General features: G+C 71.2%; 53 protein-coding genes and 1 tRNA gene (1 of these 54 cut by a window edge). 27 read left to right on the forward strand and 27 right to left on the reverse strand.

The annotated features are described in order from the left end of the window. Positions 1-91 precede the first annotated feature (91 nt). Both ACZ3KP_RS38100 and ACZ3KP_RS38105 read right to left on the reverse strand, forming a co-directional pair. A complete protein-coding gene (locus ACZ3KP_RS38100) occupies positions 92-748 on the reverse strand; it encodes an HAD-IA family hydrolase (protein ID WP_467505398.1) in 657 nt (218 codons plus the stop codon). 224 nt (positions 749-972) lie between these two features. Next, entirely contained in the window at positions 973-1,554 is a 582-nt protein-coding gene (locus ACZ3KP_RS38105; protein ID WP_132886550.1) for a TMEM165/GDT1 family protein, read from the reverse strand. Between the two features lie 416 nt (positions 1,555-1,970). On the opposite strand from ACZ3KP_RS38105, the gene ACZ3KP_RS38110 reads away from it, so the two are divergent. The 3 genes from ACZ3KP_RS38110 (at position 1,971) to ACZ3KP_RS38120 (ending at position 5,064) form a co-directional block, all read left to right on the forward strand. Continuing rightward, positions 1,971-2,624, forward strand: coding sequence for an HNH endonuclease family protein (locus ACZ3KP_RS38110; RefSeq protein WP_467505400.1), 654 nt, complete (start codon positions 1,971-1,973; stop codon positions 2,622-2,624). A gap of 64 nt (positions 2,625-2,688) precedes the next feature. Further along, positions 2,689-4,311 (forward strand): alkaline phosphatase D family protein, encoded by a 1,623-nt coding sequence (locus ACZ3KP_RS38115; RefSeq protein ID WP_467505402.1) that lies wholly within the window; start codon positions 2,689-2,691, stop codon positions 4,309-4,311. 135 nt (positions 4,312-4,446) lie between these two features. After that, a complete protein-coding gene (locus ACZ3KP_RS38120; protein ID WP_467505403.1) occupies positions 4,447-5,064 on the forward strand; it encodes a DedA family protein in 618 nt (205 codons plus the stop codon). A 16-nt stretch (positions 5,065-5,080) separates the two neighbouring features. On the opposite strand, the gene ACZ3KP_RS38125 is transcribed toward ACZ3KP_RS38120, so the two are convergent. Then, on the reverse strand, positions 5,081-5,305 hold the full coding sequence (locus ACZ3KP_RS38125; protein WP_467505405.1) for a DUF2277 domain-containing protein: 225 nt from the start codon (positions 5,303-5,305) through the stop codon (positions 5,081-5,083). A gap of 91 nt (positions 5,306-5,396) precedes the next feature. Here ACZ3KP_RS38125 and ACZ3KP_RS38130 point away from each other — a divergent pair, with 91 nt between their 5' ends. Then, positions 5,397-6,383, forward strand: coding sequence for a ketopantoate reductase family protein (locus ACZ3KP_RS38130; protein ID WP_467505407.1), 987 nt, complete (start codon positions 5,397-5,399; stop codon positions 6,381-6,383). A 21-nt stretch (positions 6,384-6,404) separates the two neighbouring features. On the opposite strand, the gene ACZ3KP_RS38135 is transcribed toward ACZ3KP_RS38130, so the two are convergent. Both ACZ3KP_RS38135 and trpF read right to left on the reverse strand, forming a co-directional pair. Next, entirely contained in the window at positions 6,405-6,950 is a 546-nt protein-coding gene (locus tag ACZ3KP_RS38135) for a GNAT family N-acetyltransferase (RefSeq protein WP_467505409.1), read from the reverse strand. A gap of 321 nt (positions 6,951-7,271) precedes the next feature. Further along, entirely contained in the window at positions 7,272-7,835 is a 564-nt protein-coding gene (gene trpF, locus ACZ3KP_RS38140; protein ID WP_467505411.1) for a phosphoribosylanthranilate isomerase, read from the reverse strand. 133 nt (positions 7,836-7,968) lie between these two features. Here trpF and ACZ3KP_RS38145 point away from each other — a divergent pair, with 133 nt between their 5' ends. From ACZ3KP_RS38145 to ACZ3KP_RS38155, 3 genes are all read left to right on the forward strand, one after another. After that, complete coding sequence (locus tag ACZ3KP_RS38145; protein WP_467505412.1) at positions 7,969-9,906, forward strand: SMI1/KNR4 family protein; 1,938 nt, start codon at positions 7,969-7,971, stop codon at positions 9,904-9,906. Positions 9,907-10,046: 140 nt separating this feature from the next. Further along, positions 10,047-10,697: a hypothetical protein gene (locus tag ACZ3KP_RS38150; protein ID WP_467505413.1), complete on the forward strand. Its 651-nt coding sequence runs from the start codon at positions 10,047-10,049 to the stop codon at positions 10,695-10,697. Between the two features lie 51 nt (positions 10,698-10,748). Beyond that, positions 10,749-11,078 (forward strand): hypothetical protein, encoded by a 330-nt coding sequence (locus tag ACZ3KP_RS38155; RefSeq protein WP_132886559.1) that lies wholly within the window; start codon positions 10,749-10,751, stop codon positions 11,076-11,078. Positions 11,079-11,125: 47 nt separating this feature from the next. On the opposite strand, the gene ACZ3KP_RS38160 is transcribed toward ACZ3KP_RS38155, so the two are convergent. Together ACZ3KP_RS38160 and ACZ3KP_RS38165 are read right to left on the reverse strand one after the other, a co-directional pair. Beyond that, a tRNA-Val gene (locus tag ACZ3KP_RS38160) sits at positions 11,126-11,197 on the reverse strand. Positions 11,198-11,275: 78 nt separating this feature from the next. Then, positions 11,276-12,589 (reverse strand): nuclease/transposase family protein, encoded by a 1,314-nt coding sequence (locus tag ACZ3KP_RS38165; RefSeq protein WP_467505415.1) that lies wholly within the window; start codon positions 12,587-12,589, stop codon positions 11,276-11,278. A gap of 492 nt (positions 12,590-13,081) precedes the next feature. On the opposite strand from ACZ3KP_RS38165, the gene ACZ3KP_RS38170 reads away from it, so the two are divergent. Beyond that, positions 13,082-14,494: a hypothetical protein gene (locus ACZ3KP_RS38170; protein WP_467505417.1), complete on the forward strand. Its 1,413-nt coding sequence runs from the start codon at positions 13,082-13,084 to the stop codon at positions 14,492-14,494. A gap of 98 nt (positions 14,495-14,592) precedes the next feature. Beyond that, positions 14,593-15,144, forward strand: coding sequence for a DUF4383 domain-containing protein (locus ACZ3KP_RS38175; RefSeq protein ID WP_467505418.1), 552 nt, complete (start codon positions 14,593-14,595; stop codon positions 15,142-15,144). Here ACZ3KP_RS38175 and ACZ3KP_RS38180 read toward each other — a convergent pair. From ACZ3KP_RS38180 to ACZ3KP_RS38190, 3 genes are all read right to left on the reverse strand, one after another. After that, positions 15,132-16,304 carry an amidase domain-containing protein gene (locus tag ACZ3KP_RS38180; RefSeq protein ID WP_358970754.1) on the reverse strand — a complete coding sequence of 391 codons (1,173 nt, stop codon included), beginning with the start codon at positions 16,302-16,304 and terminating at the stop codon, positions 15,132-15,134. The two genes, ACZ3KP_RS38175 and ACZ3KP_RS38180, sit on opposite strands and share 13 nt — an antisense overlap. A 126-nt stretch (positions 16,305-16,430) precedes the next feature. Then, positions 16,431-17,729 (reverse strand): polysaccharide deacetylase family protein, encoded by a 1,299-nt coding sequence (locus ACZ3KP_RS38185; protein ID WP_467505420.1) that lies wholly within the window; start codon positions 17,727-17,729, stop codon positions 16,431-16,433. Positions 17,730-17,778: 49 nt separating this feature from the next. After that, the gene (locus ACZ3KP_RS38190; RefSeq protein WP_467505522.1) at positions 17,779-19,881 is read right to left on the reverse strand and encodes a transglycosylase domain-containing protein; all 2,103 of its coding nucleotides are present in this window, start codon (positions 19,879-19,881) and stop codon (positions 17,779-17,781) included. A gap of 620 nt (positions 19,882-20,501) precedes the next feature. Between ACZ3KP_RS38190 and ACZ3KP_RS38195 the strand changes: the two genes are divergently transcribed. Further along, complete coding sequence (locus tag ACZ3KP_RS38195; protein ID WP_467505422.1) at positions 20,502-20,708, forward strand: FmdB family zinc ribbon protein; 207 nt, start codon at positions 20,502-20,504, stop codon at positions 20,706-20,708. On the opposite strand, the gene ACZ3KP_RS38200 is transcribed toward ACZ3KP_RS38195, so the two are convergent. The 3 genes from ACZ3KP_RS38200 to ACZ3KP_RS38210 are packed head-to-tail and all read right to left on the reverse strand — an operon-like array spanning position 20,705 to position 25,301. Next, the gene (locus ACZ3KP_RS38200) at positions 20,705-21,517 is read right to left on the reverse strand and encodes an HAD family hydrolase (protein WP_467505423.1); all 813 of its coding nucleotides are present in this window, start codon (positions 21,515-21,517) and stop codon (positions 20,705-20,707) included. The genes ACZ3KP_RS38195 and ACZ3KP_RS38200 overlap by 4 nt on opposite strands. After that, positions 21,517-24,099: a phosphoribosyltransferase gene (locus tag ACZ3KP_RS38205; RefSeq protein ID WP_467505424.1), complete on the reverse strand. Its 2,583-nt coding sequence runs from the start codon at positions 24,097-24,099 to the stop codon at positions 21,517-21,519. Before ACZ3KP_RS38205 ends, ACZ3KP_RS38200 begins: the two co-directional genes overlap by 1 nt. A gap of 29 nt (positions 24,100-24,128) precedes the next feature. After that, the gene (locus tag ACZ3KP_RS38210; RefSeq protein ID WP_358970768.1) at positions 24,129-25,301 is read right to left on the reverse strand and encodes an HpcH/HpaI aldolase/citrate lyase family protein; all 1,173 of its coding nucleotides are present in this window, start codon (positions 25,299-25,301) and stop codon (positions 24,129-24,131) included. Positions 25,302-25,478: 177 nt separating this feature from the next. On the opposite strand from ACZ3KP_RS38210, the gene ACZ3KP_RS38215 reads away from it, so the two are divergent. Continuing rightward, positions 25,479-26,279, forward strand: coding sequence for a TerD family protein (locus ACZ3KP_RS38215; protein ID WP_467505426.1), 801 nt, complete (start codon positions 25,479-25,481; stop codon positions 26,277-26,279). 46 nt (positions 26,280-26,325) lie between these two features. On the opposite strand, the gene ACZ3KP_RS38220 is transcribed toward ACZ3KP_RS38215, so the two are convergent. The 6 genes from ACZ3KP_RS38220 to ACZ3KP_RS38245 all read right to left on the reverse strand — a co-directional run bounded on the left by ACZ3KP_RS38220 (position 26,326) and on the right by ACZ3KP_RS38245 (position 30,893). Continuing rightward, on the reverse strand, positions 26,326-27,063 hold the full coding sequence (locus tag ACZ3KP_RS38220; protein WP_358970775.1) for a TerD family protein: 738 nt from the start codon (positions 27,061-27,063) through the stop codon (positions 26,326-26,328). 108 nt (positions 27,064-27,171) lie between these two features. After that, on the reverse strand, positions 27,172-28,311 hold the full coding sequence (locus ACZ3KP_RS38225) for a DUF475 domain-containing protein (RefSeq protein WP_467505427.1): 1,140 nt from the start codon (positions 28,309-28,311) through the stop codon (positions 27,172-27,174). Positions 28,312-28,418: 107 nt separating this feature from the next. Beyond that, the gene (locus tag ACZ3KP_RS38230; RefSeq protein ID WP_467505429.1) at positions 28,419-28,994 is read right to left on the reverse strand and encodes a TerD family protein; all 576 of its coding nucleotides are present in this window, start codon (positions 28,992-28,994) and stop codon (positions 28,419-28,421) included. A gap of 118 nt (positions 28,995-29,112) precedes the next feature. After that, on the reverse strand, positions 29,113-29,688 hold the full coding sequence (locus ACZ3KP_RS38235; protein WP_132886572.1) for a TerD family protein: 576 nt from the start codon (positions 29,686-29,688) through the stop codon (positions 29,113-29,115). A gap of 171 nt (positions 29,689-29,859) precedes the next feature. After that, positions 29,860-30,318, reverse strand: a complete 459-nt coding sequence (locus ACZ3KP_RS38240; protein WP_358970782.1) for a peroxiredoxin — start codon at positions 30,316-30,318, stop codon at positions 29,860-29,862. 137 nt (positions 30,319-30,455) lie between these two features. Continuing rightward, complete coding sequence (locus ACZ3KP_RS38245) at positions 30,456-30,893, reverse strand: DUF3052 domain-containing protein (protein WP_207921612.1); 438 nt, start codon at positions 30,891-30,893, stop codon at positions 30,456-30,458. A gap of 433 nt (positions 30,894-31,326) precedes the next feature. Between ACZ3KP_RS38245 and aceE the strand changes: the two genes are divergently transcribed. Next, entirely contained in the window at positions 31,327-34,074 is a 2,748-nt protein-coding gene (aceE, locus tag ACZ3KP_RS38250; RefSeq protein WP_467505432.1) for a pyruvate dehydrogenase (acetyl-transferring), homodimeric type, read from the forward strand. A 142-nt stretch (positions 34,075-34,216) separates the two neighbouring features. Next, a complete protein-coding gene (locus tag ACZ3KP_RS38255; RefSeq protein WP_467505434.1) occupies positions 34,217-35,023 on the forward strand; it encodes a potassium channel family protein in 807 nt (268 codons plus the stop codon). Here ACZ3KP_RS38255 and ACZ3KP_RS38260 read toward each other — a convergent pair. Next, positions 35,020-35,310, reverse strand: a complete 291-nt coding sequence (locus ACZ3KP_RS38260; RefSeq protein WP_467505436.1) for a small hydrophobic protein — start codon at positions 35,308-35,310, stop codon at positions 35,020-35,022. The genes ACZ3KP_RS38255 and ACZ3KP_RS38260 overlap by 4 nt on opposite strands. 222 nt (positions 35,311-35,532) lie before the next feature. After that, the gene (locus ACZ3KP_RS38265; protein ID WP_467505438.1) at positions 35,533-37,152 is read right to left on the reverse strand and encodes an MFS transporter; all 1,620 of its coding nucleotides are present in this window, start codon (positions 37,150-37,152) and stop codon (positions 35,533-35,535) included. 66 nt (positions 37,153-37,218) lie between these two features. Here ACZ3KP_RS38265 and ACZ3KP_RS38270 point away from each other — a divergent pair, with 66 nt between their 5' ends. The 3 genes from ACZ3KP_RS38270 to ACZ3KP_RS38280 all read left to right on the forward strand — a co-directional run bounded on the left by ACZ3KP_RS38270 (position 37,219) and on the right by ACZ3KP_RS38280 (position 40,084). After that, positions 37,219-37,845, forward strand: a complete 627-nt coding sequence (locus tag ACZ3KP_RS38270) for a TetR family transcriptional regulator (protein ID WP_467505440.1) — start codon at positions 37,219-37,221, stop codon at positions 37,843-37,845. Between the two features lie 102 nt (positions 37,846-37,947). Next, complete coding sequence (locus ACZ3KP_RS38275; protein ID WP_467505442.1) at positions 37,948-39,165, forward strand: alpha/beta hydrolase; 1,218 nt, start codon at positions 37,948-37,950, stop codon at positions 39,163-39,165. Between the two features lie 67 nt (positions 39,166-39,232). Continuing rightward, positions 39,233-40,084 carry a DUF4429 domain-containing protein gene (locus ACZ3KP_RS38280; protein WP_467505444.1) on the forward strand — a complete coding sequence of 284 codons (852 nt, stop codon included), beginning with the start codon at positions 39,233-39,235 and terminating at the stop codon, positions 40,082-40,084. Positions 40,085-40,087: 3 nt separating this feature from the next. On the opposite strand, the gene ACZ3KP_RS38285 is transcribed toward ACZ3KP_RS38280, so the two are convergent. After that, complete coding sequence (locus tag ACZ3KP_RS38285) at positions 40,088-40,555, reverse strand: MerR family transcriptional regulator (RefSeq protein ID WP_467505446.1); 468 nt, start codon at positions 40,553-40,555, stop codon at positions 40,088-40,090. Between the two features lie 115 nt (positions 40,556-40,670). On the opposite strand from ACZ3KP_RS38285, the gene ACZ3KP_RS38290 reads away from it, so the two are divergent. Then, the gene (locus ACZ3KP_RS38290; protein WP_467505448.1) at positions 40,671-41,141 is read left to right on the forward strand and encodes a GNAT family N-acetyltransferase; all 471 of its coding nucleotides are present in this window, start codon (positions 40,671-40,673) and stop codon (positions 41,139-41,141) included. 19 nt (positions 41,142-41,160) lie between these two features. Then, positions 41,161-41,985 (forward strand): serine hydrolase domain-containing protein, encoded by an 825-nt coding sequence (locus ACZ3KP_RS38295; protein ID WP_467505450.1) that lies wholly within the window; start codon positions 41,161-41,163, stop codon positions 41,983-41,985. Positions 41,986-42,058: 73 nt separating this feature from the next. Here the strand turns inward: ACZ3KP_RS38295 and ACZ3KP_RS38300 are convergent, their stop codons facing one another. Then, complete coding sequence (locus tag ACZ3KP_RS38300; RefSeq protein ID WP_467505524.1) at positions 42,059-42,712, reverse strand: pirin family protein; 654 nt, start codon at positions 42,710-42,712, stop codon at positions 42,059-42,061. Positions 42,713-42,785: 73 nt separating this feature from the next. Here ACZ3KP_RS38300 and fasR point away from each other — a divergent pair, with 73 nt between their 5' ends. The 5 genes from fasR (at position 42,786) to fabF (ending at position 47,727) form a co-directional block, all read left to right on the forward strand. Then, entirely contained in the window at positions 42,786-43,991 is a 1,206-nt protein-coding gene (gene fasR, locus ACZ3KP_RS38305; RefSeq protein ID WP_132886584.1) for a fatty acid biosynthesis transcriptional regulator FasR, read from the forward strand. An 89-nt stretch (positions 43,992-44,080) separates the two neighbouring features. Next, positions 44,081-44,992: an ACP S-malonyltransferase gene (locus ACZ3KP_RS38310; RefSeq protein WP_467505452.1), complete on the forward strand. Its 912-nt coding sequence runs from the start codon at positions 44,081-44,083 to the stop codon at positions 44,990-44,992. 17 nt (positions 44,993-45,009) lie between these two features. Beyond that, entirely contained in the window at positions 45,010-46,041 is a 1,032-nt protein-coding gene (locus ACZ3KP_RS38315; protein WP_358970809.1) for a ketoacyl-ACP synthase III, read from the forward strand. A gap of 89 nt (positions 46,042-46,130) precedes the next feature. Beyond that, entirely contained in the window at positions 46,131-46,379 is a 249-nt protein-coding gene (locus ACZ3KP_RS38320) for an acyl carrier protein (RefSeq protein ID WP_046425089.1), read from the forward strand. Between the two features lie 85 nt (positions 46,380-46,464). Continuing rightward, on the forward strand, positions 46,465-47,727 hold the full coding sequence (gene fabF / locus ACZ3KP_RS38325; RefSeq protein ID WP_132886587.1) for a beta-ketoacyl-ACP synthase II: 1,263 nt from the start codon (positions 46,465-46,467) through the stop codon (positions 47,725-47,727). 210 nt (positions 47,728-47,937) lie between these two features. Here fabF and ACZ3KP_RS38330 read toward each other — a convergent pair whose 3' ends face one another. After that, entirely contained in the window at positions 47,938-48,432 is a 495-nt protein-coding gene (locus tag ACZ3KP_RS38330; protein WP_358970811.1) for a DUF3145 domain-containing protein, read from the reverse strand. A 251-nt stretch (positions 48,433-48,683) separates the two neighbouring features. Between ACZ3KP_RS38330 and ACZ3KP_RS38335 the strand changes: the two genes are divergently transcribed. Then, positions 48,684-49,580 carry an SGNH/GDSL hydrolase family protein gene (locus ACZ3KP_RS38335; RefSeq protein WP_358970814.1) on the forward strand — a complete coding sequence of 299 codons (897 nt, stop codon included), beginning with the start codon at positions 48,684-48,686 and terminating at the stop codon, positions 49,578-49,580. 36 nt (positions 49,581-49,616) lie between these two features. Next, positions 49,617-50,591 (forward strand): aldose epimerase family protein, encoded by a 975-nt coding sequence (locus ACZ3KP_RS38340; RefSeq protein ID WP_360567851.1) that lies wholly within the window; start codon positions 49,617-49,619, stop codon positions 50,589-50,591. A 153-nt stretch (positions 50,592-50,744) separates the two neighbouring features. On the opposite strand, the gene ACZ3KP_RS38345 is transcribed toward ACZ3KP_RS38340, so the two are convergent. After that, positions 50,745-51,134 carry a RidA family protein gene (locus ACZ3KP_RS38345; RefSeq protein ID WP_467505456.1) on the reverse strand — a complete coding sequence of 130 codons (390 nt, stop codon included), beginning with the start codon at positions 51,132-51,134 and terminating at the stop codon, positions 50,745-50,747. A 49-nt stretch (positions 51,135-51,183) separates the two neighbouring features. On the opposite strand from ACZ3KP_RS38345, the gene ACZ3KP_RS38350 reads away from it, so the two are divergent. Then, positions 51,184-52,203, forward strand: a complete 1,020-nt coding sequence (locus ACZ3KP_RS38350; RefSeq protein WP_467505458.1) for a LysR family transcriptional regulator — start codon at positions 51,184-51,186, stop codon at positions 52,201-52,203. Here the strand turns inward: ACZ3KP_RS38350 and ACZ3KP_RS38355 are convergent. Beyond that, positions 52,193-52,981, reverse strand: coding sequence for an EI24 domain-containing protein (locus ACZ3KP_RS38355; RefSeq protein WP_467505460.1), 789 nt, complete (start codon positions 52,979-52,981; stop codon positions 52,193-52,195). The two genes, ACZ3KP_RS38350 and ACZ3KP_RS38355, sit on opposite strands and share 11 nt — an antisense overlap. A 174-nt stretch (positions 52,982-53,155) precedes the next feature. On the opposite strand from ACZ3KP_RS38355, the gene ACZ3KP_RS38360 reads away from it, so the two are divergent. Continuing rightward, positions 53,156-54,313 (forward strand): serine hydrolase domain-containing protein, encoded by a 1,158-nt coding sequence (locus tag ACZ3KP_RS38360; protein ID WP_467505462.1) that lies wholly within the window; start codon positions 53,156-53,158, stop codon positions 54,311-54,313. A 49-nt stretch (positions 54,314-54,362) separates the two neighbouring features. On the opposite strand, the gene ACZ3KP_RS38365 is transcribed toward ACZ3KP_RS38360, so the two are convergent. Continuing rightward, a protein-coding gene (locus tag ACZ3KP_RS38365) for an NADP-dependent oxidoreductase (RefSeq protein WP_467505464.1) crosses the window boundary here: on the reverse strand, positions 54,363-55,201 show its 3' portion. It continues 160 nt past the right edge of the window; the window shows 839 of its 999 coding nt (coding positions 161-999); the start codon falls outside the window, past its right edge; it ends in the stop codon at positions 54,363-54,365.

Here is a 55,201-nt window from a genome sequence, read left to right on the forward strand (position 1 = left end):
GTGCCAGCAGGCCGGCCCCGGCCCGTCAGCTCCTCCAAGGAAGCCTGGTCTGGGTCGTGGAGCCAGCCGCCTACGGCTTTCGCAACAGGCCCTAGCCGACGCGCACCCGGAGCGAGCCGTCGTCCAGTGCCTCGACCCGCACCTCGGTGAGGTCCCGCACCACCGCGTCCGGCCCGTGCGCGCCCGCGCGGGGACCGACCCCCACCACGCGCATCCCCGCCGCGCGCCCCGCCGCGATGCCCGCGGCCGAGTCCTCGAACACCACGCAGTCCGCCGGGGCCACGCCCAGTTCGGCCGCCCCCTTCAGGAAACCCTCGGGGTCCGGCTTGCTCGCGCCCACCGACTCCGCCGTGACCCGCACCCCGGGCAGCGGCAGCCCGGCGGCGGCCATCCGGGCCGTCGCCAGCGGCACGTCCGCCGAGGTGACCAGCGCGTGCGGCAGCCCGGCCAGCGAGGCGAGGAAGGCCGCCGCGCCCGGGATCTCCACCACACCGTCGGTGTCGGCCGTCTCCTCCGCGAGCATCCGCTCGTTGTCCGCGAGGTTCTCCCGCACCGGCCGGTCCGGCATCAGCAGCGCCATGGAGGCGTGCCCCTGCCGCCCGTGGACGACCTTCATGACCTCGTCGCCGTCCAGCCCGTGCCGCTCGGACCAGCTCCGCCAGATGCGTTCGACGACGGCGTCGGAGTTGACGAGGGTGCCGTCCATGTCGAGCAGGAGGGCGCGGGCGGTGAGGACGGTGGCCGTCATCGAACAGCTCCTAAACAGGCCGGGAGAAACAGGCCGGAAGAACAGGCCGGGAGGGCGGGCCGGGAGAAACGGCCGGGCAGGGGACAAGGCGGCCCCGCCCGCCGGTCAGGGAAAACGGACGGGAGCCACTTTGTTTCTCCACGGTACAAAACAGAGCGGCCTCCCCGCCACCACCTTCGCCGACCGTTCACCGACTCTTCAGCTCGACGGGACCGGCGTCCGGCTCAGCCGGCGACCGCCTCCCACAGGCTCCAGACGCCGAGGGCCAGCATCAGCACGGCGGCGATCTGCGTGATCAGCCGCAGCGGCACCTTCTTCATCAGCGCCTTGCCACCGACGATGCCCAGCCCGGCCACGGCCCACAGACCGAGCACCGCGCCGAGGCCGACGGACAGCGGATCGTCGTAGCGCGCGGCGAGGTTCGCCGTCATGATCTGCGTGAGGTCGCCGAACTCGGCGACCAGGATGAGCATGAAGCCGGTACCGGCGACCTTCCAGAAGGACTGGTCGGCGGGCCTGCGGATCTCCTCGTCCTCCTCGCCCTTCTTCATCAGCAGCACGGCCGCGCCGCCGAGGAAGAGCACGCCGGTGATCGCGTGCACGATCTGCTGCGGCAGGAGGGTCAGCACGCTGCCGGCCGCGACGGCGAGCACGACGTGCAGCAGGAAGGCGGCGGCGACGCCTGCGAAGACGTACGACGCCCGGTAACGCGTGCCCAGGACGAGACCGGCGAGCGCGGTCTTGTCGGGCAGTTCGGCGAGGAAGATGACGCCGAAGACGAGCGCCGTCACGGTGATGCTGATCAAGGGTCCTCAATCGGTCGGGCCGCCACCCCACCGAGAGCACCGCGCTTCGCAGACGATCACCTCGGCAGGGCAGGGCACACGGTCACCCGTGCCGTACGGCACGGGCGTGCACTGCTTGCCGAAGGTCTCGCTGGCGGCCCCCCTGATCGAGGTCGCCTCCGGGCGCCGGCTCAGACGCGCTGAGCAGTATGTCGACGGTCCGGCGAAGAGCTACTCCCCTTCAACGCCGACCACAGTACGCGACCCTCCGGCCGATCCCCAAGGCCGGAGCCCGGGACCTGTGAGTGAGGTCGCACCCCTTGTCGTGTCATGAGCACGTCACTAACTTCTTACCGAACGCTCACCCCGCGGCAACACGGCGGCGCGAGCATTCCCACGCCCACGCTCCACGACCCCACGCCCACCAGGGAGTTCGCATGGCCCGCAGCTCAAAATTCTACGCGCGTCGACGAGTCAGCATACTCGCGGCTCTTACCGGACTCATAGCCTCTGCCGCCCTCTTCGACCCGCCGAGCGCCTCCGCCGCCCTCCCCACCCCCGTCAGCGCCGCCACCGCCCGCAGCTACCTCGCCTCGCTGACCGTCGCCGCCGAGAACCGCACCGGCTACAGCCGCGACCTCTTCCCGACCTGGGACACCATCAGCGGCACCTGCAACACCCGGGAGTGGATCCTCAAGCGCGACGGCACGAACGTCGTCACCGACTCCGCGTGCACCGCCACCAGCGGCAGCTGGTACTCCCCCTACGACGGCGCCACCTGGACCGCCGCCTCCGACGTCGACATCGACCACCTCGTCCCGCTCGCCGAGGCCTGGGACTCCGGCGCGAGCAAGTGGACCACCGCGCAGCGCGAGGCGCTCGCCAACGACGTCACCCGCCCCCAGCTGCTCGCCGTCACGGACAACGTCAACCAGTCCAAGGGCGACAAGGACCCGGCCGAGTGGATGCCCTCGCTCACGTCCTATCGCTGCACGTACGTCCGCGCCTGGGTCCAGGTGAAGTACTACTACAACCTGTCCGTCGACTCCGCCGAGAAGAGCGCGCTCACCAGCTACCTCTCCGCCTGCTGAGCACCGGAACCTCCCCGCCCTCCCCCGTCGTTCCGTACCGTACGGGGCGACGGAGGAGGGGACTGTGGCCGGACTGCGCCTGGGACCGCTGCTGAGGTACACCGACGGCTCGTCGGCGACGATCTGGGTCGAGACGAGCCGTCCCTGCACCGCCGAGGTGCGCTGCGCCGACGGCGCCCGCGGCACCGCGCGCACCTTCCAGGTCGCGGGCCACCACTACGCCCTGGTCCCGGTCACCGGGCTGACCCCGGGGACCGCGCCGTCGTACGACGTCCTGCTCGACGGCGCCCGGGTGTGGCCGCCGCCCGACTCCCGCTTCCCGCCCTCGCTGATCCGCACACCGGCCGCCGGCGAGGCCCTGCGGGTGACCTTCGGCTCCTGCCGCTGGGCCGCGCCCCCGGCCGCCGGCGACGACCCGGTCGGCCCCGACGCCCTCGACAGCCTGGCCGCCCGCGTCGCCGCCGGCGGCGAACGTCCCGACGTGCTGCTGCTGTTGGGCGACCAGGTGTACGCCGACGAGACCTCGGCGGCCACCCGGCGCTGGCTCGGCGCCCGCCGCGACCTCGCGGACGCCCCCGGCGCCGAGGTCGCGGACTACGAGGAGTACACCCGTCTCTACCACGAGTCCTGGCTGGACCCCGAGGTCCGCTGGCTGCTGTCCACCGTGCCCACCTGCATGGTCTTCGACGACCACGACCTGATCGACGACTGGAACACCTCCGCCGCCTGGCTGGCCGGCATGCGCGCCACCCCCTGGTGGCAGGAGCGGCTGCTGAGCGGGCTGATGTCGTACTGGGTGCACCAGCACCTCGGCAACCTCTCCCCGGCCGCCCTGGCCGCCGACCCCCTCTACGCCGCCGTCCTCGGCTCCCCCGACGGCACCGACGCGCTGCGCGCCTTCGCCGCCGGGGCCGACGCCGACCCGGCCGCGGTGCGCTGGAGCTACCGGCGGGACTTCGGGCGGGTGCGGCTGCTGATGGTGGACACCCGGGCGGCACGCGTCCTCGACGAGCGGCACCGCGCCATGCTCCACCCCGGCGAGGCCGCGTGGCTGCGCGAACAGGCGCTCACCGACCGGGAGTCGTACGACCACCTCCTGGTCGGCACCTCGCTGCCCTGGCTGCTGCCGCACCTCGTACACGACCTGGAGACCTGGGACGCGGCCCTGTGCCGGGGCGAACGCGGCCCGCGCTGGGCCCGGTTCGGGGAGCGGCTGCGCCGGGCGGCCGATCTGGAGCACTGGGCGGCCTTCCCCGCCTCCTTCGCCGAGCTGGCCGACCTGTTCGCCCGCACCGGCTCCGGGCCCGTGGCACCCGCCTCCGTCTGCGTGCTCTCCGGGGACGTCCACCACGCGTACGTCGCCGAACCCGCCTGGCCCACCGGCACGGCGCCCGGCTCCCGGGTCCTGCAACTCACCTGCTCCCCGGTCCACAACTCGGTGCCGCCGACGATCCGGTTCGGCTTCCGGTTCGGCTGGAGCGCCCTGGCCCGCTTCCTGGGCCGGCGGCTGACCCGGCACGGGCGCTGCCCGCGGCCACCGGTGAACTGGCGGAAGCAGGGCGGCCCCTGGTTCGGCAACCAGCTCATGACCCTGACCCTGCACGGCCGTTCGGCCCGGCTGCGACTGGAGCGGGCCCGGCGCGACGGCACCCTGGCGACCGTACGGGAGTCCGTCCTCACGGAGTGAGGCGTCCGCGGACGGCACCGGACTGATAACGCTTTGCGCATCCCTCACGCCTCTGGGGACACTCTGTCACCGCCCCGCGTACGCTGTATGGCTGTCGTCGGGGGGCGCACCAGGCAATCAAGCGGGGGAACCGTCGTGTGGGAGAGCATGGGGTCACTGGAGGCCGGACCATGGATATACGCCATGGTGGCCCTCTCCGTGCTGCTTGATGTGTTCCTGCCGGTACTGCCGAGCGGGGTGCTGGTCATCACCGCGGCCACGGCGGCGGCGGCCGGTTCCGGCGCGTCCGCCGGACAGGTCCCGCACGCCGTGCCCGACATCCTGGCGCTGACCTTCTGCGCGGCCGTCGCCTCGGTCCTCGGTGACTTCGTCGCCTACCGGCTCGCCTGGCGCGGCGGCGCCCGCCTGGACCGCGCGATCGCCCGCTCCCGGCGGCTGAGCAGCGCACAGGAACGTCTCGGTGAGGCCCTGGCCCGGGGTGGTGGCGCGCTGGTGGTGCTGGCCCGGTTCGCGCCGGCCGGCCGATCGCTCGTCTCCCTCGGCGCCGGCGCCGCCCACCGCCGCGTCCGCGACTTCCTCCCCTGGTCCGCCCTCGCGGGGCTGAGCTGGGCGGTCTACAGCGTCGCCCTCGGTTACCTGGGCGCCCAGTGGCTGGGCGCGACCTGGGTGGCGACGGCGGTGTCGGTGGCGGCGCTGTGCGGGGCGGGCGCGGGCGCGGGGTACCTGATGCGAAGACGCGGCCCGGTCGCCTAGGGGCTGTGCGTCCCGCTCAGCCGCGGGCGGTCTGACCCCGGACCTCCAGTGTCCCCAACAGTTCGGCGGTGGCCGCCGCCACCGCGTCCACCGCCCGCTCGAACGCCTCCCGGTTGTGCGCGGCCGGCGCCCGGAACCCGGACACCTTCCGTACGTACTGCAACGCGGCAGCACGGATCTCCTCCTCCGTGGCCTCCTCGGCCAGCTGGGGCGGACGCAGGGTCTTGATACTCCGGCACATGTCCCCAGTCTCCCGCAGCCCCCCGTCCTCCTGCGAGGATCTTCCCGAGGCGGCCACCGTTCCGGGGCCGACCGACGAGAGGACCGAACGCATGACGAACGCATCCGACGCCACCGGTGTGCCGAACACGCCGTCGACGACGTCCACGCCGACCAGGCCACCCACGCCGACCACGCCCGCCGGGCCCCGGCTCACCGTCGCCGTCCTCGGGCCCGGCGGTGTCGGCGGCCTGCTCGCCGCGCTGCTCGCCCGCGCCGGCCACCGCGTCCTGTGCCTGGCCGGCGAGGACACGGCCCACGCCCTCCGCACCACCGGACTGCGCGTCCACAGCACCGTGTTCGGCGACTTCACCACCCCCGTGGACGCCGACACCGCCCTGCGCGAACCGGTCGACGCCTGCCTGATCACCGTCAAGGCCACCGCCCTGGACGCCGCCCTCACCCGGATCCCGCCCACCGCCCTCGGCGGCGCCCTCCTCGTGCCCTTCCTCAACGGCGTGGAACACCCCGCGCTGCTGCGCGCCCGCTACTCCCCCGACCAGGTGGCGCCCTCCGTGATCCGTGTCGAGTCCACCCGCCGGGCCCCCGGCCTGATCGAACACACCAGCCCTTTCGCGGAGATCGACCTGACCGGCGCCCAGGTCCCCCGCGACCGCCTGACGGCCCTGGCCGAGGCCCTCACCGCGGCCGGCCCGGCCACCCGGGTGCTGGACGACGAGACCACCGCCCTCTGGGCGAAGATGGCGTTCCTCGCGCCGTTCGCCCTGCTCACCACCCGCTACCGCCTCCCGCTCGGCGAGGCCCGCACCCGGCACCGCGAGGAACTGGCCTCCCTCGTCGCGGAGACGGCCGCGGTCAGCCGCGCCTGCGGCGCCCCCGTCGACCCGGCCCAGGCCCTGGCCCGCTACGACGCCTTCCCGGTCGCCGCCAAGTCCTCGATGCAGCGCGACGCGGAGGCCGGCCGCCCGCTCGAACTGGACGCGATCGGCGGGGCGTTGCTCCGCGCGGCGGACCGCCACGGAGTGCCCGTGCCGGTGACGGCACGCCTCGTACGAGAACTGCGCGAGGCGGCCCGCTGACACCCGAAGGGACACGGACCGTCACGGCGGCGCCGCGTAACAGTGGACGGACACCGTCTGCCGGGGGCTCCACCGCTGCTCCACGGTGGCCAACAGCTCCCACCCCAGCCGCTCGTACAGGGCCGCCGCGGCGGTGTCGGACGCGACGACGTCGAGCACCGGATGCAGGCGATGCCGCCGCGCTTGCGCCACCGCCCGGCCGATCAGCAGGGCGCCGATCCCGTGCCCCCTGGCCCCCGGGGCGACGAACAGCCTGCCGACCACGGCGGCCCCGCCCGGCGTCGTCCCGTTCCGCTCGCTCCACAGCACCGGGGCCAGATCGCCCTCGCCGCCTCGCGCCAGACAGACGTGCCCGACAAGGCGGCCTTCGAGTTCGGCGACCCAGGAGCCCAGCAGGGGGCCCTGGGACAGCCATGCGCCCGGCTGCGCGGGCCAGTTCACCGGATAGCCGTCGAGCCGGTGGACCTCCGCGAGGACCCGCACGCAGTCCTCGACATCGGCGTCGGCCCGCTGCCGGACGCGGGGGTGCACCCGCTCGTCGGGTCTTCCGGAGCTCTCGATGTCCACTCCGGTATGGAAACACAGCCCCCGATCGGCCAACGGCTCACCGGACAGGGCGAATCGGCCCCACCGGCGCAAGCCGCGTCAGGTCGGCGACGAGCGCCCCGAAGCGCACCTCGCCCCGTACCTCCCGCCACGCGTGCCGCCGACCGGGCCGCCCGGCCGGCGGCACGCGTGGCGGCCCGGTGAACCGACGGCCGCCAACACCACCCTCCGGCCCGCGCACAGGTGGGTCACCAGCCGGGGGCGGGCGCACCGCTCAGCTCGCCGACGGCAGCGTCCTCGCACCGCCCTGGGTGCGCCGACCCGGCAGCGGCCCGCGGCGGACTACCGCCCCGGCGTCCGGGCGGCGGTGAGGAAGGCGGCCATCTTCTCGCGGCTCTTGATGCCCGGCGCGGTCTCGACGCTGCTGGAGACGTCCACCCCGTAGGGGGCGAAGTCCTCGACGACACCGGCCACGTTGCGCTCGTCGAGGCCGCCCGCGATCACGACCCTGCCGGGCAGCTCCGCGACCCAGGCGGGGATGTCCGCGAACACACCGCTGCCCGCGCTGGCGTCGTAGAAGAAGTACTCCAGTTCCTCCGGGCGCTCGGGCGGGGTGCCGGAGGCGAGGGCGAGGTTCGGGATGTCGGCGGTCTCGTAGATCTGGACGGTGTCGAAGTGCTCGGCGACGGCCGCCGTCTCGGCGTACGTCAGGGCCACGGCGAAGGAGGGGATCCGGCCACGGGCGTACCGGGCGAGCCGCACGGCCTGCTCGGGCGGGCAGTGGCGCTTGCTCTTCGGGGTCACGACGATCCCGATCGCGTCGTACCCCAGCTCGACGGCCCAGTCGATCTGCTGCTCCCGGGTGAGTCCGCACACCTTCACGAACGTCGGCCGTTGCCCGCTCATCCTGTCCCCTGCTCCGTTCTCCCGCCGAGCGGGAACGCGATCGTGCCGACCAGGGTCTCATCACGGGAGCCGCGGCACGGAAGTCGCGCCACGGGGCGGGGTGTTGTCAGTGGCCGCTGGCAGGATCGCCCGCATGACGGACACGAGCGAGGACTGGCGGTCCCTGCTGACGCGGTGGAGCCAGGAGTGGACGGACGCGCGGGCCGCGGAAGTGGCGCAGGACGAGGCGGCGGCCCGGGACGAGGAGTCGTCGCAGACGCGCGGGCTGGGCTTCCCGGGCGCCCCGGAGGAACGGATACGGGCCATGGAGGAGCGGCTCGGGCACCGGCTGCCGCCGTCGTACCGGACGTTCCTCGCGGTGAGCGACGGCTGGCGGCACGCGGGCGGCTCCGTCCGGCTGCTCGCCGGCACCGACGGAGCCCGGTGGCACGAGGACTCGGCCGGGCTGTCCGAGTACTTCCCCGGCGAACTGGACGAGAACTCCACCCCCCAGGACGAACTCCTCGCCGGGATGTGGGGGCGGGCGCTGCAACTGGACGTCGAGTCGGACGCCCTCTACGTCCTGCTGGACCCCGGGGACGTGGACGACGCGGGCGAGTGGGCCGTCTACACCTGGGCGCCCTGGCACGCGGACAATCCCACGCGGTACGGGTCCTTCCGCATGTTCATGGACGCCATGTACCGGCAGTTCCACCACCTGGAGGTGAGCCGCGCCGAGCGGACGGGCGCGGTGTTCGCCAACGCCACGACCCGGGCCCAGGACGCGGCCGTCGGCACCGCGCGGCTGGACGCGCTCGGCGGGCGGTACGAACAGGCCGCGGCGGCGCTGGCGGAGGCGGTCTCCTACGGCCGGCCACGGGCGACGGGCCTGCGTGACCAGATCCGCAGGCTGCTCGGCGAGACGTACATGGTGTACTTCCACGGCCTGGCCGACGACCCCGTGTACGTCCCGGAGGTCGTGCCGGTGCTGCTGGCGGAGCACGTGCGCACGGGACGGGACGGCGACCTCCCGCCGCACGCCCTGCCCGGCGCGTCCGACGCGGTACGCGAGACGGCGGACGGGATCCTGCGGCAGCTCCGCGAGGGCACCTACCGCTACACCGCCGAGGGCCCCTTCGGCCGGGCCGTCGAGGACGCCCGCGAGCAGGCCCGCTGGGGCGAGACCGACGCCGCCTGGCACACCCTGCGCGCCGCGCTGCCCGAGTGGCGCCCGCTCAGCGCCGACCACCTCGCCCCGGTCGGTCTCTGCGCCGACCCGCTCCTCGGTCCCCTGATCACCCCGGAGCGCGGCCGGGAACTGCTGGCCACGCCCCGCGCCGGGCAGCCGGGGAACACCCCGCCGCCGACCGCGGACCTGGACCCGCCGGGCCTCGCCTGGCCGGCGGACGGCGACCCCGGCCGCCCCCGTGACCCGTACCGCTTCCTCCTACTGGAAGGCGTCACACCGGCCGAACTGCCCGCCCTGATCGGCGCCGACGGAACCACCGCCCTCGACGCCCCGGCGACCCGCCGGGAGGCATGGCGCCTGCCCGCCGACGCCCCGGACTCCGCGCCCTGGGCGGACCTGGCCCGCATGGCCGTAGGCCGGGCGGGCCCCGACTGGAGCTTCGCCTTCGAGTCCCGCCCGAGCGGACACTTCGACGAACGGCGCTTCACCTCCCCGGCACTCGCCGCCTCCGCCGCCACCGGCGCCCGCACGGTGACCGTGTGGAGCCGGCCCTCCACCGGGCACCGCCCCGCCGTCTTCCACCTCTCCGTCGCCCAGAACGGCGCGGAACGCTACGCCCTCACCACCGACGGCACCACGAACACCACCAGCGGCCCGGTCCCGGAGTTCCTCCTGCCACCACCCGGCACACTCTCCGGGGACGACGGGCTCCGCCGGGCCGAACGCCACGTCCTCGAAGCCCTCGCGCGGCACCTCGCCGTCCGCCTGCCCCGCTTCGCCCTCACCCAGGGCCGCCTGCACACCCTCCTCACCCGCCCCTGGAACCGCCCACCGGGGCCCGGAGAGGGCTACCTGACCGTCCGGATCGTGCCCGGAGGGGCGCCGCAGGGCACGCAGTCGTAGCCACCGGAGTCGAACGGTGGTGCTGGGCCCACCCCGTTTCCGGTGTCCAGGACCAGCGACGGCACCCCCCGGCGGAGGGCACGCTGCACAACGTCGGCGAACGGGCCGGCGAAGCGCTCACCACCCACCGGGGGACTCCCATGACCGAAACCCTCACGCGGCGCCTGACCGGCGTCTCGTGCATCGCCGCCGCGGCCGCCCTCATCGTCGAGGTACCCCTGTACTTCGTCTACTCGGGCCCGCCGCCGGACGCGAACGTCCTGACCAGGCTGCTGATCGGGATCGTCGCCCTCGCCTGCCTGCTGGTGTGCGTGACCGCCCTGCGGGAACTCATCCGGCGGGCGGACCCTGCCTACGAGTGGGCCGGCTCCCTCGTCCTCGCCACGGGACTGGTCTACGTGACGATCACGCTGGTCTCCAGCGGCCTGGAAGCGGGCGCCGTCATCGCCGCCGACCACCCGATCGACCCGACCGTCGCGGTCAGCGGCACCTACGTCCTGTACGGGTCGATCTCCCGGCTGATGCTGGCGCTGTTCCTGGCCGCGCTGGGCTTCGCCGTCTCGCGCACCCGGCTGCTGCCGCCGTGGACCGGCCGGTCCGCCTACGCCCTGGCGGGCGTCAACCTGGCCTTCGTGCCGTCCCTGTTCTTCGGCAACACCCCCGCGCACTTCTACGCGGCCAACGGCTGGGGCACCACCGCGCTGATGGGGGCGCTCCTCAGTTACTGGCTGCTGGCGCTCGGCGTCTGCGTCTACCGCAGCGGCACCCGGCCCGTCCGTTCGAACGCATGAACCCCACGAACGAACTCGCCACCTAAAATCGAACAGGCGTACCATTGCCGTGTGGCTGCGACCTATGACTTTCCGAGTGACCTCCTCGCCGGTCAGGAGGAGCTGCATCAGGTCCGGGCCGAGCTCTCGGCCCTGCTGAAGCGGCTCCCCTGGTCGGTCGTGCCCCTGGACGGATTCAGCGACGAGGGCGGCTGGCGCAAGGTGGAGCGCCCCGCCTCCCCGGGCTGGACCGAGGACGAACAGGCCGAGGTGGAGAAGCTGCGCCGACGCGAACACGAGCTCGCGGTGTTCGTCAGCGGCCACCGTTTCTGGGCCGAGGTGACGGCCCCGGACCGCATGGACGCCCGAAGCCGCCTCAAGCACGCGCACGAGGAGGACTGAGAACGACAGAGGACCCCGGCCGGATCGGCCGGGGTCCTCTGTTCACGTGGGCGCGGACGGTTTCGAACCGCCGACATCCTGCTTGTAAGGCAGGCGCTCTACCACTGAGCTACGCACCCGGGACGAGTCGACAGCCTACATTGTCCCGGGCTCCGTCCGGCAATTCCGTTTCCCGGACCGGCGAGGCGTAGCGATTCCTATGGACCGAGCGGAAGTACGCCGTGCTCAGCCGCGTGGTCCGAGTGGTGTTGAGCACGCTGGTTCCTCGCGTTCGCTCCGCCCCCGGGCGGCACGGATCGAGTCCGCGGTCCGGATGGGCGGGGGCGAGGTCCCTCACGCCGTCCGGGCTCCGACTCGGCCTGGAGGGTCCGATGCCCGTAACCATCACTCCGGTGGGTACGGGGCGGTGCCTTCCGTCGCCTGATCGAGTGCCCGAGGGCGCGTCGTCCGATCGCCAAGGCCGCAGCGTCGTGGCGAGTGGTTGGACGAGTTCTGGTGGTGAGAGGCTTCTGCCAGTGCTGAGCCCCCCATTGACTGGTGTAGGCGGGGTCGACCGCAACGACCGTGATGTTCTGCTCGGCCGCCATCGCCACCAGCCGCGTCCTGAGCCGAGTCGTGGGGAAACGGGACAGGAGCCGACGGAAATGCTTGGCGCGGCCGTGCTTCTCGCGGGTTCCGGCGTCGGTGAAGTCGAGGTCTTCGACGGCGATGGACGCCGCTCCGCGGCGCCGGGCGTAGTGAAGCAGCTGTGTCAGCGCGTGCCTGATCTGGGCGTCACGATGCGATGCGCCGCCCGACAGGTCATAAGGGAAGCGCCTCGGCTCGCCCACAGGATTGCCGTGCACGTCCACGTACCAGGCCGCGAGATGATTCTCGTTCATGTCGACCGCGACCACGCCTCGTGCCAGAGCCGCCGGGAGGGACAGTGCGGGGACCACCGCTCGCTGCCAGACGGCGGTGAGATACCAGCGACCGCGTTGGACGTCGTAGTGAATGCGATAGGCCACCGCTCGGTCCGCGGTGATCCGGTCTCGCCACTCCTCGGCCCGGTGGCCGAACGCCACCGTCGAGGCCAGCGCGTACCGGCCGTGCGGCGCGTTGGCCAGGTGGGCCAGAGCAGCCGGAAGCCGGATCGAGACGTGTCCGCCGTCGGTGACGCGGATGGTCTCGTTGCCGTACCGCTTGCCGGACTCCCCGTCCGCCGAGAGGAACATACGGGCGGCCTTCCAGCGCCGCCTCATGGCCTCCCGGCTCGGCCCGCTCTCGTCCAACCGGTTCCACAGGCGGGCGAGTCTCCTGCCACCGCGTACTACGCGCACCCGCCCGGATGCCCAGTCAGCCTGCACGGACGCCAGACGAACGCGGAGCGCCTGCAGACGGCGAGCCTTGGCGTGCCATTCCGTCCGGTCGGCATATCCGCGCGGTAGTGCGGTCAGTTTTTCGGCCTTGGCGCCCAAAGGTCTGGCCAGGCGCGCCTCGATGCGGGCGGTCTCGGCGCGCAGCCAGCGCATCTCCGCCACCTGCCCGCGCCGCGCCAGTGCCCACTGGTCGTGCGTGGCCTTGGTGATGCTGCCCGCCCACCTCGCCGACGAGGAGACAGTCAACTCGCGCTTTCGGTCCGCCCAGGCGCCGGCGCTCGGCTCCGCCCCCTGCCGGGACCGTACGGCGAGATCCCGTGATGCCAGAGAGCCCAGAAGTGCACCGACCTCGGTCAGTACCGCGACGTCCCGCTCGGACAACCGGAGCCGCGTCCGGACAGTCGTGCCCGTGGGGGCGGCCACGAGGAACGAGGCCCTGATCTGGCGCACCGCACCCCCTCTGCCGATGACGAGACGATCTCTTCACCTCCCCCAACGAGCTTCCTCCCAGATGGTCACTCGTGCGAGTAGCGAACCTTTGACCCCCGTGATCGTGAACTGACCGGCCCGTGTGTTCGTCTTCCCCGGGTGGGACAATGTCATCACCGCACGAACACAGGGCGAACCGTGGCACGGGAGAGGGAAGTGACGGCGACAACGGCGACACCCGGGCAGTCGTACTCGCCTCCCCCGCGCTCCCGGCTGCGCCGGGGTTCCGGTGGGTCCGTGCGGTCCCGGGCGGTCCTGGACTCGCTCACTCTGGCCGGTCTGCCGCTGCTGGCCCTGCTCGTGGTGCCGGGCGCCTTCGCCGGCGGCGGGACCCGGCGCTGGTTCGGGGGGCGGGCCGAGGGGCAGCGGGCGGAGGCGCAGGCGGCCAAGGACGCCGCCGCCGCCGCGTTCTACGAGCTGGACACCGCGCAGCGGGACCTGCGGATCTCGATCGAGACCATCTCGGCCGTCGACGACTCGCCGGCCGCCCACCGGGCCGTCTCCGACTTCGAGGCGCTGGGCCGACGGATCGACGAGGTGAGCAACCGGTACATCGAGGCCATCGACGCCTACGACCTGGACCGGGACGATCTGGAGGCGTCCGTCGCGGCACGGGCGCGCACGGAGATCACCAGGGCGAAGGACGAGCTCGTCGGCGTCAAGCGGGAGCTGGACCGGTTCGGGGAGTCGCTCGGGCCCCTGCTCGGCAAGGCCGAGACGCAGTTGGCGCGGCTCGCGCCCGCCGTGGAGCGGGCCCGGCAGGCGCTGCTGGCGGCCAGCAACGCGCTCGACGCGGTGCGCGCGACGCAGCTCAGGGCCGACGACCTGGCCGCGCGGCTGGCGGCGCTGTCGCCCGAGCTGACGAAGCTGAACCAGGGCGCCGGTCAGCACGGGGCGCAGGCCACGCTGGAGCGGGCCGGGCGGGTGCAGCGGGAGGCCGAGGCCATCCGGGCCGCGGCCGAGCGGCTGCCCGAGCAGGCGGCCGAGATCGACCACCGGCTGGTCAGCCTGCGGACGCGCGCGCAGGCGCTGACCACCCGGGCCGGGCAGGTGGACCCGGTCCTGAGCGAGCTGCGGCGGCGGTTCTCGGCGGCCTGCTGGCAGGACCTACAGCAGGTGCCCGAGCAGGCCGCGGCGAACGTCCGGCAGGCCGAGGTGAGGCTGCGGGAGGCGCAGGCGGCGCGGGACGCGCAGCGGTGGGCGGACGCGACCTCGCTGCTGTCCACCGTGCGGGCGCTGCTCAACGGTACGGACGAGGCCGTTTCCGCCGCGGGTGACCGGTTGTCCCGGCTGAACGCCGTGCAGAAGGATCCGCAGGCGGAGATCGAGCGGACCCGGTTCGCGATCCGGGACGCGCAGCGGCTGGCGATGGCCGGGCGGACCAGTCCCGACCCGCGGCACGCGCGGCCGCTGGACGACGCGGTGGCGCGTCTCGAGCGGGCGGCCGGGGCGCTGGAGGGGCGGCATCCGGACTACTGGCGCTTCCTCATGGAGACGGAGGCGGTACGGCAGTCCGTCGCGCGGGTGGTCGCCCAGATCCGTGAGGACCGCGGAACCGCCGCCCACTGACCGCACGGCGCCCGGCCCCCTCCGGCAGGCGTTTGCCGGGCGGCGCCGGGGGGCGGATATTGGGGGGAGCGACCCGTAATCCAGAGCAGGAGGCGGAGATGGCCTCACACACGGCGCGCTCGGGGACACGGCGGCGGATCACGTTCGACGAGGCACTGCCCGTCGACCACCGCCTGAACAGGGTCTACCGGATAGGTGCCGGTCTGATGGGCCTGTTCCTGCTGGCCTTCGGCATCCTCGGTCTGACCGACAACATCGGCTTCTTCGACACGGGCGGGAACACCGCGATCGGCCTGAACACGAACGGTGCGCTGAGCGTGCTGTCGATCTGTGTCGGGCTGCTGCTGTTCGTGGGGATGGTGATCGGCGGGAACTTCGCGTCGACGCTGAACCTGGTCCTGGGGGTGCTGTTCATCCTGAACGGCTTCCTGTTCCTGGGCCTGCTCGGCACGGACTCGGACTTCCTGGCCTTCAGGATCCAGAACGTGCTGTTCAGCTTCGTGGTGGGCCTGGTGCTGATGGTGTTCGGGATGTATGGCAGGGTCAGTACGAACCTGCCGCACGACAACCCGTACTGGCGGGCCCGCCACCCCGAGGCGGAGCAGCGGGCCACACCGGCGGCCGGGGCGGCCGACGATCAGGTGCGGTAGGCGTAGTAGTACGCGTTCGGGTAGGACGCGATGAGGCTCGCCAACGACCTGCGGTAGGTGTTGTTCGAGTGGTAGGTGACGTACGGGATGCCGTTGGCCTTGTACGTCACGATCATCGTGTGGTCCTTCGAGCCGTCGCGGTCGAAGTCCATCTGGATGACGTCGCCGACCTCGGCCTGGTAGACGTTGGCGAGCGGGGTGGTGCGCTTGGAGTTCTGGGCGAACCAGGACCACTCGTTGACGCCGACGAACGAGTCCGACTGGATGTCGGCGTTGCCGAACCACTTCGTGTAGTCGTACACGTAGCCCGGGACGTGCTTCCAGCCACCGGCCTTGAGGGACTGGCTGACGAAGTTGGTGCAGTCGCCGCCGGCGGTGTGGTTGTTGAAGTCCGGGTAGTCCGGGTTGTAGTTGTTCCAGTACTTCTCGGCGTAGGCGGCCATCGCCTTGTAGTCGTACGTGCCGCCGGTCAGCGTCTTCGGCACGGCCACCGGGTTGCGCGTGGTGGCCGCGCGCGGGGCGTCCGGGGTGGTGTTGCCGTCGTCGCCGGTGGCGGGGGCCTTGACCGAGGGCTTGGACAGCGTGTTGACGGCGAGGCCGCCGTCGTCGGTGTCCTGGATCCTGGTGAGCTGCCAGACGCCCTGCCGGTCCGCCTTGAAGGTCAGCTCGTGGTGGGCCTGGAAGCCGGTGTTCTTCGGCTGGCCCTTGGCGGCCTTCGCGTAGGTCAGGGTCGTGGTCTCGGTGACGTCGGCCTTGGCGGTGCGGCCGGTGACGCGGGTCGCGTCGAGCGTGACCTGGGTGCTGCCGGCGCTGTACGTCTCGCCGAGCTTGGCGATGCTGCTCTGGCGGCCGCGCAGCTGGCTGAGCGCCTTGTCCTCGTCGCGCGTCTGGGTGCCGGAGAGGCGGACGTCGCCGGAGAAGCGGGAAGTGGTCTGCTTCTGGGCGGCACCGTGGACGAGGGCCTGCGTGCGGTCGGTGAAGACCGCGTCGGCCAGCTTCTGGAACGTCGCCTTGGTCGCGGCGTTCACGGTGGGGTCGTCGACGACGGCCGCGCCCGCGCTCCAGTTGGGCACGAGGGCGACGCCGGCGACGACCGACGCGGCCGCCGCCGTGACTATGGCCGCGCGGCTCCGCCTACGGCTCAGTTTTCTGGATTTCAATGGTGATTCCCCTCTACGCCGGTACACCTACCGGGCGACGGCATCTTCGCACGGCGTGTGTGATCCCTGTGAAGGGGGTTGCAGGATCGGAATGTGCTTGCCGCCGCGCCGACTTGAACCGGCCGTTCACTTCACGATGGTGGACCAGTCCGCGGGTGCCTGGGCCGGGTCGAGGGTGCGCAGCCGGGCCAGGGTCCCCGGGTCCTGGGCGTCCATCCAGTCGGCGAGTTCCTTGAAGGACACGCACTTGACGCCCTTCTTGGTGCATATCTTCGGGACGACCTGGTCGATGGCCTTCATGTAGATGCCGCCGTTCCAGTTCTCGAAGTGGTTGCCGATGAACAGGGGGGCGCGGCTGCCGTAGTAGACGCGGTTGAAGCCGTCCATGTAGGACTCGACGGTCTGCTGCTCCCACTGGGCGTACTTGGCCGCGTCGCCGTCGGTCTCGCCGTTGGACTGGTTGTAGAGGAAGTTGAAGTCCATCGACAGGCCCTGGTAGTTGCCGCCCGGGTAGGGGAGCATCTCCAGGGGGAAGTTCCACAGGCCGTCCTTCTTCGACGGCCATATCTGGAAGTCGCCCGGGGAGCTGGCGTCGTACTTCCAGTTGTAGCCGTACTTCTGGAGGGCCTTGAGCAGGTTGGGCTGGCCCTCCAGGCAGGGGGCGCGGCCGCCGACGACCTCCTGCTTGAAGTCGAAGGGCAGGGCGGGGATGTCCTTGAAGCCGGTGTTGGTCTTCCAGTTCTCCACGAAGTCGTAGAACTGGTCGATCTCGCTCTTCCACTGGGCGACGCTCCAGTCGCCGCCGCCCTTGGCCTCGCAGAAGTGGCCGTTGAAGTGGGTGCCTATCTCGTTGCCCTCTTCGTAGGCCTCGCGCAGCTGTTGCAGTGTGGTGCGTATGTGGGCGTCGGTGGCGTAGTCGATCGCGGCGTCGCCGGGCTTGTGCATGGGGCCGGTGTAGAGGTCCTTCTTGCTCTTGGGCAGCAGGTAGATGCCGGTGAGGAAGAAGGTCATGTGGGCGTTGTACTCCTTCGCCATCTCCCGGTAGTGCGAGAAGAGATGGTCGTCGCCCTCCAGGGCGCCGTCCCAGGAGAAGACGACGAACTGGGGCGGTTTCTCACCCGGCTTGAGCTTCTCGGGCTTCAACTGGTCCTTCTGCGGCCCGGTGTACGACGTGGAGCCGTCTCCGAGGACGTGGGTCTTGCCGTCCCACTTCGGCGAGGGGGTGGCCGACGGGGTGGCCTTGCGGGTGCCGGCGGCGGTGGGGGTGGTGTCGTCCTGTCTGCTGAGCACCAGATAGCCCGCGACGAGGGAGGCGACGACCAGGAACGCGGCCAGCGTGATGAACTCCGGGCGGGCGGGACGGCGGTCACGGGCGGGTGCCTTGCGGCGGTGGCCGCCGGTTGTCGGTTTCGTACGGGGCTTCATGCGGGGCTCATTCTGCGCGGGTGGTGGGAGCGGCTCGGGGCTTCGGTGGTCATTCAAGGCCCATCGCCCGCGCCCAGACCGTGTACGGGACGTTGTCGGTGCCTGTTCCGGCCAGTCCCTGGAGCGGGAGCGGCTCCAGGGACTTGTTCAGGTCGATGCGGTATACGACGACCGATGTCGTCACGTTCGAGGAAGTGCCCGTGTACCAGGAGGCGGTGTCCTTGCCGGTGGCGTCGGTGGTGCCCGCCTTGCCCGCGGCCCGGGTGGTGAGGGCGGTCGTCGGGTGGGCCAGGCGGAAGGACTCGGTGAGTGCCTGCTGGACGTCCTCGGCGACGTCGTCGCGGACCGCGCGGGTGGGCCGGGGGGTGTCCAGGGCGACCAGGCGGCCGTTTCGGGTGATCTTGGCGACGGAGTACGGCTCGGTGTGGTTGCCGCCGGCCGCGAACGTGGCGTATCCGCTCGCCATGCGGATCGCGCTGGGGGTGGAGTTGCCCATGGAGAGGGCCGGGACCTGCGCGCCGATGGTGTCGGAGAGCAGTCCCGAGGCGATCGCGGTGGAGCGCACCTTGTCGAGTCCGGTGTCCATGCCGAGTTGCATGAACGGGGTGTTCACGGACAGTGCGAGGGCCTTGTCCAGGCTGATCTGCCCGTAGGACTTGCCGTCGTCGTTCTTCGCGAAGACCTTCTTGCCGCTGCGGTCCCAGTACGGCCCGTCGAGCGTGGTGACGGGGACCTTGTCGTCGCCGTCGTAGAGCGTCCCGGGCAGGACGTCGGTGACGGCGGCGCCGCGTTCCTTGTGGATGCCGTTCTGGAGCCCGGCGGCGTAGACGAAGGGCAGGAAGGAGGTGCCGGCCTGGACGGTGGCGGCGTTGGACTCGTTGTAGCCCTGTTTACGGTGGTCGGGGCCGCCGTAGACGGCGAGGATCCGCCCGTCGGTGGCGACCGAGGCGGCGCCGTAGTGGGCGGCCGCGGCGAGCTTCGGGTCGCGGTCCTTGGCCGCCTTGCGGGCCTTGGTCACGGCCTTGGTGAGGCTGGCTTCCTTCTTGCGGTCGAAGGTGGTGTAGATCTGGTATCCGCCGAGGTCGAAGTCCTTGGCCGAGATGTGGGCGGACTTCTTGGCGTACTGCTGGGCCAGTTCCACCAGGTAGTCGCTCTGGCTGCCGGTGTCGTACACCTTGTTGGTCGCGATCGGCTCGGGGAACTTCGTGTACGTGGCCCGCTCGGCCGGTGACAGCTTGCCGATCTTGACCATCCGGTCCAGGATCCAGGACCAGCGCTCCACCGCCCGCTTGTGGTTGGCCTTGCTGAGTGTCGGGTCGTAGAGCCCGGCGCCCTTGAGCAGTGAGGCGAGCATGGCGGCCTCGCTCGCGTTCAGCTTGCTGACGTCCTTGCCGTAGTAGGCCTGGGCGGCGCGCTGGATGCCGTACGTCCCGCGGCCGAACCAGCTGGTGTTGAGGTAGCCCTCCAGGATCTGGTCCTTGCTCATCTTGTTGTCGAGCTTGAGGGAGATCATGGCTTCGGTGAATTTACGGCTGACCGTCTGGTTCTGCGAGAGGTAGACGTTCTTCACATATTGCTGGGTAATGGTGGAGCCACCTTCGGTGTCTCCTTCGCCAACTGTCCGCCACAGGGCGCGAGTTATACCTCTGACGGAAATACCGGGATCCGAGTAGAAGCTCTCGTTCTCGGCCGCGAGCACCGCCCACCGCACGTCCACGGGTATGTCCTTGAGCGGCATGTCCTGCCGCTGCACCCAGCCGGTCCGGGCCATCGGCGTGCCGTCGGACCAGAAGTACACGTTGTCCTGCTGGGTGGCGTAGCTGTTGAGGTTGGACGGTATGTCCGTGGTCGCGTAGGCGACGACGAGGAACATCCCGGTCAGTCCGATGCCGCCCAGCCAGGCACCGAGCCACTGCCGCCAGGAGGGCATCCAGCGCCGCCAGCCGGTCCGGCCCGGCCGCGGGTACATCGGCCGCAGCCGGCGCGCGTAGGGCGCCAGGGGTGCGAGCCTGGGCCCCACCCGGGTCCAGAGGGCCGCCCACGCCGCCAGCACCCGTTCCCACGGCGACAGGCGCGCGCTGCGGCGCCGCTCGGCGCGGCTCGCCGAGGCCACCGGCTCCGGCCGGGGTTGTTCGGGCACCCGGATCTGCATCGTGGCGTCCGCCCGCAGGGCTGACACCTTCAGATGCAGGGTCTCTTCATGGACCGGCACGTCCGGCTTCTTGCGGCGGGCGCCCGCGCCGTCGCCGCCCTTGGCCTTCACCTCGCCCTTCGCCACGGCCTTCGCGGCGTCGCCGTCCTCGGCCCGCAGGGCGTGCACCTCGTTCCACAGAGCCTCCGCCTTCTGCCGTGCAACCTCCTGCGCACGCTGAGCGTCGTCGCCCTTCTGCCACAGAGCATGCTCCGCACGCAGCGCGTCGACCTTCAGATGCAAGGTCGCGTCCGGCTCGAACGGCTTCTTCCCCCGGGACTTGGCCTGGTCATGGCCTTTCTCCGGGTCGCCCGTCCGCTCCGTTGCGTCCGTCACGACTGCGTCTCCCCTCGCACTCGGTCTTGCGCGCGCGGTTAGACGGGTCAGGTGGACAGGCCGCGACAGGCGCGGCGCTTCGAGCCCCCCTCTTCCCCCGGTCTTTCGGCTCCTCGCGGCCAGCTCAAATTATCAGCGATCTTTTCAAAATCTCCGCACAAGTATCGGACAGAAAGGAACACTCATGAAATTCTGAGGTGTAGTGATGCCCGTCACGCCCGCATCACTGCCGTTAGCCTGTTCCCATGCCCCGCTACGAGTACCGCTGCCGCACCTGCGCCGCCACCTTCGAACTCGCCCGTCCGATGGCCGACTCGTCGGCTCCGGCAGTCTGCCCGGAAGGGCATGAAGACACTGTAAAGCTCCTGTCCGCGGTCGCGGTCGGCGGGACCAGGTCCGCGCCCGCAGCGTCCTCCCAGGGCGGCTGTTGCGGCGGCGGCTGCTGCGGTTAACCCTCCGTACGAACCGTCTTCAGGAATTCCCGCAGGATCCGTTCCCCGGCGAGCACGCCCCGTTCCGGCAGCGCGCTGATGGCCGGTCCCGTCCACCCGGCGTCGGCCAGCTCACCGTGGCCGGGGCGCCAGCCGCGGTCCGCGGCCAGCAGCAGGTCGGCGTCGAGCAGCGAGTCCCCGGCGGCCAGCGTCAGCCCGGCCCCGGTCCTGCGGGCCACCTCCCGCATCGCCGCGCTCTTCGTCAGCGGCTTCGGCACCGCGTAGATCTTCCGCCCCTGCAGGGACACCGTCCAGCCGCGGTTCTCCGCCCACACGGCCAGGTTCTTCACCCACTCCTCGGGCAGCAGCTCACGCTCCACCACGAGGTAGGCGAACAGGTCCTCGGCGACCCGGTGCTTGCGCAGCCACAGCGGGTCGGCGTGCTCCGTCAGATACGCCCGCACCTCCTCCAGCGGCGCGCACTCGTCGGCCAGCCGGGCCAGCACGCGCGCGTACCAGTCCCCGTCGGACACCCCGTCCACGAGCAGGTGCCCGCCGTTGGCGCAGATGGCGTACGTGGGCGCGGGCCCCGGCAGGTTGATCCGCTGGTACTGCTTGCGGGTCCGGGTCGTCGTCGGTACGAAGACGGCCGCGTCCCCCAGCTCGGTCAGCAGCCCGGCCGCCGCCTCCGTGAGGTACGACAGCGGCCTGGCCTCGTGCACCTCGACACAGAGCAGCCGGGGCGCCCGAGCGTCCGGCACCGTCAGCGCCAGGGCGCCCGCGGAGTAGATCAGCGTACGATCCAGGTCGCTCGCGACGAGCACCGTCATCAGAGGTTCACCGCCCGGCCGTCGGCACCGGTCGCGCCGCGCGTGTACTTGGGGTGGATCAACCCGACACAGGTGTACGGCAGTTCGCCGACCTCCTCGACGGGCACCCCTCTCTGCTCCGCGAGCAGCCGCACGTGGTCGAGGTCGGCGCCCGCCCCGGCCCGCGCCAGGATCTTCCAGGGCACCCGGCGCAGCAGCACCCGGGTGGTCTCGCCGACGCCCGGCTTGACGAGGTTGACGTCGTGGATGCCGTACTCCTCGCTGATCCGCTCGACGGCCGCCCAGCCCTCCCAGGTCGGCGTGCGGTCGGCGACGGCCAGTTCCTTCACGGCGGCGTCCACCGCGTCCACGACCTCGCCGAAACGCGCGGCGACCGCGTCCAGGAAGGCCACCGACACGTCGGCGCCGGCCAGTTCGCGGTAGAACTTGGCGCCGTGGAAGTCGTGCGGGCCCACCAGGTCGGCGCGCAGCACGGTCCGCGAGATCAGCCCGGAGACGGTCGAGTTGAGGCACGCGGAGGGGATCAGGAAGTCCTCCCGGGTGCCGTACGTGCGCACGCACGAGCCGGGGTCGGCGAGCACCGCGATCTCCGGGTCGAAGCCGGTGACACCGGCCTGTTCCTCGAACTCCTCGATCGCGTCGGCCAGTTCCCTGGTGATGGCGCCCTTGCCGGTCCACCCGTCCACGAAGACGACGTCCCGCGGGTCGTGGTGGGCGGCCAGCCAGCGCAGGGCGTTCGCGTCGATGCCGCGGCCGCGCACGATCGAGACGGCGTAGTGCGGCAGGTCGAGGCCGTACCGGAACTGCGCCCAGCGGCGCATCAGTACGCCCACCGGGGTCCCGGCGCGGGCCAGCGACACCAGCACGGGGCGCGGGGACCGCTCCGCCAGCACGGTCTCGGTGACGACCCCGACCGCCTGCGCGATCCTGGCCGCCGAGGTCTCCAGGGCCGCGTGGAAGAGGGCCTGGTACCGCTCGTTCGGCTGGTACTCCACGGGCAGCGACTCGGCGTAGTGCGCACCGCCGCTCTGGATGGCCTCCTCGCGTTCCTCGGTGGGCGCCTCCAGCGTGACGTCCGAGAGGTCCTGGAGCAGCCAGCCGACGTCGTCGGGCGCGTAGGAGGAGAAGGCGGGGCCGCGGAGGGGCTCGGGCAGCATGGCGGGGCTCTCTTCGGACAGCGCGGGGACGTACGACGGTACAACCGCGAGCAGGACGTGCGGGACATGCGCGCCGAGGCGGGCCAGCAGGCCGTCGGGGGCGTGCAGTTCGGGGGTGTCGCCGGTGGAGTCGACGAAGAGGACGACGGCGTCGAAGCCGGCGCCCGCGACGTTGTACGCGTAGCGCTCGCCGGGGCCGTCGGCGGGGTTGTCGTGGGCCGGGAAGACGAGGCGGCTGCGGATGGCGTAGCCGGGGTCGTCGACGGCCAGGACGGGTGACCGGGTGGTGGTGGAGTACCGCACCTCGGCGGTGACGAGGGCCTCCAGCTCGCGGGCGACCCGGAGGGGCGTGTACATCAGCTCCTCGAAGCCGAGCGTCAGCACGCGGCGGGCGTCGGGGGGCAGGGCTTCGGCGAGCCTCGCCGCCATGAGCGGGAGGGCCGACTCCAGGCGTGTCCGGTGGCCGGGGGTGAAACCGTGCCGCCCGCCGTCGGGGAGGCCCGGGGGCCAGTGCAGGTCGACGCGGGTGGGGTGCGGGGGGTGGGGGGTGGTGCGGTTGTCGGTCGCGTGCGGGTGGGTGGGGGCTGGTCGCGCAGTTCCCCGCGCCCCTGACGGGGCGCTCGGCAGCGCGCCCTGAAGGGGCGCGGGGAACTGCGCGCTCAGCCCCGGCGCACCCGCACCCGGCAGATCAGATGTCGCCGCACCCCCTTCGTACCGCGCCACCAGTTCCTGTCCCTTTTCCAGCACACCCTCGGGCAGCCGCACCGTCCCCGACGCCGCCGCCACCAGGTCCACCCGCGCGCCGATCTCCTCGGCGAACGCCGCCAGCCGGCCCGCGTCCGCCGCCGACCGCATATCCACCAGAGCCACCACGACGTAACGTTTCCGCAGATAACGGGCATGCAGGTCGCGGATCGTGTTCAGGACCGTGTTGCCGGTGGAGAACTCGTCGTCGACCAGGACCAGCGGCCCGTCGGCGGCGAGCAGCGCGGGGTTCTCCGGCAGCAGCAGGTGCGACGTGGCGTGGGAGTGGGACTCCTCGAAGCCGCCCGCGGGGGCCACCCCGACAACCGGCCGCCGCGTGGAGTGCAGGTACGGCGCGAGCCCGATCCCGTCGGCCACCGAGTGCCCCAGCCCCGTGGCGGTCTCGGCGTAGCCGAGCACGACCGACCGCGCCGCCTCCCGCTCGCCAAGCAGCTCGCGCACCCTTCGGCCCAGGCCGAACCCGTGGCCGTACACGACGGACGGCGACTGGGGGACGTGCTTGCCGAGGACGTGGGAGACCAGCAGGTGGGCCCGCTTCGGGTTGCGGCGCAGGGCGAGGCCCAGCAGGGCCCGCAGCCCGTCGTCGCCCACCAGCTCGACGCCGAGCCGCTCCGCGACCCAGCTGCCGGACCAGACCCCGTTGTTCGCTGAGATGTTCATGCGTTCCCTGTGTCGTCCCCTAGGGCCCGTCACCCGGGTATCCCGGCCGCGAGCAGCTCCACGAAGCCGACGTCCTCGTTGGCGACGCCGAACACCTCGGCGCGGAGCATGGTCCGCTCGGCCCAGGCGCGGTGCGGCTTCACCTCGTTCATCTTGTTCGTGTAGGCCGAGCGAAGTACACCCCCGCCGCCGCGTTCCGGCCGCAGGATGTCCTGGGCGTCGGAGAACTCCTCGTGACTGACGACGGACAGCGCGTGCACGGGGATCACGTGGGACGGGTGGATGCAGGTCTTGCCGAGCAGTCCGTTGGCCTGGTCCAGGGAGATCTCCCGCAGCAGACCGTCCATGGCGTGCTCGATGAGCCGCTCGCGCAGCTCCACGGCCTGCCCCTCCAGGAACGGGCTGGAGCGCAGCATCGGCTTGAACATGCGCTCGGGGACCCGGAAGTACTCCCAGACCGGCCCGGTCACCGTGAACCCGGTGCCGTCGGCGCGGCCCAGCATGTTCACCACGTCGGCGATGACGGAGGCGACGATCTGGACGTCGTAGGCGGTCATGTCGGGCGCCCGGCGCAGCCCGTAGGAGGAGCAGAAGTCGGTGACGCCCAGGCGCAGGGCCAGCACCCTGTCCCGGTACTTGCCGACGACGCGGGCGATGCCCTCCAGGGCGTCCACGCGCGTCTCCCGGTACATCAGCTCGGGCGTCTCCAGCACGGGCATGCCGAACAGCCGGCGTCCGCTGCTCGCCTCGGCGTCCTCCAGGGCCTGGAGGAAGGGGATGCCGCGCTCCTCGGTGAACTTCGGGAACACGAACCCGGACAGCAGCGACACGGTGCCGCCGAGGCGCCGTACGAGGTCGGGGATCTGCTCGGCGTCGCGGACCCGGATGAACAGCAGCGGCAGCTCCGTCCCGGCCCGCTCCCGCTCGGCGAGCTCGGCGAACTGCCGGACGAGGTTCTCCTCGCCCGCCGGGACGTCCTCGTCCCCGATGGAGTCCTCCAGGCACAGCACCATCGAGACCACGCCGAGCGCCGCCTGCTTGACGATGTCGTCGGCCAGTCGCGGCCGGGTCGCCGGGCTGTAGAGCGTGGCGCCCAGGGCCGCGGAGAGCAGCCGGGCCGGGGAGTCGGCGGTGAAGGCGCACGGCTCCTGGTGGAAGAGATGCCGGCGCACCTCCGGGGCGACGTGCCCGAAATGACGCATGGAGCTCCCCCGTGGTGGTGTGCTGAGCCTGTGGAATTGGTAAAGGCTGGCCGGTAATAGTACGTACAAAGCCATGTCCGGGGTTCCCGGCGGGCATGAACTTCAGGTAACCCGGCTGTGTCGTTCGCGAGCCACCCCGCGTTGTCGTGACCAGGACCGAGAGGGCAGGATGACCGCATGACGCACGCGATGCTGAAGGGGTCGAACGTCCCGGTGGCGGCCACCACGGTCCGGGCCGTGCTGCGCTGGACGCCCGGGCAGGACGTACCGGACGTCGACGCCTCGGCGCTGCTCCTCGGGCCCGACGGACGGGTGCGCTCCGACGAGGACTTCGTCTTCTACAACCAGCCCCGGCACCCCTCCGGGAAGGTCTGGCGGCTCGGCAAGAAGCGGGTGGCCGAGGGCCTCACCGACACGATCCAGACGGATCTGCCCGGTGTCGAGTCCAGTGTCGGCCGAATTCTCCTGGTCGCGTCGGCGGACGGTGTCCCGTTCGAACACGTACCCGCCCTGCGCATCCTGCTGTACGACGCGAGCGCCCCGGACGCCGAGGCGCTGGCGCATTTCGACATCAAGCCGGAGACCGGCGCGGAGACGGCCCTGATCTGCGGGGAGCTGTACCGCAGGGGCGAGGGCTGGAAGTTCCGGGCGCTGGGCGAGGGCTACAGCAACGGTCTCAAGGGTCTGGCCACGGACTTCGGCATCTCGGTGGACGAGTCGGAGCCGACGGAGGAGCCGTCGGCGTCCCAGCCGCTGCCCCCCGAGCAGCCGACCACGGTCCCCGCCCAGCCGGCCTACGGCTACCCCCAGCCGGCCTCGCCGGCCCAGCCGACCTACGGCTACCCGCAGTCCCCGTACACGCAGCAGCCGCCCCAGTCGGGCTACGGCTATCCCCCGCCGGACCCGATCCCGGTACCGACGGTCCCGAACCCGGACTTCCGGCTGCCGCCCCAGGGCCCCCAGTTCATCGGACGCTAGGGACGCCTGCCGGGCCGCCCGTCCGCGTGGCCGCCTGTCCGCGGGGCTACCTGTCCGCCTTCGCCTTGTACCCCCGGCCCCACTGCAGCCCCCACCCGTAGAGCCGGTCCAGCTCTCCCTGGAACCCGTACACGAACTTCACCTCGCGCCGGACGACCAGCTCACCCTTGACGTTCTCGATCATCACCACCGCGCAGGACCGCGCCTGCGGATGCCGTTCGTCGAGGCCGATCTCGATCCGCGGTCCGTTGCTCGGGTACAGCGTGACGATCGCGTGGGTGCGGTCGAACGCCGGCGTCTGGTCGTAGATGTAGACGAACACCAGCAGCCGCTTGATGTCGTCCCGGTGGTCCAGGTTGACGTACATCGTCTCGCCGGACGCCGAACCGAACCGGTCGTCACCGCTGAGCTTGACGTACGGCGGCGCGTTCACGTCCCCGAGCAGGCCGCCCAGCGGCTGTACGACCCCCTTGGTGCCGTCGGACAGCTCGTACAGCGCCCCGAGGTCGAGGTCGACGTTGACCATGCTCTGGCCGTGGCCCATCACCTCGGGCGGCCTGAGCGCCTTGAAGGGGTGCCGGAACAGGCTCTCCCGCTGCTCCCCGTCGAAGTCCGAGGTCCGCATCCGCCAGGTGAGGTTGACGCGCAGGTTGCCGGTGGCCGCGCCCTGCTTGGTGAGGGACACCTGCTGGTGCCGCTTGGTGAGCTCGATGGAGTTGGACGCCGCGCTGCCCGAGTCGAACTCGGCCGCCCTTCCGCCCAGCAGTCCGTCGAAGAAACCCATTCCCGCCCCCAGTGACTCCTGCCGACGCCTCGGGGCGACCGACCGTGTCGATCGCCCCGAACAGAGCGTTCCTCGTCCAGAAGGGTGTCACACCCCGTTTTCGGTCGGTCAGACGGAGACCTCAGCCCTCTCGTCCGACCCCGCTTTTCCCTCGGCCTCCGCGAGCCGCCGGTTGCGCCGCACCGAGGACCAGAACGACCAGCCGATCAGGACGACGCCGACCAGACCGGTGATGACCTCGTTGATCTGGTACTGGATGGTGACCATCAGGATGACCGCCAGCGCGCCGATCGCGTAGTGCGCGCCGTGCTCCAGGTAGACGTAGTCGTCCAGGGTGCCCTGCCGGACCAGGTACACGGTCAGCGACCGGACGTACATCGCGCCGATACCGAGACCCAGGGCCATCAGCACGATGTCGTTGGTGATGGCGAACGCGCCGATCACGCCGTCGAAGGAGAAGGACGCGTCCAGGACCTCCAGGTAGAGGAACATGAAGAACGCGGCCTGGCCGGCCAGCAGCACCGCCGACTTCTTCTTGCCGGTGCGCTCGGCCTCCTCGTCCTCCTCGTGCTCGCGCTCCTCCTCGGCCTCCAGGCGGTCCTCGAAGAAGCCGGAGAGGCCGCCGACGACCAGGTAGGTGATGAGACCGGCGATACCGGCGATCAGGACCGTCTGCGCCTTGTCGACGTGCCCGCCGCCGTGCTGGTGGGCGTGGGTGGCGAAGGTGAAGGAGGTGATCAGCAGGACGATCAGGGAGATGCAGACCGACAGCATGTCGACCTTGCCGAGCTTGGCCAGCGGACGCTCGATCCAGCGCAGCCACTGGATGTCCCGGTCCTCGAAGATGAAGTCGAGGAAGATCATCAGCAGGAACATGCCGCCGAAGGCCGCGATCGCCGGGTGGGCGTCGGTGACCAGTTCCTGGTAGCGGTCCTTGTTGTTGAGCGCGAGGTCGACGGCCTCGATGGGGCCCATCTTGGCGGTGACCGCGACGATGACGACGGGGAACACCAGCCGCATGCCGAAGACCGCGATGAGGACGCCGACGGTGAGGAAGATCTTCTGCCAGAAGGCGTTCATCTTCTTCAGGATTCCGGCGTTGACGACCGCGTTGTCGAACGACAGGGAGATCTCGAGGACGGCGAGGATCGCGACGATGCCGAAGGCCTCCCAGCCTCCGTAGAAGACCGCGGCGACCAGGCCGAGCGCGGTGATCGCGAACGACCAGCCGAAGGTTTTCAGAAGCACTGGCTACCCAATCATCGTGTACTCGGCTTTACTCACTGTTGACCGAAGTCTAGAGGGCGCCGGTGTCCTACGGGTCCCGCGGGCCCCACATCCGGACCGCGGAGCGGCTACGAGACGTTCACGCCGAAGTCGAGCGCGATGCCCCGCAGCCCTGACGCGTACCCCTGACCCACGGCTCGGAACTTCCACTCGCCCTGGTAGCGGTAGAGCTCGCCGAAGATCATGGCGGTCTCGGTGGAGGCGTCCTCGCTGAGGTCGTAGCGGGCGAGCTCCTGGCCGTCGGCCTGGTTGACCACCCGGATGAACGCGTTGGAGACCTGGCCGAAGGTCTGGCTGCGCTCGTCGGCCATGTGGATGGAGACCGGGAAGACGATCTTGTCGCAGGTGGCTGGCACCTTCGGAAGGTCGACCAGAATCGATTCGTCGTCGCCCTCGCCCTCACCGGTGAGGTTGTCGCCGGTGTGCTCCACCGAGCCGTCGGGGCTCTTGAGCTGGTTGTAGAAGACGAACCACTCGTCGCCGAGCACCCGCCCGCCCTGGCACAGCAGCGCGCTGGCGTCCAGGTCGAAGGGGGCGCCGGTGGTGGAGCGGGCGTCCCAGCCGAGTCCGATCAGGACGTTGGTGAGGTTCGGTGCGGCCTTGGAGAGGGAGACATTGCCTCCCTTGGCGAGCGTGACGCCCATGATTGCTGGTCCTCCCCTAGCGGTGGTTCTCCGGTTGTCCTGCGCGTCCGGCGCCGCCCGTAAACGGTGCGGCGCCGGACAGAGCGGACTTTCGAACGCCCCGGGGCGTTCTGCTGCCTCAGACGTTGACGCCGAAGTCCTGGGCGATGCCGCGCAGACCCGAGGCGTAGCCCTGGCCGATGGCACGGAACTTCCACTCCGCGCCGTTGCGGTACAGCTCGCCGAAGACCATCGCGGTCTCGGTCGAGGCGTCCTCCGAGAGGTCGTAGCGGGCGATCTCGGTGCCGCCCGCCTGGTTGACGACGCGGATGAACGCGTTGCGGACCTGTCCGAAGGACTGCTGGCGGTTGTCGGCGTCGTAGATCGACACCGGGAAGACGATCTTGTCGACGTCGGCCGGGACCGCGGCCAGGTTGACCTTGATCACCTCGTCGTCGCCCTCGCCCTCACCGGTGAGGTTGTCGCCGGTGTGCTCCACCGAGCCGTCGGGGCTCTTGAGGTTGTTGAAGAACACGAAGTTCTGGTCGCTGGCGACCTTGCCGGCCGCGTTCAGCAGCAGCGCGCTGGCGTCCAGGTCGAAGTCGGTGCCGGTGGTGGTCCTCACGTCCCAGCCGAGACCGACGAGGACCGCGGTCAGACCGGGGGCCTCCTTCGTCAGCGATACGTTGCCGCCCTTGCTGAGGCTGACTCCCACGAGTCCTCCCATGTGGTGTCCAGGGGCGGGGTGCCCCCGTCGTGCTTCGGATACCGGATCAACGATTCGATCCTAGTGACGGGTTCCCACCGCTCGCAGGCCCTGGACCCCGAAGAATTCCCGGGTGTCGGCCGTGTCGCCCCCTAGGGGAAGCGGTGGGGCCGTCCCGGCCTACAGGGTGTCGAGCGCGGCCACGTAGTCGTTCAGGTCCCGGGCGTCCGGGAGTCCGTTGACCACGGTCCAGCGCACGACGCCCTCCTTGTCGATGACGAAGGTGCCGCGGACGGCGCAGCCCTTGTCCTCGTCGAAGACGCCGTAGGCGCGCGAGGTCTCGCCGTGCGGCCAGAAGTCGCTGAGCAGCGGGTACTCCAGGCCCTCCTGCTCGGCGAAGACACGCAGGGTGTGGATGGAGTCGTTGGAGACGGCGAGCAGCTGGGTGTCGCGGTCCTCGAACCTGGGCAGGTTGTCGCGCAGCTCGCACAGCTCGCCGGTGCACACACCCGTGAAGGCGAACGGATAGAAGAGCAGCACCACGTTCTTCTCGCCTCGGAACTCGGACAGCTTCACGGTCCGGCCGTGGTTGTCCTTGAGCTCGAAGTCGGGCGCCTTGTCGCCGACCTGGATCGCCATCGCGCTGTATCCCTTCGTCAGGGCCTGTTCGGGTGGTGACACCCTATGCGCGGCCCCACGGGACGACCGGGACCGGCCCGGCCGAGGGCGGCGGGCCGGCGGCCGGACCGGGTGGCCGGTCCGGACGCCGGCGGGGCTCAGCGCTTCTTGGCGGCGGCCTTCGGCGTGTTCAGCCGGCTGCCGTTCCAGTCCTTGCCCACGCTGACGCTCTTGGTCTGCGAGAGGCCGGCGGTCGTCACGGCCTCGCCGATGTCGCTCGGTTCGACGTATCCGTCGCGGCCGGTCTTCGGGGTCAGCAGCAGGATCGAGCCGCCCTCCTCGAGGAAGCCGAGGGCATCGACCAGCGCGTCCGTCAGGTCGCCGTCGTCCTCACGGAACCAGAGGACCACGGCGTCGGCCACGTCGTCGTAGTCCTCGTCCATCAGCTCGTTGCCGATGGTCTCTTCGATGGACTCGCGGAGCTCCTGGTCGACGTCGTCGTCGTAGCCGATCTCCTGGACCACCTGGTCTGGCTGGAACCCCAGCCTGACGGCAGGGGTGGTCCGCTCCTCCGCGTGGTCCGCGGTCGCGCTCACGGGTTGCCTCCTGATCATGTCTTGGTGATGAACTCAGCCACGCGCGTGCGCGAAGCATTGGCCGTAGTCCACACGGGCGGGGCGGATCGCGCAAGTACCCGGCCGTCCGGACCGCCGAAACGGTGACGATCCCGGCCGTGTCGCCGCAACTCCCGGCACCGTATCGCGAACGGCTGTGACACACACCACTCCCTTTTGCCCGCAATGTACCTTTCGGAATCATCCTCACACACGACGGTCGAACGAGTTTGCCAAGCGCGTCACACCCCGGGCGTATCGTTGCGTTTTGGCCGGTCCCGAGTTACCTCGCGGTAGAGATGACGTGCACCGCCCCGGGGTGGACGATGGACAGCGGTGCAGGCCAAGCACAGGAAAACAGCCAAAAACAGGGAACAACAGAGACTCAGTGACCCTCTGACAGGTAAGGAACAGCGTGGCTTCCGGATCCGATCGCAACCCGATCATCATTGGCGGCCTTCCGAGTCAGGTTCCTGACTTCGATCCCGAGGAAACCCAGGAGTGGCTCGACTCGCTCGACGCCGCCGTGGACGAGCGCGGCCGGGAACGGGCCCGCTATCTGATGCTCCGCCTGATCGAGCGGGCGCGCGAGCGACGGGTGGCCGTGCCCGAGATGCGCAGCACGGACTACGTGAACACGATCCCGACCCGGGCCGAGCCGTTCTTCCCGGGCAACGAGGAGATCGAGCGCAAGGTCCTCAACGCGACCCGCTGGAACGCCGCCGTGATGGTCTCGCGCGCCCAGCGGCCGGGCATCGGCGTCGGCGGCCACATCGCCACCTTCGCCTCCTCCGCGTCCCTCTACGACGTCGGCTTCAACCACTTCTTCCGCGGCAAGGACGACGGTCTCGGCGGCGACCAGGTCTTCTTCCAGGGGCACGCCTCCCCCGGCATCTACGCGCGCGCGTTCCTGCTCGACCGGCTCAGCGAGGCCCAGCTGGACGGCTTCCGCCAGGAGAAGTCGAAGTACCCGGACGGCCTCTCCAGCTACCCGCACCCGCGCTCCATGCCGGACTTCTGGGAGTTCCCGACGGTGTCGATGGGCCTCGGCCCGATCGGCGCGATCTACCAGGCGCGGATGAACCGCTACATGCACGCGCGCGGGATCGCCGACACCTCGAAGTCGCACGTGTGGGCGTTCCTCGGCGACGGCGAGATGGACGAGCCGGAGTCGCTCGGCCAGCTGTCCATCGCCGCCCGCGAGGGCCTGGACAACCTGACCTTCGTCGTCAACTGCAACCTCCAGCGCCTCGACGGCCCGGTGCGCGGCAACGGCAAGATCATCCAGGAGCTGGAGTCGGTCTTCCGGGGCGCCGGCTGGAACGTGATCAAGCTGGTCTGGGACCGCACCTGGGACCCGCTGCTCGCCCAGGACCGCGACGGCGTCCTGGTCAACAAGATGAACACGACCCCCGACGGGCAGTTCCAGACGTACGCCACCGAGTCCGGCTCGTACATCCGGGAGCACTTCTTCGGCGACGACCAGCGGCTGCGCGCGATGGTCGCCAACATGACGGACGACCAGATCCTGCACCTGGGCCGCGGCGGCCACGACCACCGCAAGATCTACGCGGCGTTCAAGGCGGCGACCGAGCACAAGGGCCAGCCCACGGTCATCCTGGCCAAGACGATCAAGGGCTGGACGCTGGGCCCGAACTTCGAGGGCCGCAACGCCACGCACCAGATGAAGAAGCTGACGGTCGCCGACCTCAAGGGCTTCCGGGACCGGCTGCACCTGCCGATCTCCGACAAGGAGCTGGAGTCCGGCCCGCCGCCGTACTACCACCCCGGCCGGAACTCGGAAGAGATCCAGTACATGCACGACCGGCGCAAGGGCCTGGGCGGCTACGTCCCGACCCGCGTGGTGCGCTCGAAGCCGCTCGTGCTGCCGGACGACAAGGCGTACGCGACCGTGAAGAAGGGCACCGGCCAGCAGTCCATCGCGACCACCATGGCCTTTGTGCGCCTACTCAAGGACCTCATGCGGGACAAGGAACTCGGCCGCCGTTTCGTGCTCATCGCACCGGACGAGTACCGGACCTTCGGCATGGACTCCTTCTTCCCGAGTGCGAAGATCTACAACCCGCTCGGCCAGCAGTACGAGGCCGTGGACCGCGATCTGCTGCTCGCCTACAAGGAGTCCCCGACCGGCCAGATGCTGCACGACGGCATCTCGGAGGCGGGCTGTACGGCGTCCCTGATCGCGGCGGGCTCGGCGTACGCCACGCACGGCGAACCGCTCATCCCGGTGTACGTCTTCTACTCGATGTTCGGTTTCCAGCGCACCGGCGACCAGTTCTGGCAGATGGCCGACCAGCTGTCGCGCGGTTTCGTCCTGGGCGCGACCGCCGGCCGTACGACCCTGACCGGTGAGGGCCTCCAGCACGCGGACGGCCACTCCCAGCTGCTGGCCTCCACGAACCCGGCCTGCGTGGCCTACGACCCGGCCTACGGGTACGAGATCGCGCACATCGTCCAGGACGGCCTGCGCCGGATGTACGGCGGCGACGCCGAGCACCCGCACGGCGAGGACGTCTTCTACTACCTGACCGTCTACAACGAGCCGATCCAGCACCCGGCCGAGCCGGCCGACGTGGACGTCGAGGGCATCCTCAAGGGCGTGCACCGGATCAGCGCCGGCACGGCGGGCACGATCCCGGCGCAGATCATGGCGTCGGGCGTGGCGGTCCCGTGGGCGGTCGAGGCGCAGCAGATCCTCGCCGCCGACTGGGACGTGAAGGCCGACGTCTGGTCCGCCACCTCCTGGAACGAGCTGCGGCGCGAGGCCGTGGCCTGCGAGCAGCACAACCTGCTGCACCCGGAGGAGGAGCAGCGGACGCCGTGGGTGACGCAGAAGCTGAGCGGCGCCGAAGGTCCGTTCGTAGCCGTGTCCGACTGGATGCGATCGGTTCCGGACCAGATCGCGCGGTGGGTGCCGGGCACGTTCCAGTCGCTGGGCGCCGACGGGTTCGGCTTCGCCGACACGCGGGGCGCGGCGCGCCGGTTCTTCCACATCGACGCCCAGTCGATCGTGGTCGCGGTGCTCACCGAGCTGGCCCGTGAGGGCAAGCTCGACCGCTCGGTGCTCAAGCAGGCCATCGACCGCTACCAGCTGCTGGACGTGACGGCGGCGCACCCGGGCGTGGCGGGCGGCGACGCGTAACCGCCGCGTTCGGCCCCGGCCGGAACGGGCGGTGGGGAACTGCGGCGACGTCATGGCTGGTCGCGCAGTTCCTCCCCCAGCCTCCGGCCGGGGGTGCCCCCAGCGCCCCCGGCGGGGCGCTGACGACGCCTACGATGCCTCCATGGAGCGACAGTCCGCACAGGTGCGCTGGGAGCAGTGGACCCAACGGCCGTTGCTGGCGCTCGCGGTGGCCTTCGCCGTCGCGTACGCGCTGCCGATCGTGGACAGTTCCGCGGGTCACGTGCTGACGTCCGCGTGCACGGCGGCGGAGTGGGTGGTGTGGGGGTCCTTCGCCACCGACTATCTCGTACGGCTGACGCTGACGCCACGCCGTCGGGAGTTCGTGCGGACGCACTGGATAGACCTGTGCGCGGTGGTGCTGCCGCTGCTCCAGCCGCTGCGGCTGCTGCGGCTCGTCGCGACGCTGACGCTGGTGGGGCGGCGGGCCCGGATGGCCGAGCAGATCAGGCTGACGACGTACGTCGTCGGCGCGGTCGTCGGTCTGCTCATGTTCGGGTCGCTCGCCGTGCTGTCGGTGGAGCGCGACTCGCCCGACGGGAACATCCGGACGCTGGGTGACGCCCTGTGGTGGTCGTTCACGACGATGACGACCGTGGGGTACGGGGACCACGCGCCCACGACCGGGCTGGGCCGGATGATCGCGGTGGGCCTGATGCTGTCCGGGATCGCCCTGCTCGGTGTGGTGACGGCGAACATCGCCACGTGGTTCATCGCGCGCTTCGAGAAGGACGACGACGAGGAACGGCGGCAGACCGAGGCGATCACGGCGCTGGCCGAGGAGGTACGGGCGCTGCGGGCCGAGGTGGCCGCGCTGCGGAGCGGAGTGGGGGCCGAGGTGGCGGCGGTGCGCTCACCGGCGCCGGCGGGGTGCCGCTGCGCGGGCGGCCCCCACCGGGCCGCACGCTAGAGCGACATCCCGCCCAGCCACAGCAGCGCCAGCAGCGTGTCGATCGCGCCCAGCACCACCGCGACCAGCGCCGGTATCGAGCTTTTCGGGTTCCACGCCCGGCCCATGGAGAGCCAGCCGCACACCAGTGCGGCCGGGCCCAGGATGATCCCCAACGTGAAGAAGCCGGCGACGGCGCAGATCGTGCCGATGATGCCCAGCGTCCCACGGTCCAGCCCTTCCCGTGTACCTGTGCGGCCACGTGAACGGGGGTACCCGCGTGTTCGTTGGCCGAAGCTCGCCATCATCAACTCCTCTGTCCTCATGGACTGTTCGGGTGTGATGACCGGGTACCCCTGTTCCGCGTCCGCAGACCTGCCCGCGCGCTGCCCCCCTCCAGCAGCGCGCCGCGGCCCGGGTGTCCCCCATGCCCTGCGGAGGACGTGACCCACTGTGAACTGCGGCGCGTGCCGAACGCGAGGGATCTTGAGCGGAGTCACCCTGATAGGTGAACCACGCCTGAATCAGGGTCAGATGTGGCCCACGCCGGCGCCGCTGTCCGCGTTCTCGCCCCGCTTCGTGAGCAGCGCGACGAGGATCGCGACCGCCGCCACGCCCGCGGCGACGAGCGAGGCCAGGCTCATCCCGGAGATGAACGTGTCGTGGGCGACACCGGTGATCTTCGCGGCGACGGCCCCGGGCGTGCCCTTGGCGATGGGCGCGACCCCGACCTGGACCGCCTCCGAGGCCTGGGCCAGCTGTGCCGAGGTCAGCTTCGGCAGCCCCGCGTCGGCCCAGTTGCCCGGCAGGTCGTTGTCGACCTTGGAGGCCATCACGGCGCCGAGGACGGCCGTGCCGAGGCTGCCGCCGATCTGCATCGCGGCCTGCTGGAGACCGCCGGCCACTCCGGAGAGCTCCATCGGGGCGTTGCCGACGATGACCTCGGTGGCGCCGACCATGACCGGCGCGAGGCCGAGGCCCAGCAGGGCGAACCAGACGGCCATGATCCCGCTGCCGGTGTCCGCCTTCAGCGTGGACATGCCGTACATGGCGATCGCGGTGGCCGCCATGCCGCCGGCCAGCGGGATCCGCGGGCCGAGCTTGGTGATCGCGGCGCCCGCCAGCGGGGAGCCGACGATCATCATGCCGGTGAGCGGGAGGAGGTGGAGACCGGCGTCGACCGGGTCCATCCCGTGCACGTTCTGCAGGTAGAAGGTCACGAAGAACAGGCCGCCCATGAAGGCGATGGCCATGAGGACCATCAGGACCACACCGGCCGACAACGGCACGGAGCGGAAGAGGCCGAGCGGGATCAGCGGTTCCTTGACCTTCGTCTCCCAGAAGGAGAAGAGGGCGAAGCCCAGCACCGACACGACGAGGAACGACCACGTCCTGCCGTCGCCCCAGCCCCAGGTCGGCGCCTTGATGAGGGCCCAGACCAGGCAGAACATCGCACCGGAGAGCAGGCCGATGCCGAGCAGGTCGAAGGAGCGCGGGGCGTTCTCCGCGCGGTGGTCGAGCAGCATGACCACGCCGAGCACGAGGGCGATCAGTCCGACCGGCACGTTGATGAAGAACACCGACTGCCAGCTGACGTGCTGCACCAGCACACCGCCGAGGATCGGGCCGCCCGCGGTGGAGGCGCCGATGACCATGCCCCAGATGCCGATCGCCATGTTGAGCTTCTCGGCCGGGAAGGTGGCCCGCAGCAGGCCGAGCGCGGCCGGCATCAGCAGCGCGCCGAACAGGCCCTGGAAGACGCGGAAGGTGACGACCAGGCCGATGCTGTCGGACAGTCCGATGGCGCCGGAGGCGGTGGCGAAGCCGACGACGCCGATCAGGAAGGTCTGCCGGTGGCCGAAGCGGTCGCCGAGCTTGCCCGCGGTGATCAGGGAGACGGCGAGGGCGAGGAAGTAGCCGTTGGTGATCCACTGCACCTGGGCGAAGGTGGCGCCGAGGTCCTTCTGGATCGCCGGGTTGGCGATGGCCACGATGGTGCCGTCGAGGGCCACCATCATGACGCCGACGGCGACGGTTATCAGGGTGAACCAGGGATGGCCGCGCAGGCCGGAGGCCGACGGCTGCTGCGACGGGGCTGCCGACGCCTTGTCCCCCGACCCCGTCGCGTCGAGCGTGGTCTGACTAGTCATGCTTTCGAGGCTAGTGACAGCCACTGACAGTTGACAAACAATTTCACTAGTCAGTAACTGTCAGGCATGGAAACGCTGCGCGAACGCAAGAAACAGCGCACCCGGGACGCCCTGCTGCGGTCCGCGCTCGAACTGTTCGCGGCCCAGGGGTACGACCGGACCACCGTCGACGAGATCACCGAGTCCGTCGACGTCTCGCAGCGCACCTTCTTCCGCTACTTCGCCAGCAAGGAGGACGTGGCCTTCTTCGTGCCGCGGCTCACCGAGGCGCACTTCGTGGCGGCGGTGCGCCGCCGACCGCCCGGGGAGACGCCGCTGGAGGCGCTGCGCCGGTCCGTCATGGACAGCTGGGAGACCATCGAGGAGGCCGTCGAGCAGTACGTCCCGGTCGAGCTCCTCATGCGCACGTACAAGATGATCGAGGCCACCCCGATCCTGTTCGCGGCCCATCTGCGGCGCCAGGCGGAGACCGAGGAGGAGATCTCGCGGATCATCGCCGAACGGGAGGGCGTCGACCCGGACTCCGACCCCCGCCCCCGGCTGGTGGTCGCCGTCTTCGGCGCGGTCATCAGGGTGACCGAGCGGCACTGGTCGGTCGGCGACGACTTCAGCGCCACGGCGATCCGCGAACTCACCGCGGCCTACCTCGATCAGCTGGGGCCGGCGCTCACCGGCGGCTGGCGCCAGGCCTGAGGAGTGCCACACCGGCCCAAGATCGGCCCGGTCTTTGTCGAAACGTGATAACTGTCACTCGGTTACCGCGAGACCCCTTCGTTCTCCTAGTGTGTCCTCCCAGTGACTTCCTTCGACACCTCCCCGCCACTCAACGTCTGGCGCGCGCTGCTCGCCCTCGCCGTGGTGTTCGTGATGCTCGCGACCACCGGCTGGACCGCGCTGCGCACCCACCGCGAGACCACCGCCCTGCAGTCCTCCCTCGACAGCTGGGAGCACGGCAGCGTCCACGGTCTGCGGCTGCCGGACCCGGAGGCGTCGCCCGCGCGGCTCACCCGTTTCTTCGCCTCGCTCACCGCACCGGAGCGCGACCGGCTCGCCCACCGCTACCCGCTGGCCGTCGGCAACATGAACGGCGCCCCGGCCGAACTGCGCTACCGCGCCAACGCCATCGCGCTCGACCAGCAGCGCAAGGTCGAGAAGAAACGCATGCACGACCCACGGCTCAACGCGGCGGGGCAGCAGGACGCGGGCCGCCGTATGCACCGCTACGAGGCGCTGCTCACCAAGGGCCGGCAGATCCTCGCCTTCGACCCGGACGGCGACGGCCGCGTCGCCGAGGTGCTCGGCGACCTCACCAGGGCCGAGCGGATCTCGGTGGTCGTACCCGGCGTCGACACCGACCTGCTCACCTTCCAGAGGACGAACCGCGAGTACACCGCCCCGGTCGGCATGGCCAAGGCGCTGTACCGGGCGGAGCACACGGCGAGCCCCTCGACCCGTACGGCGGTGATCGCCTGGGCCGACTACACCGCCCCCGACGGGCTCGGCGTGGGCGCGGCGACCGGCACGGCCGCCGAGCTGGGTGCCGTACGTCTCAACGCGATGCTGCGGGCGCTGCCCGGCAAGGCGCCGGTGTCGATGTTCTGCCACAGCTACGGCTCCGTGGTCTGCGGGGTGGCCGCGCGCGGCATGCCGGGCCGGGTGGCCGACATAGCCGTGGCCGCGAGCCCCGGCATGCGCGTCGAGAACGCCTCTCACCTGGGCACCCCGGCCCGGGTCTGGGCGATGCGCGACGCCACCGACTGGATCCAGGACGTCCCCTATCTGGAGCTCGGCGGCCTCGGCCACGGCGCCGACCCGGTCTCCGCCTCCTTCGGGGCCAGGGTGCTGTCGGCGCACGACGCACAGGGACACGCCGGGTACTTCGTGCCCGGCACGGACAGCCTGCGCAACCTCGCGGACATCGGGGTCGGCGCATACGGCGCGGTCAGCTGCGCCCACGACGATGACGGGTGCCGGGCGGGTCTGCCCGACACGTTGATGGCCGAACGCGCGTAGAAACAGCAGGAAGTGCGGTGCGCGCGGGGATGGGACTGAGAAGCACGTGCCGCATACGATGAGCCGCATGGGTGACGTACTGGCCGGATTTCATGCCGCCTGGGAGTTCGAGTCCGACTCCGTGCGCATCCGTTACGAACGCGGGATCCGCACCCCCAAGCTGTTCCAGACCCTGGGCGAGCGGCTGGTGCCGCTGGCCGCGCTGGAGTCCGTGACCGTCACCCCGGGCAAGCGCGGCACGGTCGTCCTGCGCGCCCAACCGCGTCCCGGCGCGGATCCGCTGCTGGAGGCGGCGGCCGGGCAGCTGAAGGACGGCACCGACCCGTACCGGCTGGTGCTCCCGGCCGAGCGGGAGACCCTCGCCGAGTACTACGCCGACGAGCTGCGCACACTGCTCACCGAGTCGGGTCCCGCGGAGAAGTTCCTGGTGGCCGCGCCGGAGGCGCCCCGCCAGTTCAAGGCGTACGACGGGAAGGCGAGCTTCGACGGCACCGCCGTGCACTTCCGGTGGTCGTGGACGGGAGCGTCGACGGCCAAGTGGAAGGCCGGCGACCAGCGGTTCGCGGTTGCGGACCTGGGCGGCGTGGAGTGGCGGTCGCCGGAGGTCTTCGAGGGGCATCTACGACTGCTGCGGCGGGATTCCGCGGGGGCGGCGGCGCCGGTCCCGGCGGACCAGGACCCGGCGACCGTGGTGTTCGGGCTGGGGTACGGGCCGGTGCACGAGTCGCTGCCGTTCGCCGCGGCGGTCCTGGAGGCGGTACGGGCCAGAGGGGCGGTCGCGGTGCCGGCGCCGGCCGGACGCCGGGACCCCGCCGACATCGCCGAGCGGATCCGCCATCTCGGGGAGCTGCATCAGGCGGGGCTGGTCACCGACGAGGAGTTCACCGCCAAGAAGGCGGAGTTGCTGGCCGAGCTGTGAGCCCTACGCGCCGCCCTGTTCGTAGAAGCTGATCTTCCGGTCCAGTACCGACAGGGTGTCGTGCAGCTCGGCGATCCTCGACAGGACGTCCCGGCGCGTCTGCTCCAGCAGTTCGCGGCGCTCCGGGTAGGTCGTCTCGCCCTCCCGTACCAGCTCCGCGTAGCGCACCATGTCCGCCACCGGCATGCCGGTCAGCCGGAGCTTGGTCACGAAGTCCAGCCAGTCCAGGTCGCGGTTGGTGTAGCGGCGCTGGCCGGTGTGGGAGCGGTCGATGTGGGACATCAGGCCGATCCGCTCGTACCAGCGCAGGGTGTGGGCGGTCAGGCCGGTGAAGGCGACGACCTCGCTGATCGTGTAGCGGTCCTGGCCCTCGGGGCGCGGGTGCCGCCGGGGTGGGGCGGAACAGATGTCGGCGGGCTCGCGGTCGGACTGCTCGGTGGGGGCCGCGGTCGTGGTCTGCATCACCGTCATGACCCCCACGCTATGACCTTCGAGTGCACTCCAAGCAAGCGGAACCGGCAGGAAAGCTGAACCGGTGAGAAATACGGGCGACGCGGCCGCGGGAACGTGGCTAGCGTGCGTGGCCATGAGCCTCGTACGCCGTGCCACGCCCGCGGACGCACCCGAAGTACTGCGGCTGCGCCAGGTCATGATCGACGCGCTTCCCGGCGGGGACGCCTCCACCGGCTGGCACGCCCTGGCGCTGCCGGGGCTCACGGAGCGGCTCGGCGAGGCGGACGGCGACTTCGCCGCCTTCGTCGTGGACCGTCCCGACCGGCCGGGGGCGCTGGCGGCGCTGGTCGCGGGGACGATCGACTACCGGATCGGCAAGGCGGGCAACCCGCACGGGCGCTGCGGGTACGTCTTCAGCGTGGCCACCGACCCGCAGGCCCGTCGCCGCGGGTACGCGCGCGCGTGCATGGAGGAGCTGCTGGCCTGGTTCCGGGAGCGGGGCGCGGGGCAGGTCATGCTGACCGCGTCCGCCGAGGCCGAGCCGCTCTACGCCGCGCTCGGCTTCAGGCACAAGCCGGACCCCACGATGATGCTGACGCTCTGAGCCGCATAGGCTCGACGGCATGTCCTTGCAGAGCCTCGCGCTGATCGAGAAGTGGCCGGTGCCCACCGCCGCGGCCGGTGCCGTACGGGCCGACGGGACGGTCCTGGGCACCCACGGACCCGTCGGTCACCGCTTCCCGCTGGCCTCCGTCACCAAGCCGCTGGCCGCGTACGCGGCGCTCGTCGCGTACGAGGAGGGGGCGGTCGAGCTGGACGAGCCGGCGGGACCCGAGGGGGCGACGGTACGGCATCTGCTCGCGCACACCTCGGGGCTGGCCTTCGACGAGCACCGGGTGACGGCGCCGCCCGGGGAGCGGCGGCTGTACTCCAACGCCGGGTTCGAGGTCCTCGGGGACCATGTCGCCAAGGCCACGGAGATCCCGTTCGCGGAGTACCTGCGGCAGGCGGTGCTGGAGCCGCTGGGCATGACGTCGACGTCGCTGGCGGGCTCCCCGGCGAAGGACGGGGTCTCCTCGGTGGCGGACCTGCTCCGCTTCGCCGCGGAACTCCAGGCACCGAGACTGCTGGACCCGCGCACCGTGGCGGAGGCGACGCTGACCGTCCACTACCCGGGCACGAAGGGCGTGCTGCCGGGCTACGGACACCAGAACCCGAACGACTGGGGCCTGGGGTTCGAGATCCGTGACTCCAAGTCACCGCACTGGACGGGTTCTTCGTCCTCGCCGCGGACGTTCGGCCACTTCGGCCAGTCGGGCACGTTCCTGTGGGTGGACCCGGACGCGGGGATCGCGTGCGTCGCCCTGACGGACCGTGCGTTCGGCCCCTGGGCAGTGGAGGCCTGGCCGGCATTCACGGACGCGGTGCTGGCGGAGTCGCGCGGCTGAGGGAGCCGAACACGCGACGGCCGCAGGCGTTCGTCGACGGTCCCCGGCAACCCCGACGCCGGCGGGACCGGAGCTACCCCGCCATCTCCCACATCAGCAGCTCCGCCGGCGTCAGTCCCTCCGCCTCCAGGCCCTTCGCGGCAGTGATCCGCGCCGCGTCACCGGGGCCCAACGACTCGCCCCCCAGCCGCACTTCACCCCGTACCACGTGCACGTACCCGTACGCCCCGTCCGGCACCGCCGTGCGCTCCCCCGCCGCCAGGCGGCGGACGTGCAGCATCGCCCCGGCTTCCGGGACGGCGTACGGCGTCGAGTCCGCGATGCCCCGGACGATCTCGTACGACGGCTCACCGCCCGCCCGCACCGGCGCCAGCCACATCTGCACGAACGTCAGGGGCCCGGCCCCGTCGTTGCGCTCCACGTGCCGCACGCCCCCGGCGGAGCTGAGGCGCTGCACGTCCCCGTGGCGGACCACCGTCTCGTTGCCCTCGGAGTCGCGGTGGGTCAGCTCGCCCTCGACCACCCACGTCACGATCTCGGTGTGGCTGTGCGGATGCTCGTCGAAACCGGCCCCCGGCGCCAGCCGCTCCTCGTTGCAGGCGATGAGCGCGGCGAAGCGCAGGTTGCCGGGGTCGTAGTGGGGGCCGAAGGAGAAGGCGTGGCGGGACTCGATCCCGCCCGCCGGGTCCCCGCCCCGGTAGCGCTGCGCCGCGCGCCTGACGTCCATCACGGGACCACCGTAGACCGCGGTCGGCACCCGGCGGCGCAGGTGCCCGCCCCGATGAGGCAGTCTTGTCCCCGTGCCCGAACCCGTAACGCGCAAGTCCGACCCCTCGGCTCATGACGTCCACCCGCACTCCGCGACCCTGAAGCGGCTGGAGAAGTCGTCCGGCAGCCTGGCCGCCCAGGCCATCGCACGCATGGACGAGACACTGCCGTGGTACCGGGCGATGCCACCGGAGAACCGCTCCTGGATCGGGCTGGTCGCCCAGGCGGGTATCGCCGCCTTCACCGAGTGGTTCCGGCGCCCCGACGCCCCGCAGGCCATCTCGACGGACGTGTTCGGGACCGCGCCGCGCGAGCTCACCCGGGCGATCACGCTGCGGCAGACCGTGGAGATGGTGCGCACCACCATCGAGGTCATGGAGAGCGCCATCGACGAGGTGGCGGCCCCGGGCGACGAGAGGGTGCTGCGCGAGGCGCTGCTCGTGTACGCGCGGGAGATCGCCTTCGCCACCGCACAGGTGTACGCCCAGGCCGCCGAGGCACGGGGTGCCTGGGACGCGCGTCTCGAGTCGCTGGTGGTGAACGCCGTGCTGAGCGGCGAGGCGGACGAGGGCGCGGTGAGCCGGGCCGCCGCGCTCGGCTGGAACTCGCCGGACCACGTGTGCGTCGTGCTCGGCACCGCGCCCGACGGGGACAGCGAGCTGACCGTCGAGGCCATCCGGCGGGCCTCCCGGCACGCCAAGCTCCAGGTGCTGACCGGGGTGCTCGGCGACCGGCTCGTCGTGATCGCCGGCGGCAACGACAACCCGCTGGCCGTCGCGAAGTCGCTGATCGGGCCGTTCGCCGCCGGGCCGGTCGTCGCGGGGCCCGTCGTACCGGACCTGCTGGCCGCCACCCGGTCCGCGCAGGCCGCCGCCGCGGGGCTCAAGGCGTGTTCCGCCTGGCAGGACGCGCCGCGGCCGGTGCTGGCGGACGATCTGCTGCCGGAGCGCGCCATCGCGGGCGATCCGAGCGCGCGCGAGCAGCTGGTGGAGGAGATCTACAGACCACTGGAGGAGGCGGGCTCGGCGCTGCTGGAAACGCTGAGTGTCTATCTGGAACAGGCGAGCAGCCTGGAGGGCGCCGCCCGGATGCTCTTCGTCCACCCGAACACCGTGCGCTACCGGCTCCGACGTGTGACAGACGTCACCGGATGGTCGCCGTCCGATGTAAGATCCGCCTTCACGCTGCGGATCGCGCTGATCCTGGGGCGTCTGGTCGATGGAGATCTCCAGGCATAGCGTTTTGTCGGGGGTCCACAAAACCCCCTCGCGTTCTTCGTCCCTGTCCCCACGGGCGGCCGTGGCCGTCCACAAGAGAGAGTGTGAGAGTGCTCGTACTCGTCGCTCCCGGCCAGGGCGCCCAGACGCCCGGCTTCCTGACTCCCTGGCTCGACCTTCCCGGTGTCGAGGACCGTCTGCGTGCCTGGTCGGACGCCATCGGTCTCGATCTCGTGCACTACGGCACGCACGCCGACGCCGACGAGATCCGGGACACCGCGATCGCCCAGCCGCTGCTGGTCGCGGCCGGACTGGTGTCCACCGCGGCACTCGGTGCCGTCACCCCGGGCGCGGTCGCCGGGCACAGCGTCGGTGAGATCACCGCCGCCGCGGTCGCCGGCGTCCTGACCGACGACGAGGCGCTCGCCCTCGTCCGCACGCGGGGTCTGGCCATGGCCGAGGCCGCCGCGATCACGGAGACCGGCATGTCGGCGCTGCTCGGCGGCGATCCGGACGTCTCCGTCGCGCACCTGGAGAAGCTCGGTCTGACCCCCGCGAACATCAACGGCGCCGGTCAGATCGTCGCCGCGGGCACCCTGGAGCAGCTCGCCGCGCTCGCCGAGGACAAGCCCGAGGGCGTCCGCAAGGTCGTCGCCCTCAAGGTCGCCGGCGCCTTCCACACGCAGCACATGAGCCCCGCGGTCGACGCGCTGGCCGAGGCCGCCAAGAAGCTCTCGCCGGCCGACCCGAAGATCACCTACGTGTCCAACAAGGACGGCCGGACCGTCACCGCAGGCGGCGAGATCGTGGACCGTCTGGTCGGCCAGGTCGCCAACCCGGTCCGCTGGGACCTGTGCATGGAGACCTTCCAGGAGCTCGGCGTCACCGCCCTTCTGGAGGTGTGCCCCGGCGGCACCCTGACCGGTCTGGCGAAGCGCGCCCTGCCCGGCGTGAAGACGCTGGCCCTGAAGACCCCCGACGACCTCGACGCGGCCCGCGAGCTCATCGCCGAGCACAGCTGAATCAGGAGCCAATTGCGATGTCGAAGATCAAGCCCAGCAAGGGTGCCCCGTACGCGCGCATCCTCGGCGTCGGCGGCTACCGGCCGACCCGTGTGGTGCCGAACGAGGTGATCCTCGAGACGATCGACTCGTCCGACGAGTGGATCCGCTCGCGCTCCGGCATCGAGACCCGGCACTGGGCGGGGCCCGAGGAGACGGTCGCCGCGATGTCGATCGAGGCCGCCGGCAAGGCCATCGCGGATGCGGGCATCTCCGCCGAGCAGGTCGGCGCCGTGGTCGTCTCGACCGTCTCGCACTTCAGCCAGACCCCCGCCGTCGCCACCGAGATCGCCGACAAGCTGGGCACCGACAAGGCCGCCGCCTTCGACATCTCGGCCGGCTGCGCGGGCTTCGGCTACGGCCTGACCCTCGCCAAGGGCATGGTGGTGGAGGGTTCCGCCGAGTACGTCCTGGTGATCGGCGTGGAGCGGCTCAGCGACCTCACCGACCTGGAGGACCGGGCCACCGCGTTCCTGTTCGGCGACGGCGCGGGCGCGGTCGTGGTCGGCCCCTCGAAGGAGCCGGCGATCGGCCCGACGGTGTGGGGCTCCGAGGGCGACAAGTCGGAGACCATCAAGCAGACGATCCCATGGGACCTGTTCCACTTCGGTGACCGGTCCGGGCTGCCGGTCGACAGCCAGGGCAACATCAAGTTTCCTGCGATCACGCAGGAGGGCCAGGCGGTGTTCCGCTGGGCCGTGTTCGAGATGGCGAAGGTCGCGCAGCAGGCGCTGGACGCGGCCGGAATCAGCGCGGACGACCTGGACGTCTTCATCCCGCACCAGGCCAATGTGCGGATCATCGACTCGATGGTGAAGACTCTCAAGCTGCCGGAGCACGTCACGGTCGCCCGTGACGTCCGCACCACCGGCAACACCTCGGCCGCCTCGATTCCGCTCGCGATGGAGCGGCTCCTGGCGACCGGCGAGGCGAAGAGCGGCGACACCGCGCTCGTCATCGGGTTCGGGGCGGGTCTCGTCTACGCCGCCACTGTCGTTACCCTCCCCTAGGCACTCCGTGCCGGATCATGCATCCGGTGCGGTCCGCCGACTGCAACACCGCAGCAACCGTCTGGAACATCTAAGAAGGAGCGCCTGACATGGCCGCCACTCAGGAAGAGATCGTCGAAGGTCTCGCCGAGATCGTGAACGAGATCGCCGGCATCCCGGTTGAGGACGTCCAGCTGGACAAGTCCTTCACCGACGACCTGGACGTCGACTCGCTGTCCATGGTCGAGGTCGTCGTCGCCGCCGAAGAGCGCTTCGACGTCAAGATCCCGGACGAGGACGTCAAGAACCTCAAGACCGTCGGCGACGCGACCGACTACATCCTCAAGCACCAGGCCTGAGGCAGTTAACTAGCCTCCGGCTGCAATGCCCCGCCACCCGGCGGTGGCGCCGTCGAATCCCGTATCCGTTGGAGAAAGAATTCCCGTGAGCCCGACCAATCGCACCGTGGTCGTCACCGGTATCGGCGCAACCACACCGCTGGGTGGCGACGCAGCTTCGTTCTGGGAGGCCCTGGTCGCCGGCAAGTCCGGCGTCAGCCTCCTGGAGCAGGACTGGGCGGCCGAACTGCCCGTCCGTATCGCGGCGCAGATCGCCGTCGAACCGGGTGAGATCCTGCCGCGTCCGCAGGCCCGCAAGCTGGACCGGTCCGCGCAGTTCGCGCTGATCGCCGCCCAGCAGGCCTGGAAGGACGCCGGTTTCACCGCCAAGGCCGGTGAGGACCAGTCCGCCAACCCCGACCGGGTCGGCGCGGTCATCGCCTCCGGCATCGGTGGTGTGACCACCCTGCTGGACCAGTACGACGTGCTCAAGGAGAAGGGCGTACGCCGGGTCTCCCCGCACACCGTGCCGATGCTGATGCCCAACTCGCCGGCCGCGAACGTCGGTATCGAGCTGGGCGCGCGGGCCGGCGTCCACACCCCCGTGTCGGCCTGCGCCTCCGGCGCCGAGGCCATCGGGTACGCCATCGAGATGATCCGCACCGGCCGTGCGGACGTGGTGGTGGCCGGTGGCACCGAGGCCGCCATCCACCCGCTGCCCATCGTCGCCTTCGGCAACATGATGGCGATGTCCAAGAACAACGACGACCCCGAGGGCGCGTCGCGCCCCTACGACTCCGGCCGGGACGGCTTCGTGCTCGGTGAGGGCGCGGGCGTGATCGTCCTGGAGTCCGAGGAGCACGCGAAGGCGCGCGGGGCGCGGATCTACGTCGAGGCGGTCGGCCAGGGCATCTCGGCCGACGCGCACCACATCACGCAGCCGGAGCCGTCCGGCAACGGGATCGCGCAGGCGCTGCAGAACCTGCTCGACAACACGGACCTGAAGCCGGCCGAGATCGTGCACGTCAACGCGCACGCGACGTCGACGCCGCAGGGTGACGTCGCCGAGATCAAGGCGCTGCGCAAGGTGTTCGGCGACGACGTCGACCACATGGCGATCTCCGCGACCAAGTCGATGACCGGGCACCTGCTGGGCGGCGCCGGCGGTATCGAGACCGTCGCGTCGATCCTGGCGCTGGTGAACCGGACGGCCCCGCCGACCATCAACCTCGACGACCTCGACCCCGAGGTCAACGCGGACGTGGTGCGCGGTGAGGCCCGGGAGCTGCCCGCGGGGCGGATCGCCGTGCTGAACGACTCGTTCGGGTTCGGCGGGCACAACGTGGTCCTTGCGTTCCGGACCGTGTGAGACACGCTGCGCCAAGGCTTGTGGCCCGTCTCCGTGAGTGGAGTTCGGGCCACAGTGCGTTTCGTTGTCGACTGCGGGCCGGTGGGGGCTGGTCGCGCAGTTCCCCGCGCCCCTAAAAGCAGGGGCGCTCAGGAGCGCCCCTTCAGGGGCGCGGGGAACTGCGCGAACGGCCACGACGGCGCCGCAGTCGGCGGACGGCATGCGGGAGCGCTAGACCACCTGGTGGAGCCATCTCACCGGCGCGCCCTCGCCCGCGTAGCGGAAGGGCTCCAGTTCGTCGTCCCAGGGCTTGCCCAGCAGTTTGGCGATCTCGGCCTCCAGCGCCGTCTCGCCGCGCTGGGAGCGGGTCAGGGCGGCCCGCAGGCGGTCCTCCGGGATGAGGATGTCGCCGTGCATGCCGGTGACCGCGTGGAAGATGCCCAGGTCGGGGGTACAGCTGTAGCGCTCGCCCTCGGCCTTCGCGCAGGGTTCCGCGGTGACCTCGAAGCGCAGCAGGTGCCAGCCGCGCAGCGCGGACGCCAGTTTGGAGGCCGTGCCGACCTCGCCCTGCCAGGAGAACTCGGAGCGCCAGGTTCCGGGGGCCGCGGGCTGCCGGATCCAGTCGAGGTTGACGCGCGTGCCGAGCACCCCGGCGACGGCCCACTCGACGTGCGGGCACAGCGCGCGCGGCGCGGAGTGCACGTACAGAACTCCACGTGTCGTCACCGGAACCTCCGGGCAGAGCGGGACATCTTGCTGGCTGGCTGGCGGCAGTGGCACGACGGCCGCTTGATGGCGAGGCTACCGTGCGGCGGGGCAAGGAGTGTGACGTACCGTCGGTCCCACAGCCAGGAAACCCCCGCCATTCACCCATGGGGACGCTTGTACGGGGGTGGTCCGTTGCAGGGCGCGGGCGGGAACTCCCGTGCGTTGTTATGAAGGGGGACGAACCAGGCGACGGAGAGGACCAGCGGGGTATGCGCAAACAGCGGCGTCGGCGTTCGCGCGCTCTGGTGGGGATCGTCGCCGCCGGTACCGCGCTGGGGGTCGCCGGGTGTGATGTCGTCGGCGGTTCCTCCGGCTCGCCGGACGGCGGGCGGACCCGGGCGCGGGCCGTTCAGGTGTGGAACCGCAGCCCGGCGTCGATCGCGGCCGTCGGGGACTCCATCACGCGTGGCTTCGACGCGTGCACGGTGCTCTCGGACTGCCCGGAGGTGTCCTGGGCGACCGGCACCAGCGAGCAGGTGGAGAGTCTGGCGGTCCGGCTGCTGGGGCGGGCCAGGGCGGTCGACCGGAGCTGGAACTACGCGCAGACCGGCGCCCGGATGGCCGATCTGTCCGGACAGCTGGCCGACGCGGTGGTGCGGCGCCCGGAGTTGGTGACGGTGATGGTGGGGTCCAACGACGCCTGCCGTTCGTCGGTGCGGGCGATGACGTCGGTGGCGAAGTTCCGCAGCCAGTTCGAGGAGGCGCTGGGCACCCTGCGCAAGGCGCTGCCGAAGACGCAGGTGTACGTGGCGAGCGTGCCGAACCTGAAGCGGCTGTGGTCCGAGGGGCGCACCAACCCGCTGGGCAAGCAGATCTGGAAGCTGGGCATCTGCCCGTCGATGCTGGGCGACGCGGACGATCTGACCAGCGCGGCGACCCTGCGCAGGGACCGGGTGCAGCAGCGGGTCGAGGACTACAACAAGGTGCTGGGCGAGGTCTGCGCCAAGGACCGGCGGTGCCGGTTCGACGGCGGGGCGGTGTACCAGTACCGCTTCGGGACGGAGCAGTTGAGCCGCTGGGACTGGTTCCATCCGAGCACCGACGGCCAGTCGAAGCTCGCCGCGATCGCCTACCGGACCGTCACCGCGAAGGACCCGGTGGACTAGACCCGGTGGACTAGACCCTTGGCTTAGAGTTTCCCCATGAGCGAACTTTTCGGCACACTTTCGGACGGCACCGAGGTCCACCGCTGGACGCTGGAGCGCGCCGGCACGCGGGTGCGGATCCTGTCGTACGGCGGGATCGTGCAGTCGGTCGAGGTTCCGGACCGGGACGGGCGGACGGCGGACGTGGTGCTGGGGTTCGCCGATCTCGACGGGTACGTGGAGAATCCCGGCCCGTACCTGGGCGCCCTGGTGGGACGTTACGCCAACCGGATCGCGCACGCGCGTTTCCCGCTGGACGGCGTGACCTACGCCCTGGAGCCGAACAACGCCCCCAACTCGCTGCACGGCGGCAGCGGCGGCTTCGACAAGCGGGTGTGGGACGTGACGGCCGTCGAGCACGGGGTACGGCTGAGCCGGGTGAGCCCGCACGGCGAGGAGGGCTTCCCGGGGCGGCTGGAGGTCTCCGTGACGTACGCGCTGGACGCCGCGGGCGCACTGCACATCTCCTACGAGGCGGTCACCGACGCGCCGACCGTCGTGAACCTCACCAACCACAGCTACTTCAACCTGGCGGGCTCCGGGAACGCGACCGGCCAGGAACTGCGCATCGCCGCCTCGCGCTACACGCCCGTCGACGGCGACCTGATCCCGACCGGGGTCCTGGCGGACGTCTCGGGCTCCCGTTTCGACTTCCGGACGGCCCGCAAGGTGGGCTCCGGCTACGACCACAACCTCGTCCTCGACAAGGGCGTCACGGACTCCCCGGTGGAGGTGGCCGAACTCCACGACGCGGGCTCCGGCCGCACGCTCACCGTGGCGACCACCGAACCGGGCGTCCAGCTGTACACGGCCGAGCACCTGACGGCCCCGTTCGCCCCCGGTGACGGCGTGGCCCTGGAGACGCAGCACTTCCCGGACTCGCCGAACCACCCGGAGTTCCCGAGCACCCGTCTGGACCCGGGCGCGGTGTACCGCTCGGAGACGGTGTACGGCTTCGGCGTACGGGACTGACACCTCGGGGCACCCCGCACGCAAGCCCCGGTCCAGGGGTCAGGTCCCGGACCGGGGCTGCTCAGGGGGGACTTGTCCCGGATCACACCCTAGCCGCGCCGGTGAAACGACGGTCGCTCATCGAGCGCCCGCCGAAGATCCCGTACGAACCCTTCACAAACCGGCCCCGACCACCGCCACGACCTCCACCTCCACCATCGCCTCCGGCCTGAAGAGGCGGGCGGCCTCGAAGGTCATGCTCGTCGGCGGGGTGCCGGTGAGGAACTCGCGGCGTACCGCGCCGTATTCGGACAGCCGGGAGATGTCGGTCAGGTAGGTGCGGATGTTGACGACGTCCGCGAGGGTGGCGCCGTGTGCCGCGAGCAGGGCGGTGATCGTCTCGAACACGCCCCGGGTCTGCTCGGCGACGGTGGCACCCTCGGCTATCTGGCCGGAGAGGAACAGCATGGCACTGCCGTCGCCGTGTTCGACCCGGGCGACCTGGGAGTAGTACGGGGTGAGGGGCTGGGGCGCGGCGGCGGGGCTGCCGAGGGTGATCTTCATGCGTCCGACGCTAGGACCGGGCACGTGATGCGACAAGCGAATGTCTAGCATGGCTGCCATGCGTGAACCGCATTCCTACGGGTCCTCCGAGACCCCCGAGCTGTCCACCGCCTGGCTGCGGGTGTTCCTGGAGGTCGCCGGGAGCGGCTCGTTCACGGTGGCCGCCCGGCGGCTCGGCTGGACCCAGTCCGCGGTGTCCCGGCAGATCTCCTCGCTGGAGTCGGCGCTGGGCGGAGCCCCGTTGTTCGACCGGCTGCCCCGGGGTGTACGGCTCACGGAGGCGGGACGGACGCTCGTCCCGTATGCCGAGGACCTCACCGGTTCGCTGGGCGAGGCGGTGCGGGAGCTGGCGGCACTGCGCGACCTCGGCGGCGGGCGGCTGCGGTTCGGGGCGTTCCCGACGGCGGACGCGGCCCTGGTCCCGCGCGCCCTGGCCGCCTTCCGCACCCGCCACCCCGGGGTGCGGCTGCTGCGCGAGGAGGGCCGCACGCCGGTCCTCCTCGACCGGCTGGCCGCCGGCCGGCTGGACCTGGCCATCGTCTCGACGACCGGTGGCGCCCCGCTGGAGACCTGTGAACTCCACCATCTGCTCGACGAGTCGATGTACGTGGCGCTGCCCGCGGGCCATCCGCTGGCGCACTCCGGCGAGGTGCGGCTCGCTCAACTCGCCGACGCCGACTGGATCTCCGGCGGCCCCCGGCCCGAGGGCACCCTGCTGGACGCGGCGCTGCGCCAGGGTTTCCGCCCGCGGGTGGCGCATGTCGTCGCCGAGTGGACCGCCAAGCAGGGGTACGTCGCGGCCGGGCTGGGGGTGGCGCTGGTGCCGGCGCTGGCGGCCGCCGGGGTCCGGCAGGACGTCGCGCTGGTGCCGGTGCGCGACGAGGGGGCACCGGCGCGGGCGGTGTACGCGGCGACCGCGCGGGGGAGGTCGCTGTCCCCGGCCGGGCAGGCCTTCGTGGCCGTGCTCCGGGAAGCGGCCCGGTCCCTCCTCCCGGCATGGAGCACGCCGCGTCCGGCACGTGTCCCGCAGCGGCGTGGCACGGTGGGCGACGCGGGTCTCAGGGGCTGACGGGTTCGTCGTCGCGCGCGTCCTGCCGTGTCGTCTCCTCGCCGAGGAGGTCGCGGGCCAGGAGGGTGGCGCCCGCGACCGCTCCGGGCATCAGGAACACCGCGACGAACGGGACCAGGAAGGCGAGGCCCAGCGGGGTGCCGAAGCCCCACACCAGGGTCTTGCGGGAGCGCAGCAGGGCGAGCCGGGCGCGCAGGTCGACGCCCCGGCGCTGGAGGGCGACGGCGGTGAGTTCCTCGGTGAGGAAGAAGCCGGTCACGAAGAAGCCGACGACGGGGACGGCGGTCTGGCCGACGACGGGGAGGAAGCCGAGGGCGAACAGGAGCAGGCCCCACAGTCCGGCGCGGAGCAGGATGCGCAGGCTGTCCCGGGCCGAGATCCACAGTTCGCGCCAGAACGGCAGCCCGGACTCGGGCGCGGTGCCGTCGGGCGAGACGTCCGCGTCGACCTTCTCGGAGAGGTTCTCGTAGAACGGCTGGCCGACCAGCAGGGTCACGGCGGTGAAGGTGAGGACGGCGCCGAGCAGGCCGAGGGCGAACAGCACGGCGGTGAGGAGGCCGCGGAACAGGCCCCGCCAGGGACTGGACCAGGCGTCGGCGAACGGGGTCGACCAGGCGACGAGGTCCGCTCCCCATATCGCCAGCGCGACCAGCGCGGCCGCGTACAGGACGAGCGTGATCAGGCCGGGCAGCAGTCCGAAACCGTACTGCCTGCCGTGCCGGCCCACCCACCGCTGGCCCTTGAGGAGATATCCGAAGCCCGCCCCGAGATCACGCATGGCGAAAACTTTACCGGGGTTCGCGAACGGCCCGGTGGGCGCTGTGGACGCGGACCGCGGGCCGGCCGGGGCGACGGTGCGGCGGGCCGCCTTGCCGCTGTTGAGTCGAACGGGTAGGTCTCGCCGTACCGACCTACGGAACCACACAGGTGGCGGCTCGGTTGAGGAGAGCGGATGACGCAGGAGATCACCGTCCAGGGCACGGTCGCGGAGGGCTTCGAGGCGGTACGCGAGGAGTTCGCCGCGTTCGTCGCCGAGGGGCCGGCCGACTACGAGGGACAGCTGTGCGCGTACGTCCACGGCCGGCGGGTCGTCGACCTGTGGGCCGGTGCGGGGGCCGACGGGGACACCCTGTACGGGGTGTTCTCGTCCACGAAGGGTGCGGCGCACCTCGTCGTGGCGATGCTGGTGCAGGACGGCACGCTGGAGCTCGACCGCAAAGTCACCTACTACTGGCCCGAGTTCGGCGCGGAGGGCAAGGGCTCGCTGACGCTGCGGGAGCTGGTCGCGCACCGGGCCGGTCTGGTCGGCACCGACGCCGGGTTCAGCGCGCAGGACCTCGCGGACGACCGGGCGATGGCCGAACGCCTCGCCGACCAGCGGCCCTTCTGGCGCCCCGGCACCGCCTTCGGGTACCACGCCCTCGTCATTGGGGCGCTCACCGGCGAGGTCGTGCGGCGCGCGACGGGCCGCACCCTCCAGGACGTGTACGAGGAGCGCGTCCGGGCGCCGTACGGGCTCGACTTCTTCCTGGGGCTGCCGGCCGCGCACGAGCCGCGTTTTCGCACCACCCAGCCGATGCGTCCCACGCCCGCGGAGCAGGCCCTGCTCGACTCGGTGCCGTCCGGCCCGCACACGCTGGCCGCGATCGCGTTCAACGAGCACACCGCCGAGCCGACCGACCTGGGGTCCCTGCCCAACGACCCGCGGGTGCGTGCGAAGGGTCCGGCGTCGTTCGGCGGGGTGGCGTCGGCGCGCGGCCTGGCCGGGATGTACGCGGCGCTGCTCAGCGAGATCGACGGCAAGGCCCCGCTGCTGAAGGAGGACACGGTCGCGGAGTTCGGCCAGTTCCACTCCGTGGGGTACGACCTGGTGGCCCGCGCCCACAAGGCGTACGGCCTCGGCTTCCAGGCGACGGCGGACGTCTGGCACCCCTTCCTGGGCGCCGGCACGATCGGCCACAGCGGGGCGGCGGGCTCCCAGGCGTTCGCGGACCCGAGGAGCGGTGTCGCCTACGGCTACACGAGGCGACGGTTCGCGTTCCCGGGCGGCGCGGCCCCGGAGAACGACCGGCTGGCCCTGGCCGTGCACAGGGCGGCACTCGCCCGGTAGCCCACGCGCGGCAGCCGGCGCCCCCGTCGCGGGGGCGCCGGACGGGTGTTCAGAGCTTGACGATCATCTTGCCGGTGTTGTCGCCGCGCAGCACCCCGAGGAACGCCTCCAGGTTGTTCTCGATGCCCTCGACGACCGTCTCGCGGTACTTCAGCTGCCCGGACGCCACCCACGGGCCGACCTCGGCGACGAACTGCGGCTGCAGGTCGTAGTGGTCGCCGACCAGGAAGCCCTCGATGCGGCCGCGGGTCTGGATGAGGCGGGCGAGGTTCTTCGGGCCGGGGACGGGCTCGGTGCTGTTGTAGACGGAGATCATGCCGCAGACGGCGATCCGGCCGTCCCGGTTCAGCTGTCCGATCGCCGCCTCCAGGTGGTCGCCGCCGACGTTGTCGAAGTAGACGTCGACACCGTCCGGGGCGGCGGCCCGCAGCTGCTCGGCGACCGGGCCGTTCTTGTAGTTGAAGGCCGCGTCGAAGCCGTACTCCTCGACGAGCAGCTTCACCTTCTCGTCGGAGCCCGCCGAGCCGATCACCCGCGAGGCGCCCTTGAGCTTGGCGATCTGGCCGACCTGGCTGCCGACCGCGCCGGCCGCGCCGGACACGAAGACGGAGTCGCCCTCCTTGAAGGAGGCGGTGCGCAGCAGACCCGCGTAGGCGGTGAGGCCGGTCATGCCGAGGACACCGAGGTACGTCGACAGGGGCGCGGCCTCGGCGTCGACCTTGACCGCGTTCTTCGCGTCCACGACCGCGTACTCGCGCCAGCCGAGGAAGTGCAGGACGTGGTCGCCGGCCGCGATGCCCTCGGCGTTCGACTCCAGGACCTCGCCGACCGCGCCGCCCTGCATGACCTTGCCCAGCTCGAAGGGGGCGACGTAGGACTTGGCCGAAC

Source organism: Streptomyces sp. NPDC020958, assembly GCF_055562175.1.

Coding starts and splice junctions, on each gene's coding strand:
- ACZ3KP_RS38360 (WP_467505462.1), top strand. CDS start 53,156: ATGACGCAGGAGATCACCGTCCAGGGCACGGTCGCGGAGGGCTTCGAG.
- ACZ3KP_RS38125 (WP_467505405.1), bottom strand. CDS start 5,305: ATGTGCCGGAGTATCAAGACCCTGCGTCCGCCCCAGCTGGCCGAGGAG.
- ACZ3KP_RS38355 (WP_467505460.1), bottom strand. CDS start 52,981: ATGCGTGATCTCGGGGCGGGCTTCGGATATCTCCTCAAGGGCCAGCGG.
- ACZ3KP_RS38175 (WP_467505418.1), top strand. CDS start 14,593: ATGGCCTCACACACGGCGCGCTCGGGGACACGGCGGCGGATCACGTTC.
- ACZ3KP_RS38285 (WP_467505446.1), bottom strand. CDS start 40,555: ATGACGGTGATGCAGACCACGACCGCGGCCCCCACCGAGCAGTCCGAC.
- ACZ3KP_RS38205 (WP_467505424.1), bottom strand. CDS start 24,099: ATGAACATCTCAGCGAACAACGGGGTCTGGTCCGGCAGCTGGGTCGCG.
- ACZ3KP_RS38130 (WP_467505407.1), top strand. CDS start 5,397: ATGACGAACGCATCCGACGCCACCGGTGTGCCGAACACGCCGTCGACG.
- ACZ3KP_RS38200 (WP_467505423.1), bottom strand. CDS start 21,517: ATGACGGTGCTCGTCGCGAGCGACCTGGATCGTACGCTGATCTACTCC.
- ACZ3KP_RS38345 (WP_467505456.1), bottom strand. CDS start 51,134: ATGAAGATCACCCTCGGCAGCCCCGCCGCCGCGCCCCAGCCCCTCACC.
- ACZ3KP_RS38335 (WP_358970814.1), top strand. CDS start 48,684: ATGCGCAAACAGCGGCGTCGGCGTTCGCGCGCTCTGGTGGGGATCGTC.
- ACZ3KP_RS38215 (WP_467505426.1), top strand. CDS start 25,479: ATGACGCACGCGATGCTGAAGGGGTCGAACGTCCCGGTGGCGGCCACC.
- ACZ3KP_RS38350 (WP_467505458.1), top strand. CDS start 51,184: ATGGCTGCCATGCGTGAACCGCATTCCTACGGGTCCTCCGAGACCCCC.
- ACZ3KP_RS38340 (WP_360567851.1), top strand. CDS start 49,617: ATGAGCGAACTTTTCGGCACACTTTCGGACGGCACCGAGGTCCACCGC.
- ACZ3KP_RS38145 (WP_467505412.1), top strand. CDS start 7,969: ATGACGGACACGAGCGAGGACTGGCGGTCCCTGCTGACGCGGTGGAGC.
- ACZ3KP_RS38195 (WP_467505422.1), top strand. CDS start 20,502: ATGCCCCGCTACGAGTACCGCTGCCGCACCTGCGCCGCCACCTTCGAA.
- ACZ3KP_RS38290 (WP_467505448.1), top strand. CDS start 40,671: ATGAGCCTCGTACGCCGTGCCACGCCCGCGGACGCACCCGAAGTACTG.
- ACZ3KP_RS38230 (WP_467505429.1), bottom strand. CDS start 28,994: ATGGGCGTCACGCTCGCCAAGGGAGGCAATGTCTCCCTCTCCAAGGCC.
- ACZ3KP_RS38210 (WP_358970768.1), bottom strand. CDS start 25,301: ATGCGTCATTTCGGGCACGTCGCCCCGGAGGTGCGCCGGCATCTCTTC.
- ACZ3KP_RS38220 (WP_358970775.1), bottom strand. CDS start 27,063: ATGGGTTTCTTCGACGGACTGCTGGGCGGAAGGGCGGCCGAGTTCGAC.
- ACZ3KP_RS38255 (WP_467505434.1), top strand. CDS start 34,217: ATGGAGCGACAGTCCGCACAGGTGCGCTGGGAGCAGTGGACCCAACGG.
- ACZ3KP_RS38240 (WP_358970782.1), bottom strand. CDS start 30,318: ATGGCGATCCAGGTCGGCGACAAGGCGCCCGACTTCGAGCTCAAGGAC.
- ACZ3KP_RS38165 (WP_467505415.1), bottom strand. CDS start 12,589: ATGCGCTGGCTGCGCGCCGAGACCGCCCGCATCGAGGCGCGCCTGGCC.
- ACZ3KP_RS38280 (WP_467505444.1), top strand. CDS start 39,233: ATGGGTGACGTACTGGCCGGATTTCATGCCGCCTGGGAGTTCGAGTCC.
- ACZ3KP_RS38260 (WP_467505436.1), bottom strand. CDS start 35,310: ATGATGGCGAGCTTCGGCCAACGAACACGCGGGTACCCCCGTTCACGT.
- trpF (WP_467505411.1), bottom strand. CDS start 7,835: ATGAGCGGGCAACGGCCGACGTTCGTGAAGGTGTGCGGACTCACCCGG.
- ACZ3KP_RS38295 (WP_467505450.1), top strand. CDS start 41,161: ATGTCCTTGCAGAGCCTCGCGCTGATCGAGAAGTGGCCGGTGCCCACC.
- ACZ3KP_RS38190 (WP_467505522.1), bottom strand. CDS start 19,881: ATGCAGATCCGGGTGCCCGAACAACCCCGGCCGGAGCCGGTGGCCTCG.
- ACZ3KP_RS38185 (WP_467505420.1), bottom strand. CDS start 17,729: ATGAAGCCCCGTACGAAACCGACAACCGGCGGCCACCGCCGCAAGGCA.
- ACZ3KP_RS38300 (WP_467505524.1), bottom strand. CDS start 42,712: ATGGACGTCAGGCGCGCGGCGCAGCGCTACCGGGGCGGGGACCCGGCG.
- ACZ3KP_RS38110 (WP_467505400.1), top strand. CDS start 1,971: ATGGCCCGCAGCTCAAAATTCTACGCGCGTCGACGAGTCAGCATACTC.
- ACZ3KP_RS38270 (WP_467505440.1), top strand. CDS start 37,219: ATGGAAACGCTGCGCGAACGCAAGAAACAGCGCACCCGGGACGCCCTG.
- ACZ3KP_RS38265 (WP_467505438.1), bottom strand. CDS start 37,152: ATGACTAGTCAGACCACGCTCGACGCGACGGGGTCGGGGGACAAGGCG.
- ACZ3KP_RS38100 (WP_467505398.1), bottom strand. CDS start 748: ATGACGGCCACCGTCCTCACCGCCCGCGCCCTCCTGCTCGACATGGAC.
- ACZ3KP_RS38315 (WP_358970809.1), top strand. CDS start 45,010: ATGTCGAAGATCAAGCCCAGCAAGGGTGCCCCGTACGCGCGCATCCTC.
- ACZ3KP_RS38150 (WP_467505413.1), top strand. CDS start 10,047: ATGACCGAAACCCTCACGCGGCGCCTGACCGGCGTCTCGTGCATCGCC.
- ACZ3KP_RS38320 (WP_046425089.1), top strand. CDS start 46,131: ATGGCCGCCACTCAGGAAGAGATCGTCGAAGGTCTCGCCGAGATCGTG.